Source organism: Pseudoalteromonas sp. NEC-BIFX-2020_015 (assembly GCF_012952265.1).
Taxonomy (GTDB): domain Bacteria; phylum Pseudomonadota; class Gammaproteobacteria; order Enterobacterales; family Alteromonadaceae; genus Pseudoalteromonas; species Pseudoalteromonas neustonica.
Genome location: NZ_JABCJL010000010.1, coordinates 115,343 through 173,013 on the forward strand (window position 1 = coordinate 115,343; position 57,671 = coordinate 173,013).

The window sequence follows — 57,671 nt, forward strand, 5'->3', positions numbered from 1 at the left end:
CCTCAATATGCAGAATTCAGCGTTTCACAGGGGTTTAATATCAAGGCGTTACTTTGCAACAATGGCTATCCCTTTTAAGAAGTAACAACGCTGAGAGTAAGTGCCTGTGAAACGCCCAAAGGGTTGGTTTAAATAAAAATTTAACAACGTTATAACCTTGATTTAATTAGTTAAATTATTCAAATATTTATGCAGATTGGTATTATCACTTCCTCTACATTGTGGAGCTAATTTGTCGTGATAAATATCGAACTGCAATAGGCTCGTGTTAAACCGCAAGTTCGGCTTCAACCCAAAAGCACGAGATTTGAAGTTGCAAATAGATTTATTTCATACACCTTTTTTCATAATAAATCACAGTAAATTAGCCACCAATTCGCAAGCTCTGCACCTACAACAAATAGCCCATATGACTTAGCTTTTGGATAAGATTTAGCTTAACTCTTGCTTAAAGTTGTTGGCACTCTGCAAGCTCGGTTATAATCCACCTATCTGGCTGCATTTTTAGCCTCTAATTGGATTAAAACGATGAAAAAACTTTCTGCAGTGCAAATAAAACAACAAGCAGTGGTAATAAAAACTGCTGATACACTTGAAGAACAAGCCCGTACTGAAATCCCTGGCATGTTACAATGCTGGTTTGATGTGCAATATCACTTATTTCCAAGTTCTTTGCTACTGTGCTTCCAGTTTGAAGATCAGCAATCGTTAGAAGCGGCAGAACCCGATCTATTAAAATGGCAAAAACGCTTAAGTGGCGCGATGTTAAAAAAAGGCGTTATTTTAAAAGACATGCGTAGGCATTTAGTTTTCACGTTAAAAGGACCTGATGAGTAAGCCAGGTTTAGCCATCAATCAAGACGATTTTAGCGGAATTATTTTTTATTTAGGTCAAAATTAATTCCGCCAAGCGATACCTCTATCTCACATAACTTTCAGGCTAAAGCCTGACCTACATTAAAAACCATTTACGTTACCATCTTAAGCTCCCTCAAGAGCGCATTGATTCACATGCTTAATCAACTCAGGGAAGAATGCTAAAAAAATAGCATCTAATTCAGTGTAATAACGGGTAATATCTTCAGCAGCGCCAGTAAAGGTGTTAGTAAAACGAATCCGTGCAGCAATATTATCAAGCGCCAGCCCCACCCCATCGACAGTTTCGTACTCTTTAAACCAATCGTTTTCTGTCATGCTGGTTACTACGCGCTGCATTCGCGCTGGCATAACGGGTATACGTTTACCCAAAAGCCCATAACTGGTTTGCTTAAAGTCATTTAGTGGTTGTTGATTAAAAGTATGCCAATGCTGAATAAGAAAATGATCAAACAACACATCAATCGCAACCCCTGCGAAGCGCCTACGCTTAGGAGAAAAATACTGCTTCGCTTCTTTTACAAAAGGGTGTGAATCTGTGAATTTATCGACTAAATAATGATTATCTAGTGCATTTTTAACCGTGGTGGGTATCTGTGTTAACTGCCGTTGGCCACCAAAATCTCCCAGTAAATTCCCAAAATGTGAGTCGGCAGTAGGTTTTGCTAAATAAAGGTGGGCTAAATAATTCAAGACAGTCCTACGATAGTTAATACAACCTAATGCATATACCCAAGCCACCTCAAGATGCCGTTTCAGTTGGAGTTAAAAGCAATTTAGGCAAGGCATTGATTGCAAATAATGGTTGTTCCCTTGTTAAAATCATTCCCTTATAAAAGTAACGCAGTATAAATTGCTTTTAAACCAACCCGTTGGGCGTTTCACAGGCGCTTACTCTCATCGTTGTTACTTCTTAAAAGGGACTGCCATTGTTGCAAAGTAACGCCTTGATATTAAACACCTGTGAAACGCTGAAGTCTGCATCTTGAGGTGGCTTGGGTATATTACTAAGAATCAATAAGTATCTACTCAACCAGCCCTGCAAAGATCGGACTTTGATAGTCACTATTTTGTTTTCGATATTCATTAGGAATACTCCCTACGATAGCTTTAAACACCCGGTTAAAGGTCGCCAGAGACGAAAAGCCGCTCTCAAGTGCAATACTCAAAATACTCCACTCTTTAGCTTGATCACTTGCTAATAACGCTTTCGCATAATTTACACGGTATTGGTTAATAAACAGGTTAAAATTAGCTACTTTATAGTGAAAGCGAATCGCCCGGCTAATTTTATATTCAGGCACCATCAGCGCTTGCGCAAAATCTGAAATTTTAAGATTCGTTTGTAAAAATAGCTTTTTTTTGTTTATGAGTTCAGAAATACCAGCTATCAACTCAGCCGATACTTGCTCTTGATGATGAGTGCTATTGCTAAGATGCTTTACTTCATCGCTATCAAAACCAACCTCACTCTCATAATTTTGAGGTGGTGTTTGCTTGTTAGAGATACTTGCTTGAAGTGCCATGACGGCTTGCATCGCTAATACAATTAACAGCGCAGATGAAGTAATAATTATGGGGTTATAAAGCTCAATTTCCGCTGGGCTAAATATAAATACAGGTAATATACTGGCATTAAAAACAGCTAAAAAGTACGCACTAGCAAAAATCACTGATTGCACTTTTTGAGCGTGTGTTTTGCTATTAAAGCCTCTCATCGACTCCCAAAAAGAAAGCACTAAAATGCACGATGAAAGTAAACCTGTTATTTCATTCATGCCTTGTTTTAACCGCCACATTACATGACTGCTAGAAAGTGCTTGCGGATCAAGGCTAACCAAATAGTGCCATGTTTGATTAAACATGATCAACAGCGCGATGGTGCTAGCCACTGCCACATGTCTGCGTGAAATAGGGTTATGCTCACGGAATAAAGCCCGTGATATTAACCATGATGCATTACATGTCGCACAAGTAAACAAGCCAATAAAATACTGATATTCCCCCAAGCTTGGTGCACTAATTTTTTGCGCCCCCACCATACAAAGGGAGCCACAAAATACCACAAATAAATAATGAACCAGCTGCTTATCTTTTTTCAACGCATTTAAAAACATTAACCCCATACAAACAAAAAGAAGAAGATAATAAGGGGAATAATTTTGCATAATAGCGTGCTCTTAAAATGACGTTTTAACAAACAACGTGGCCTGAATTACATAGTACAAATTAACATACATATTGGCAAAAAAACTTTGTTAGTGAATATGTCTATACCGCCCTCGCTAATTGCAAAAATTTATCAATATATCGTTGCTCAAATTCCGAATTTGATAAGAAACCGCCCTACAAGCCCTTTATATTGGTGTTATCTGTATCATTGATAAAAAGAAAACACCAATGCCTAAAATTAAAATAACACCAAATACACTGCTCAATAACAGTAAAAAAATATGGTTTACGTGCCTATTGATGGCACAAATCTGCTTTGTTACTTACCTCGCCTTAGGGTACGGGCTCACGGGGATCACTACGGGAATATCTGGCTGGAGTCGCCTAAATAGCACCGCCTATGTTGCCAGCGACCCCATCGGTAATTCAATGTATGCGGTACATGTATTACTCGCCATAGTGATGATAATTGGCGGTAGCTTACAGCTCATACCCGCAATAAGAGCAAAGTATACTAAGTTTCATCGCTATAATGGCCGCGTGTTCGTATTGTTTGCCTGTACCATCTCTGTAGCAGGTATGTACCTTATGATAGCCAGAGGAACCGTCGGCAACACCTTAATGCAAGGACTAACTATATTTGGTGGTTGCGTGGTTATTTTATCAAGCATATTAGCTGTTAGAGCCGCCAAGAAACGTAATATTAGCCTTCATAAAATATGGGCAATACGCTTATACCTCGCAGCTAATGGTGTACTGTTTTTTCGGTTGATGATTTTTGCTTGGTTCTTACTATTTGGTACTTTAGGAGTTGATACCACAACATTTACCGGTCCAACCGTGCTAGCTGTAAGTATTTGCTCTTATGTGATCCCTTTACTAATTGCTGAGCTGGTAAGGCATGCCGAAACTACAACTAATAAAATTATTACAATCGCCACAGCAAGCTTAATGGTGTTGATATCCATTATATTCTTGGTGGGTTTATTTGGGATCGGGCTAGCCGAATGGTATCCGGCGATAGTTGGTTAACATAATCAATAACCATTGAAGAAGAGAAGCCGAAGCAGATGGACAAATACAGTGTAAAAAACACTTAAAATAGTCATCAATTAAAAAGTGTATTTTCGTATTCTATTCATAGCGGTCTAGACATAGCAATTAACTAAATGAGCAACAAACTGTAAAAACAAGACGTTGATATGTAAAGTAAACATTTAATCCATTTGGTTATTTCCGCTTAGCAAGGTATGGACGATACATCAATAAAAATAAATTAAAAACGAGTTATTCTACGGCTCGTTAGGCACACACTTAAACTCGAGAATAAAAATGACTAAAAGCAATTCAAAAAAATTAAAATACTACGTGATTGCAGCTACCATACTTTTTGTAGCGGCACATCTATTATGGGAGCATTTAAATGGTGGAATATTGAGCCATCACTTGTTGCACCGTTCTGATTATCCTTCAATATCAAACTGGTGGGGATTATTAATCCTTCCATTCTTGGCTTGGCTTTCTACAGTAAGGATAGAGAAGCGTGTAACTCTTCAACCTGATGACGCGCTAGTAAGGGCAAAAATTTTACGAGTCTTACTCATCGGTTTTTTTTGCATGCTGGTCTTGAGCTTTGTACAGTCACTCAGTTTTAGTGCTGGCTACGAAAACGTTGCAATTTACTTGTCTTTAGGTTTGGTAGTAGTCGGTTTATTCCTACCTATATACAGAACTGAGTGTATTTTTGGTTATGTATTTGGCTCAATAGTTTCTACTGGAGCAATAATTCCGCTTATAGGTATATTGGTAATAGCGGGGATTTCATGGTTTTCTCACGTATATATAAAGCCATTAGTTTTTCGAGTTATCAGGGCGAAACCGCTGTAGTCTAGCCTAACAATCCACCTCATTCGGGGTCTGCGAGCTCACAAGTTCGCGCGCATGTGCGGGGCGTTAGACATAAATCTAAACTATATAGAAATATTTAAGGTGATTTGTAATGTTGAAACTATCAGAATACGAAGTAAATATAAAAATAAAACTTAGCGCAATATGGGCGTCCGCTATGTCTTTGTATATTTATTGTGACTACTTCGAACTATATACGCCCGAAAAATTAGAAAGCATGATAAATGGCACGACTCTTTTTGGCTCAGGTGACCAAGGTGTTTTACTGGGTTTATCATCAATAATGTTAGTAACCAGTTTAATGATCTGCTTATCCATACTATTACCAGCGACTATTAATAGAGTTTTAAACATTCTTGTCGGTTTAATAATGACACTAATGTTAGGTTATCTTACCTATGTAGCTGGGTGGTATTTTTATAAAATGTATGCAGCAGTTGAAGCTATTTTAACTTTGCTAATTGTTTGGTTCGCATGGACTTGGCCAAAAGAGTCAAATGCCTAATAAATAATGGAACGCCTTGATATTAAGCTCCAGTGAAATGCGGAATCCTGCACATTGAGGTGGCCTGAGTATATTATAGCGATATAAAAACAGCTCAATAACAAAGCAAAATCACTTATATAGTTATTCTATATAAGTGATTTTTAACGCAGTGAGTAAACCACCCATTTTAAAAATTAAAATCAAAATCAAAAGCTTATGCAAAAAAAATTATCCATGAATTTATTTTGCCAATTAACATTCATTATTTCGTATTCAGCTTAGCTAAAATCTAACCGCATAAGTGCACCGTTAAGCTCTGGGCAAATATCAATAATTAAGCGTCCTTGGTGTGCTCGGCAGATTTCATCAACGATAGCTAAACCTAAACCACTACCTTTATTGTCTGACTGGCCCTTCCGCCAAAATACTTGCGTTGCCATCTCTTTATCTACGTCATTAAAACCAGTGCCATTATCACTAACACTGATGCTATTATTGGCGACTACAGCAATTACTCTACCTTGTTTGGGGGAGTATTTAAGTGCATTTTCAAGTAAGTTTTTACAGGCTATGGTTAATGAAGCTTTATCACCTTCAACATAACAATCTTGATCTTTTACTATCAGTTCAAGATCTTTATTAAGACTTAAAACCATTGGTCCTAGCATTTGACATGCCTGCGACATTACCTCTGCTAAGTTGACTTGTTGCGTAGAATAACTGTGCTGACTTTGCGCCCGAGATAAATCCAACAGCTGTTCAACTAATCGACTCATATAGGTAATGTCAGTTAATAACGTCTGCCTGATAACCTCAGGAATATCATTAAGCTCTACTCGTCCCTGTAAAATAGTTAGCGGCGTACGTAATTCGTGGGCAGCATTGGCGACAAAGCGTTTTTGTTGATTAAAACCTAATTCAACTCTATCTAATGCTCTATTCATTGCTTCCGTAAGTGGTTGTATTTCATTTGGTACATGTTCAACTTGCAGTCGCTTTTCCATCTGATCTGGCTCAATTTGATTTGCTTGCATCGAAATACTACGAATTTTTTTAGTGATACTATTTATGGAGAAGAAGCAAACCGCAATAAATAGTGCCAAAGAGGTGCCTGCGGCTAAATACATACTATTAATAATGGCTGGTAAAACCGCTTCTTCGGCAAATTTCCCTAAACGATCACTACGCATTACATCAATATAAATCGGCAGGCCATTAATACTGTCTGCATGACGAAAACCAATAACCTCACCTAAATCAGACGCTAAGGTTACCCCTCCTTCGGGTATATTCAACGGTACATAATGTAGTAGCGTTTTATACTTTTCTTCTAGTGGTGCAGATTTTATTAGCTCCTTTAAAGAGGTTTGGCTTACGACCCTAAAGCCAATATTGCTGTATAAAGCATCATAAGACCATTGAGAAACTTCACTAAGGTTAACAGTCAAATCCCCCTGTTCATCCATGGTTAACGCATCATGAATATCAAACGCAAGCTCTTTTGAAGCTTCATTAGCCGCAATACTGGCAAAGGAACTGGTAGAGCAATATGCATAAACGGCTGCAACACTAAGAAACAATATCAAACCAGCCAAAACATAATGCTTTAACAGGGTATAAGTTAGTGAATGGCGGTAGTTTTTTAATCGCGTAATATTATTGTGAAAATATGACTTCATATTATGCTTCATGTTGTAAAACATAACCGATTCCACGTAGCGTTTTCACATTAAAAGAGGCTTTGTGTTGCAATAGCTTCTTCCTTAATCTATGCACAGCAACTTGCACGGCATTTTCACTGATATCATCATCGAAACCAAATAAACTGCTGATGATAGCGTCTTTTGACACCGTAAGGCCGGTATTGCGTAACAAGTAGCTGAGGATAGAAAACTCGGTTTTCCCCAACTCAACACGCGCACCTTCAACCGATAAATGTGACGTTCTCAGATCTAAAACCATATTGCCATGGCATAACTGATTACCAGTAAAATGGTCAGGGCGGCGTAATAAAGCGCGGAGTCTTGCCAATAACTCTTCTGTAGCAAATGGTTTTGCTAAATAGTCATCTGCACCACCATCCAAGCCTTCAATTTTGTCTTGCAAACTACCACGCGCTGTCAGGATTAACACTGGCGTGGTGCAACTAAGGTGACGCAATCTAGCTAATACCTGCATGCCGTCCATATCGGGTAAACCTAAGTCTAAAATAATAGCGTCAAAGCGTGTGGCTGCGCACATAGCCAAGGCTAGTTTGCCCGTTACTGCTATATCACTACGAGCATTTAGTTTAAAACAAGCCAACTTTAATAATTCTGCAACCTGAATATTATCTTCTACCACTAAAATTCGCATTAATACCTCTCTACAGCCAGAGTAACTTTATCACTCTGTGCAGCTTTAGTTTGCTTTTTAGACCAAACCAACTTGGTTGCACAAGGAACAACAATTAAGGTTAGAAGAGTCGAAAATATCATGCCGCTCATCATAGCCCATGCCAATGGTGGCCACAATGGGCTGCTAGAATACGCCAGAGGCAGTAAACCTAGGACTGTTGTTAACGTACTTAATAAGATGGGTCGAATGCGTAAAGTGACCGAATTAATAAGGGCAGCCTCTAATTTTTGGCCTTGATTAATTTCAGATAAAAATTTATCAATCAATACAATGCCATTATTTACCACCACGCCAACTAACCCTAATACACCCAGCAAGGCCATAAAACCAAATGCTTTACCTGATAACGCTAAGCCGGGATAAATACCTAAAACAGCCATAGGAATACTAAGCAAAATAATGAAGGTTAAACGAATAGAACCAAATTGCGCTAACAAACAAGTGACCAAGAGCAGTAAACCGACGGGCAAAGCTTTCATGATTGCACTGTTGGCATCACTTGATTCTTCGCCTTCACCACCAAAGCTAATTTCAACATTAAAGTCATCGGATATCGTCTTCAAGTTAATCGCCAGTGACTCTAATACACTGTCATCGTTTGCACCAACAAGTAAGTCGGCACGTACTGCCATGCTCGCTTGCATATTTCGACGAAATAACTGCGGCGATTCAGAACTAAAATAGGGTTGAGCAAACAAACTGATAGGCCATTGTCCGCGCTCATTAACTAAGGTAATACTCGTTAGGTCACTGCTGTGAGTTGTGTCTTTTTCGGAAGCTTTGATGTAAACGGGCACGGCATAACCATTGTCATTGATTACCGTCGCCAAGTACCCTTCACTTAACCATTGCAAATAACTACCAATATCTTGATTACTTATACCGGCCTTGTTCATTTCAATTCGGTCAAAGCGATATTTCATTGCAGTAACTCTTTCGTTATAAAGAATACGGCTATTTATTGTTTGATCATGCGCAATTAACAATTCGCGTATTTTCTCACTGGCCTGTGCTAACTGTTTACGATCATTACCATTAATAAATATTTCAATGGGGCTATCAATCGGCGGCCCCTGCCCCAACTCTTTCGCGCGGATATATGCATTACTTTGCCAACCATCAAGTGCTGTATTTAACGATCGAACTACATCTCGTGTATTAGCACCATGCTTGGTATGAAAAGCGATACGAGCCATATGTTTTTGTCTTGGCAAGGTATTAAGATTGTAATAAAAGCCCGGCCCTGAATAACCAATAAAGCTGGCAATGTCAGTGATGCTTTCATTACCTCTAAGTAATTTTTCCGTCATTTTTACCTGAGTAAGTGTGCTTTGGTAGCTACTGCCCGCGGGTAATTCAATGTCAATATAAGCAGTAGTACGTGATGTTGTAGGGAAAAACTCGTTACCCACCCAAGCTTGACTACCCGAGAGCCCAGCTAAAATGATAAAACAAAATAATAAACTGGTTTTGGGTGCGCTAATTATTTTTTCAATAAAGCGTATGCCCAATTCACTTCCTGTATGACTACTTTTGACCTTAAGTAAATGCCGACCTAAAGCGGGTACCAAAATCAGTGCAACAAACAAACTGCTGGCAATGCCGGTAATGACTACAACAGGAATGGTACGAACAAAATCGGCAACGTCACCTGTAGCCAATAACATAGGTAAAAAAGCCGCTATGGTGGTTAACGAGGCACATAATAATGGTTTGGTTAATTCACTGATGGTGCGCTTTGACGCTGCTAATGCAGACATGCCTTGTTGACGGTAGCGTTGCATTAATTCGGCGCTGACAATACTGTTATCAACCACTAAGCCTAAACTGATCACTAAACCAGCCATAGACATTTGCTCTAATACGCCATTAAATAAACCACCATAAATTAAGATAGTAGTTGCCGTAGATACAGGAATAGCCACCGACACCATTAACGCTAAGCGCCAATCCATTAATATAAATAACACTAACGCGAGCAGTACAAAACTAAACAGTAATGACCAAGACAACCCCGTTAGTCGTTCATTGGTCCAACGTGGCTGGAAAAACACTTTCTCAATTACTAACTCTGGATAAGCTTGGTTTATTTTTAGCAGAGCGTGCTCAAATCGGCTAATAAAGTCAGTCACCCGTAAACTATCTGGAGCCAAGGTAATAGCCAGGCCTATACTGCTTTTACCATTAAATCTAAAGCCAATGTCAGCAAATTCATCTGGCTGCTCTTGTACAGATAGCAGTTGCGCTAGAATAAAATTTTGTCCTTGCTTATTATTTATCGCCAAACTATTTATTTGGGCGCTATCAGTTAGTCCACCTGGAGATTGCACAGGATTTAAGTATTCGAGGCTACGTAAATTGTCTACTGGACGATACACGTTCTGTTCGCTAACTAATAATGCGATACCTAAAGGGGAAATACCTGACGATAACTGCTGTTGTGCGGTGTAAGTTAAATTGACTCGCCGACCCGGATCAGCAACTAATTCTACATTACGTATTCCACTAACTTGTAATAGCATTTCTTTAATAGAGAGTGCCGCAGCACGTTGTTCAAGCACCGAGTGACTTTCTTTTGCTTGAATGCTCAGTACAATGCCTTGCGTATCACCAATACGATCATTTAAAGTAAGTTGACTAACACCTGATGGTAACACATCAGTAAGTTTTGCAATTTCATTACGAATACGCTGCCAAGCAAGGTCCGTTTCATAAATATGCCCTGCCAGCTCAAGTGAGATAACTCCTTGACCAGGTAAACTACTGCTATCTATCTGGACTAAGTCTTCCAACCCACTTAACTGACGTTCGATCACTTTAATAGCATTATCTTCCACTTCTGCCGCAGTAGCCCCAGGGTAACTAAAGTTGATGTGAGCTGAGCGGTATGGAAACGTTGGGTCTTCTTGATTATAAATATTAAACCAACTCACGCTACCTAGAAGCACTAATAAGCATGCTGTTGACAGCACTAACCTGTCATTAAATAGCCAAGCAAACATTAGTGCAGCCCTCGACTTTTGTCGATATCATTCAGCACCCAAGCCGTCGTGCTTTCAGCCATAATGGTGTTTGCGCAACAACTCGCTAAATCTACCTGTGCTGATATAGCGCGCAATAGCAGATAATCACCTTTGATTGCTTCAACAATAACGCCGATTTTCGTTTGTTTTACATCGTCATAAACATAGCCTTCGCCAGCCAAATCATATTGAAGTGAAGACTGTTTTACACGGTATAAAACCTCCGCAGAATTAATCCTCAGCTGCGCTTGTAACCCTATGAATTTATGCTGCGCTTGACTTAAAGCGACCGTTACTTCAAACAATCGACTAGCGCCTTTTTTTGGTCGAGCCAACTCGGTAATAAGCACTTGTTGATGCAGCCCTAAAGCAGGGATAGTTAAGGTGACTTGTTGACCTAATGATAGGGAAATGGCAAAACGCTCAGGTAACTCGAATCGGGCCTTTTGGCGTTTAACTTCATCTAAAACAAGTACAGACTGACCCGTATTAAGGTAGTCACCTTGTCGAACATGAAGGTGACTAACTAATCCTGAAAAAGGAGCGCGAATTAAGCGCTCTTGATAGCGATTATTGCTGCTGTTTACCTGCGCTTGCGCAACAGCTAAACCCGCTTTTGTTGCCAAATAGCTTGCTTCTAAGTTATCAACATCAGTCTGCGCGAGTAAACCTTGTTGATGTAATGAGTTTGCTCTTTGCCACTCTTTTTGCGCATGAATGAGATTAGCTTTTTTTTCTCGGTAATTAGCTTGCGCTTGATGCCAGTTATCCGCCCACTCGGGCGAATAAATTTCGGCAATGATATCGCCTTTATTAACGGTACTGCCATTTAGCAAAGACAAAGAAATAACTCTCCCTGCCTGCATAGAGCGTAAACTTACCGACTGTTGACCTTCAATGATGCCAGTGAAAAATGTACTTATACGCTCTTGCCCAATATTAGCATCAGTAACACTTTTTGCTTGGCCAAGCGGTGATAACAAAAGACCTAAGCAAGCTAAAAATCCACAGAGCATGGGGCTAGCTTTAGAAAACATAAGCGTAACCCATAATAAACTCATAACTATTGCTACCATCAACAAGGGGGCTATCTTCTATACTGCTGCCTAATACTGAGTACTCTAATCTAAAAATCACCCTATGATGCGGGCCTGACCACCACATACCTCTTAAACCAGCAACCGCTTGGGTTGCTGCATCTGCCTGGTAAAAATCACGTGTGGTGGTTACTTCCTCTTGACGCACGCCATAGTAATAGTCGACTAATTCTTCACTTTGATATTCCAGCCCAATAAAAGGCGTTAACATGGTAGATTCAAATTTAAAATTATGACCAAAGGTAAGACCGGCTTGATAGCCCTCATGCTTGCCCAACACATCAGCTGCCATGCTAAAACCAACATCTACCGGCCCTAGTTCGTACTCCAAGGCAAAGCCCAAATCTATGGTTGAATCTCTATCTTTCATACCGGTAAAAAACTTGTCATCATCTGCTGAATAACCGTCAAGACGAATAGAGCCGGTAAGGTCAAATGTAAATTCATCACCCCGATGTAGATTATATTTAACTTCTGGGCCAAGCAGACTAAAATCACCATAATTAATAAGTAATGCTGGTACAACGTTACTTTCGGCGCCTATATCATAACCAGCATTTTGTGATATTACAGCTAGGCCAATACCAAGCTCATTTTGTTGAGCCTCTTGCGCGTTGGCACCAAAGCTTAAAAGTAAAAGTGAGTAACTTAAAGGAAGTAGTTTTTTATTCATTGGTATATCCAAATTGATTAAATCTGGCTATACCATAATAACTGTAACTTTCCTGAACATTACAGTTCAGGATTATTTTGCTCTAAGACAACAGAAATAAAAAATTAAAGAGCCCCACCAAAAGCCAATACATTCAAAATTTTAATTAAGTTAATCACCTCAAACAATTAAGCAGGCCTCATCTAAATAACATCTCACAAATAACCCTATGTCATAATTTCTGCCTTGATATTGCACTCTTTCACTCATTTTGGACAAGTACACAATCGCCACACGATAAATTATAGGAATATAAATTATTACCTTAAGGCAATGTTTAAATTGAGTATATTATCAAACAGGTTACTTCAGACATCTTACTGCGCACCTGCTAGCTGTTTTAAATGCTACTGAAGATACTGTAGGAGTAACGTGTGTCCAAGCTTATTTGATTGTTTTCTTGCAGTTGATACGCACACTTTGCTTTTTCACTAACCGGGGATTAGTAAAAACACACACTTTAAAGAGAAGGGTTATTTTAGAAGTAATATATATACAGTGCAGATATAAAGCCGCTGGGTAGATTAACAACCCTGACTTTATTTATATAAATGAAGTCAGGTGTAACCTTCGTAATTTTCACTCTCGCATTGAGCTAAATACTCACCTATTAGCTTAGCTGTTGTACTTTATTGAGTGAGCGCTTCACCAAAACGATTTGCCTTCAGCTTACCTTTCGCAAAACCTAAGTAAATAATACAACTAATCGAGCCAATAAAAGGAATTAAAAAGCATAACGTCATCCAGCCAGATATATTAAGGTCATGCCAACGCTTAATTGTCACCATAAGATTTATCCAAATCAAGCACCCTAATACTACAAACAAGGTTAAGTACATAAGCCCTGTAGATAACCACGTTTCTTCCATAGGGTAATCCCCCATATTAGATAGTCCATGAATAATTGATATAAACAAAACGGCATTAGACACAGCAACAAACCAATAAATACTTCGCGTTACTCGACCTCGCCATGATAAAAGAATGCTCGCAGCAGAAGTATTAAGCACTTTGCTACTCCATAAATTAAATAAAAATGCAGGCAGTAATATAAAAACACTAAAGTTGTATATTAAACGAGCGGTTAGTAGATATGCTTGATAATATTCAATGGAGAAAGGAAGAAAGCTCCCCGCAAGGGGATACATGTTATAAAAAGCTGATGAGACTAAACAGCAAACGAGAAAGCTCACCAACCAATAGCGCCCTGGTATATTTTTTAAAGACAGGCTAATAGCTAAAAAACAAATATAAAAAAGAGGCTCAGATAAATAATAAGCAATGTTGATTGAATCATGAAGACAATCGAGTTCGGTATTACAAAACATTACAGTCCTTGTAGTGTGCATATTAAAGTGAAATGTAGGCTACCCGACTCAAATTTTTTGTCAACAATATGAAACGGTACAAAGGCGCAGGCTGAACAGTTGTGCCTTCATTAAATTATTAAAAAACATATTATTAAACAAAGTGCCCGCCTAGTTTAGCTTTTTTGCCTAAAACCCCTTCCAAGCTGCACAATTCCAAGTCCTGTAATTAACAGTGTGCAAATAATAAGGATAAATTTACTGACAAAATATGTGCCAGCCCTTTTTTATGCTCACTCATAAAAGTGTGTGCGTTTGAGGTGAACAAAATGGCTATACACAAACTTATTTAAAACCAGCGAGTGTGATTTTAAAATTAAAGTCTCTTTTGCAAAAAAAGTTATTGCTCTTCACATCTATTTCACACCTGCGTTGTTACCGTTTAACCAATAAAACAAAAGAGGTTTACCTTATGCCATTCATTAAAAATAACATTCTTCGTTACACGCTTATTACTGCCATAATTATATTACTTGCAGGCGGGGGCTGGTTTTTTCATTTCTCGTTGACACCTTATCAAGTAAGCCCTGAGCAAGTACAAGCGCATTATGCTTACCAAGCAGGTAATGATTTACATTGGCAACAAACTAAAATTGAAGACAACTATTACGAATTTACTTACCAAAGCTTCGATGGTCAAATTGTAAATGGTCGAATCAAATACCCTGTAACGCATGCTAATTCAACGCAGCCCATGCCCGTTTTAATTGGTATACATGCACTGGGTCGGAGTCAAATACGGTGGTTTCAAGATAGCTTTAAAACCCGCCCAACAATTACATCTGTTGATAAAATCACGCAACAAGCACTCAAACAAGGCTACGCCGTCATAGCCATTGACGCTCGTAATCACGGCCTTCGTAAAGACCCTAACTACTCTATACGTGACGTGATGATGGATTTACATTACTTCGGTGACAAAGCCCCGTATGAAGCGCTGATCACCGATACAGTCAAAGATCACCGCGTGCTCCTTGATTGGATAGCGCAGCAGCCACAGTTTGACCCGTTGCGTATAAATGTTGCGGGCTACAGTATGGGTGGGCAAGCAAGCTTATTATTGGCGGGTATCGACCCACGTATCAATAATGTAGCAGCCATTGTTCCTCCCCACCTAGATGATAAAACAGCACTGGTTGCGCCTAAAAATGTATTAACAGGTCTGGCTAACAACAAAGTCTGGCTACTTACAGCCGACGATGACGAATACGCAAGCAAACAACAAAACAGCATGTTATTCAATCTGATACCGAGTGAAAATAAAAAGCACTTTCGCTTTGACAGTAGCCATATTCTGCCTTCAAACTATGTCGATGACTTAACTGACTGGCTGTGAGACATGCATAACAAAGAACTAAAAATATTAGTCATCGAAGACAACCCCGAAATAAGCCTCAATATTGCTGATTATTTTCAGCAATATGGCACGGTGATGGATTTTGCCGATAATGGTCAGCTCGGCTTAACGCTCGCCATTGAGCAGTATTATGACTGTATAATTCTTGATATTATGCTCCCTAAACTTGATGGTTTAGGGGTTTGTCAGCAACTACGCCAGCACGCAACACGCTATACCCCTATTATCATGATGACAGCACGCGATTCATTAGCAGATAAACGAGAAGGGTTTGAGCTCGGCGCAGATGACTACCTAACAAAGCCATTTGATTTAGAAGAACTCTGGCTACGCTGCAATGCGCTCGTCAAACGGCATATACAACCGATGCAATCGACCCTTATTGTAGGGCCACTCCAACTTGATAACCAAACAAAACAGGTTAGACGTGACGGGTTAGCTTTAAAGCTACAGCCTATCCCATGGCAAATAATACATAGTTTGATGCAAGCCCACCCCAGCGTCGTAAGCCGCACTGAACTATGCGACAAAATATGGGGGGATGAGCATACCGACTCAGATGCCCTTCGGTCACACCTTTATCAGTTACGTAAAGTAATTGATAAGCCTTTTACCTCTCCACTCATTAAAACAATGCATGGTATTGGTTTTTGCTTAGATATAAAAAATGAGTTAACCCCATGAGAAAACACCCGTTACGCACACGAATTATAGGGTTATTTATTGCCCTTACTGCGCTGATCAGCGTGCTATACAGCTTAATGAGCTTTGTATTTGCCTATCATGTTGAAGACCACTTTTTTAATACCTTTATCGATATTGAAAGCCACGCTATTAGCCAACAAATAGCAAAAGGGAGTGCAGTGGCACCTCGATTCGACTTTATTTCATTTTATGCACAGTACTCAGAGCTGCCTGCTGATATAAAGCAATTTTTAAATCAACACCCTCATCGAACCGAAATCTCCCTAGCTAACGGTGAGCATTTTCATTTAAAACAATTTGAACACGGCTACTTACTCGCGGATGTTAGTAATCAACTATTTGTTAGTAGCGTTAAAAACGAACTGCTTTCTTATTTATTTGTTATTTTTGCTTTTGTCTCTGTAATTGCTATTTTGATGGGAATTACAGCCTACCTCATTGCTAAGCGCTTATTTAAACCCCTTGATGAATTAATTACTATTATTGAACAAGCCCCTGTTGAACAACTGCCCAATGGATTTGCCGAGCGCTTCAAAAACAGTGAAATTGGAACCTTTGCCAATGCGCTTGAACAAGCACTTACACGTATACACGCATTTATTAAACGTGAACAATTATTCACCCGAGATATATCCCATGAACTACGAACCCCCGTCACGATAAGCCAAGGTGCAATTACACTGTTAAAACAATCCAAACTCACTGAAAAGCAAACAGATCTCATTGCCCGAGTTGAACATGCTCAAAAACAAATTGAACAAAGTTTAACAGCCTTACTCGCCTTAGCTCGAGAAGAAAACAGCCAACCAGCTCAAACGCGCATCCTCCCGCTGGTCGAACAAAGTATTTTACAGCAACACCATTACTTGGCCGGTAAAAGCATTGAACTAGCCGTTAACATTAAACCACAACAAATAGCCCCTATAGGCGAACCACCCCTGCTTATTTTATTAAACAACCTGATAGGCAATGCGTTTAAATATAGTCATTCAGGCATTATCGAAATCGAATATAAAGACAGCTCACTTTCAGTGCGTGACTGTGGCGGCGGGATTAGCCCGAATATAGAGCAACACATTTTTGACGCTGGTGTAAAAGGCAATGAAAGCCAAGGATTAGGCATGGGGCTTAATATTGTCAAACGCTTATGCGAGCACTTATCGATTGATTACGCCCTAAACTCCACAAAAGCGGGAAGTGAATTTATCATCACATTTAAGTAACCTGTCTACGTTTACCAGGACTCAATCCCAACAAATTACGTAAAATTTCTAATAAAGGGGCTGGTTGTTATTCTAATGGGTGACCCCTTTGTTGTCTTTTGTGCTTTTAATCTACAGCCCCCTAATTATACTCAATTGAATATTGAGTGTAATGATTTGTAATAGATATCCTAGATTATCCAACCTAACATTTTATTAACAACGAATTTTATGTTGTTTGACAATGAAATAGTTATTAATAATGGAGAAATAAATTATGAGTACCGATACTAATTTTAATATTGATGTTAATCAGCTAATTACTAGTGTTTTTGGTAGCAATAAAGATCGTAACGATTTGGCTGTTGGTGTAAGGAATGCTACAAAATCAACAATAAGTGTAGATTACTATATTGACCACGGTAGTTTACGAGATGTTGATGGTGGCAACAAAATTAGCCCGGGAGATCTTTGGGAAGCAGGTGTTCATGCTAAAGGTGCTGGTTCAAATATTACTATAAGCATTGAAATTTCAGATAATAAATCAGGTTGGGCAGTTATGTCCGCAACACCAGTAAATAAAGAGAATTACTTTAAAGTACAGCATAGTAGAACTCCTTATAGTAGCTCTAAAGATGCGTATAAAGCGGCTGATAACACAACAAAACACTACTCTGATGATGGTATTTACGATGAGAGCCATAACGGTTATACGGCGGTAATAAGTATGACAGGTGAAAGTCCTGCTGCCTGTACTATTGTTATCGAAGATAACTAATTTTAAATTTTTTTGAAACCTATCGAGCGGTAGGTTTTATTTATATTAAAGATTTAGAATGAACGAAATGACGAAGAGTCAAATCTTAACTTCAGATATCAAACCATCTCGAAGTTTTTCGTATTGTAATTTAACCTTTTTATCTTCAACCATTAATGTATTCAACCTACCGACAGCTTTCGATATCGCCGAATAAACCCAAGGAAACCCAAAGGGGTCAAAATGCAGAGAGTCAGGTCTTGTTTCTTGCCAAGACCAAACACCACTCACTCGTTTAACACCCTCACCTGTTATCAAGTCCTGAAAATAAACAATTGATGAGTAATTCACTTCATGGCAAGATTTTTGTTCCCGACAAATCCTAAGTACCTACAACCATGTAGGCAATGCGAGATAAGACGAAACTAGGCCATGGGTGAAAAGCGCAGCTTTGAACGAGAGGCCATGGATGGCCGAACTGGGGAGCGTACAGGGATGTGAAAGTTGGCCTATCTTCGCGTTTGCGTTAACTGCTTATAAACAGAAAGCCCCATAGCCTTAAAGAATTGTTAGTTTACATTACAAAAAAAAGTGAGAATATCGACCTTTAGCATAGGTCAAAAAAGGAACAAGGAAAGTTATGAGCTCATCAAAAGAAATGAGTGTTGTAAAAAAAGCAGGTATTGCCGGTAGAATCGCTTCAGTAGGCCATTTCGTATATCGCCAGTTCATCGGTAATCATAAAGATGCAAATGAAGCATACACTAGAGTTTACCCTACCATAAAACTTACGATTCAAACTTATGACCGCAACTCAAATGAATCTACCAATTTATTAAAAATACTAGCAAACCTTGCGCCAGCAGGTGCGATAAGAAGAAACTTTACCAAACGATACATTGATAACAGTGACGGTTGGTCAAGGCTACCAAAAAATCCGAACGATATACCTTATGGTCATTGGTATTGATACTATGAAAAGCAATATATTTTGGTACTTGTTTCTCCTGTTGCTTTTACTTACCACAGGCTATGACATATATAACTCCTTTTTCAATATAAGCTTGCACATAATTCAACCAGCATGGCTGAGTTATCTTACATTTACGTTTGATACTCTTACTATCGGCGCATGTTTAGGTATTATATATAAACGCTATATTTTACATCATATCATTTGGTTACTCATTATATACGCTCAAATAATGGCAGTTCTTTTGACGCTTTATTATGAGTTTACTGCTGGTGGTTATACTACAAATGAAATGTTGTTATTTTCTAACATCATTTTTTTCGTTGCTTTAATCTTCTTATATCCACTTATTAAATATTATCAATTAGTTAAAAAACACTCAAAACAATGCAATTCTGAATTAGTTGCATAAAGGTAGTGTGCTTTTCTATGACTGGAAACCGCGGTACTAGATCTTGTATATTGCCAAGACCAAACACCAATCTCACGTTTAACACCCTTCCCCGTCATTACGCCCTGAAAATAAGTAATTGATGAGTAATATCGCGCATGGATGCGCGATAAGGCGAAACTAGCCCATGGATGGCCTATCTTCGCCGCTTACGTTCACATCAATTGTGCATTGAAGGATTAAGCGTGATGCTCGGGGCGCCGTGGGGTTTCAAGGGGCGGTCGGCGGCAGCCGCCCCTTGGTTGCCGCCAGCAATCTGGCAAAAAACCTTGAATAAGGTTTTTTAATGTAGGTCGCGGATTTATCCCGACAAAAATTAACAAGTTAGCAGTAAGAACCATCAGCTAAGGTGAAACAACTTTTTGAGCTAAAGCCCAAGCTACAAACCCACGCGCTAACAAGCTCAGCGCCTACGGTGGTTAACTCTAACATTGGTGTAAACCATTCGTGGCTAAAGCCATCTCCTACAATAAATATAAGCCTCGGTGCAGCGAAGTACCTCTGTGATCTCTGTGGTGAATTCATTTTCTCGCTTTTTTCGCCCTAAAGAGCGACCTACAAACAATACATATTTACGTGCTTGGGAGATGGTAATGATATCGGAAAATCGTTGGGTTTCGTTGCACTCTACCCAACCTACAAATCACACGTGGCTGAAGCCGACTCCTACAACAATATTTAACCTCGGTGCAGCGAAGCGCCTCTGTGATCTCTGTGGTGAATTCATTTTCTCGTTTTTTTCGCCCTAAAGGGCGACCTACTAACAATCCATATTTATCTTTTGAGAGCAAACAATGATATTGGAGAATCGTTGGGTTTCGTTTCACTCAACCCAACCTACATAAGCATTTTAAATGGTTTTTCACCACGCACAAAAAAGCCGCTACATTGCTGCAACGGCTTTTAAAATTTTATCAATTCCCAATCTTTAATTGGGAATTTTTTAATGATCAGAGTTATTATAGTTTGGGAAAATGCAGTTTTTTAGACCGCATTTTTCGTTATAGAGTTTTTAATTATAGATTGGGAATTTTAGTAGGCGCTAATAGCCCCAATCTAAGCGTGATTATTATAGTTTGGGAATAAATAATTAAAGCTTAATATTTTCCATACCATTTATCATCACAGAGAAGGTTTCACCAAAAGTGAATACTCTTGTTATTAACTTTGCTACCAAAATTTTCTTTTACAAGCTTACTTCGCTCATTGAAGTACACAGCTGCAAAATGGTTATTTAATTGAAAACATAATTAACAACCTAAGTAAGTAGCAAAATCAGCATTCAATTACTGAGAAGAAACTCAAAAAAGACTTTAGCCACCTTAAAGCTTTACATAAAAAATTAAATTTAAATAAACGACATAAAATACTATTTCCGACTTATATAGCTCCCTCTACGCCTATGAGTTATGTCTGCATGTAATATTAGTAAATCACTTGTATTTAATTATCTAAAATATATCTGTAAATATCTCGCCTTCACATTGGTAAAAACTAATACTGGATGAAAAACCAAGTGTACAAAATGGGCAAACTACCCAGTCAACCTTATCAATAAATAAAGCGTTAGCTTCAAGTTGCTTTCGCTTATCATAGATGTATGAGTTCAAACCTTCCCATTCATAATATTGGTGGTCAGCGTTACTTTTAGCGCTTGCCTTCCGGAAACGATAAGCTTTAAAGCCATAGAAAAGGATATCGCGCTCAATTTTGCTAAGCTGATGTATCTTTTTTCTAAAATCAAATAACCCTTCTTTGGTAGCAAAGTGGCTAATTGTACGTTTGGGTAAACTATTCTCTAATGGAAAAGGAAGTGAACCTTTATCTAAAATACTTTTTGTTTCATCTATCCATTCTCCTAATGGATAGCTAAGAATTTTTCCATAACCATGACAATGTTGGCAGGAATTTCTATAAAGATTGAAAGCAAATTGATCAGGGAAAACTCGATCAACAACTTTTTCTTTCAAACTTAATAAACGAATGCTGTGATAACTTAGCTCATTGGATTGTTCACAAATTACAACAACGCCAGAACCTTTCAAATATGCAGACTCAAGACTTTCGCTAGAAGCTAAGCAGCGCCAATCATCATCTTCAAATAAGACTGCTTTAGTAGTTAAAGCTGATAGTATTTTTTTTCTTTCTGTCAATGGTACGGATGGATAACGCTCCAATTGCCGCATAAACGGATTGTAATAGTATTCTTTTGGCCTCAGTGCTATTACAGTGCTTTGTAGTGTTTCCCAATCGCTATAAAAAAAACAATTATCGTCTGGTACTATGATCTCAAAACAATTTCTAAACTTTTTTTCTCGTTCAAAGTTTTGCTGCTGGCGGTATATCTTAGGAATAAGTTGATAGCGTTGATTATTTCGCTCGGTACGGGGAGCTCTTACTACTTTAGTTATCGGCTTTATGCTTTCGAATGCTAAACTATTTTCAACATAATCAATCTGAAAAGTTTTTTCTAAAATTTTAGCCTTAGCCTGCTCCATGATTAGTTGATGATTTAGACTAGGAAATTTTAACAACCTCTCTTCAAAATCTAATTTTTGGATACTGTGAAGATCAGCCTGATATATGTTCGCATCTGTTTTCACCTCACCACTACGTCCAATATCTGTTATGTAGTCACATTGGTAAATAAAATAAGGGTTGTGCTCAATAACAATAACCGTAGCATGGGCTAGATGTTCGCGTAATATTGACATTAGACGAGCAACAGCTTGATTGTCTAGACCACGACAAGGTTCATCAAGAACCACAACTTGTTGTACATTATTGGGCTGCCTCTGTTTTTGGTTACGATTCAACCAATTAGCGAGTAAAAATTTAGCTAACTTCAATCGCTGGAGCTCACCACCACTAAGGGTTTGTGTTTCCCTGCCTAGATGTAAATGCCCTAATGAAAGTGCTTCTAGGGTTGTTATAGTAGTGTGTAATTTAGAAAGATCTTTTTGTGCTGCTATCCAATGAAAGTTAGAACTCAATACTTGAGGAAGGGAGACAGGTTTTTGATCAATTTCGGCACAGAATAATGCAACTTCAGCACGAAACCTTGAACCAAAGCATACAGGGCAAGTCTGTTTTATTTTATCTTTATTAGCTCCGCGGCCGTCACCTACTTCTACAAACCCTTTACCGGAGCAGTGTTCGCAAGCACCACCTGCATTGAAACTAAAATCATTAGGTGAGTATTTTCCCGAGCTTTGAACAGAAAAGAACTCTCGCAATGTATCAAGAATACCAAGGTAACTGGCTACGATTGAGCTGGATGCACCAGTAAATGGACGACTATCTAATAATTCTACAGAAAAGTTTTCCTGAATAAGCGCAGGATAAAGCATCTCTCGGCAAAGGGTAGACTTCCCAGAACCACTAGCTCCTATAATTGTATTAATTGTATTTTTAGGTATGCTGAATCGATTTAGCTGCATATGCCTAGTAGGTTGTAGCGTTAAGGTTAGCTGCTCTTTTTCTACTAGCGGCGCAATATTATTAGAAATAGAAAGCCCTTGAAGCTGTTGGTCAACCGTAAGTGCTGGGCAATAGCTCCCCCCCTCTATCCCTGCTTTAGGACCTATACACAACACTCGGTCCGCATAGGCTTGGTATAGAGGGTTATGCTCTACCAGTAATATGCGATTACCTTTCATTTTGATAGCTTTTAATAGCTCGATGATCGCAAGATTGTCTTTAAATTGTAAATTCGAAGATGGCTCATCTAGGATATACAAACGCTCGGAAACATCATCTAATAGTGCAGGGAGTAACTTCAACCGTTGTAGTTCGCCTGAACTTAATGTGGTTAGAGGGCGCTCAAAATCGATATGATCAATAGCTAGTGCATGCAAATATTTCAATAAATTCTTTAGCTGGCTTAGAATCGGGTGAGTGACTTTTATATCGTCAATGGAATGCTGAAGTTGTTTACCATTCATTGCTAAATAGTCAGGCAAAGAACGTCCATTGACTTTAGCTTCTCTAGCTTGCCAACCAAAACCATTACCGTGACAAGCTAAGCAAGGTCCTTTTTTTAAAAATGTTTGTGCAAATTTATCTTTGCTATTAGATGCCAATTTATCACGTAACGTTTGCAACACAAGATCTCGTTGCTCTTTGGATAATGCGTGAAAGCTTAATTTTACATCTACTCCTGCTTTTCTTAACACAGCCGTTAACCCTGAAGGCAAAAACTTAAATCCTTGATAACGTCCTGTTTTGGTTTTCTCTACATCAAGAAACTCTTTAGTTAGAGGCACATCGGGAATAATCACACTGTCCAAATTGTAACTAATTCGCTCCCCTGAACCATTACACTTTCGACAATATCCAGCAGTAGAGGACTGAGTCGAGCGAGAAAATAATTTTTGGCTAGGTAATCTAAAAATTCGACAGTATTCGGGGTTGAACCCATGTTGATCAAATTCGATTTCATCATGATCATATTCATCAATTGAAGTCTCTTCTACGCACCGTGAGTCCAACATAAGTACAGGCACTGAATTAAGCTTCTTTAGCTTTTCTGCTTCTTCCGTACGCTCTATCGCAATAAACCCCTCGTACTTTTCAATTTGTTTTGGGAGCTTACTTAGAGGTACCGACTTTAATGTCAACTTTCCTTCAGCACGCAATAACAATGAGCTGACTTGGCTTTGAAGTAGTTGTTGTCTCAGGTTTGTGCTTAAAGATTCAAAATTTAATACACGTAAAAATAAACATGAGTTGCTATAAAACCGTTGCTGGTGAACAAATATTTCCGGAAGAGTTGGTTTTACTATTAGGTGCTGATTATGAATAACCTGCCCAGCTTCTACAAAGTACTTCACTAAAAGATCGTTAATCCGTGAACGGGTACCAAAACGTATGTTTTCAGCAACATGAGCACTACGCTGGCTAATAATTATTGGTTCGGGTAGTGAAGAGCAACTTCTAAACTTAGGCCGTACTGCATAGTGTAAAATTTTATCGCTCTTATTGCGCATTTTTTGCTGCCTTAACGCTTCAGCTGCAATTACTTGATGCACTAAGGTTGACTTACCAGAACCACTAACGCCACAAATGACAACTATCTCATTAGGCACCATATTAAAATCTAAATGCTTTAAATTGTTTTGGGTAATATCAGTAAAGGATAAGGCTTCATCCATGTTGATTACCATCCTCTCTATCATAAATATCAAAAACTTGAGAAATTACTTTTTTATAAACGTGACACATTGGGCTCTTACCGTTCACTCGGTAAAGCGGACACCCTCCTGCGCACACAAAACGATACTTACAGGATTGGCAATCATCACTTAGACCGAAGTGTTTATGCTTGCCTGTACGGATTATACTTAATAGATTTTGCTCGCCACTAAGGTGCCCTAATGGCTGACCTTTCTCAAATTCGGTATGGCAAAAATATACTGAGCCATCAATATAAATAGCAGCTGCATGGCTCCCCATTGAACAAGGTGTGCTTGCTGCTTCATGAGTACGTAAATCAGAAAATATGACACGACGACTTACTGGATAGCCATCTTCTATCGATTTATCCAGTAAAGTATTCACTAAATCCATCGTCTGCTCAAACTGCTCTGCGGTCAGGTAATCACCTTTAGCATCAGATATACGAAAAGTCATATCTTTTTCTATAAGATACTCAACTAAAGCAGGTACTCCGAGATAGTTATCCCCAGCAACAGTAATCATGACACTAGGGAAAACTCCTCGCTCACGCAAGCGGTTGATATTAGTCATCACTGTTTTAAAAGAGCCAGCCCCATTTTTATGTTTTCGATGTTGATCGTGAGTTTCACCCAAGCCATCTACGGACACAGAAATGATTACATTATGCTTTTTAAAAAAAGCGACCATTTCATTTGTTAATCTCGTAAGGTTTGTAATAATACGCAAATCTAAATTTATCCCAATGCTTTTAAGCTGCGTTCTTAGCCATTGAACTCCCTCTTTCCATGCAGAAAAAACCATTAGGGGCTCCCCTCCAGCAAGTTTCAAGTGCACTGTCTCTAAACCCTTAATTTCTTTGAAATGCTGAAATAACAAAGAAAATATGTCGCTGCGTAAAGTTTTATCGCTGTATAAAGATGGGATATAACAATAATCACAAGCTAAGTTGCAGCTATCAGTAACCTGTAGCCAAAGGTTAATACTTCTAGCAACTGGTTCAGTCTTTCTTATCCTTGGAGCTTCTAAAGGCACCAAAATATTTTCTGAAACTAATCGAGCTATGCGCTTAAAGTTCTGAGCCTCTTCTTCTGCACTAAGTTGCTTGTTATTACTTATTTTTTCTAAAATTTTTGCTGAGGGCGCATCTATTATAATGACATCATCACGATGTGTTGTTTTTTGAATAAAGTAAATATCACCAAAATGATCATGCTGTTTGGATTCAAGCCGACACAGAGCGTTCAATACATATTTCATAAGTTAAACCGTATACTCGCCATCTTCCTAGATCTCCAAGTTTTATTATCAGCATTAAAACTGACACTGCACTCACCTCGCCGATGCAGCGCATGATGATTTGAAAGCACCAATAGATCTCCCGCATCCAAACAAATATCCTCAGCTACATCTATCATCGCAGCATGAAGCTGTGTCATATAAGTTTCTATTTCTTTTTCTTTGAACTTATCGCCGTACATACCATCAGTTACTAAATGTTGGTGGAACTTGAATTGTAGCTGTCCATTACACCTATGAAGCAAAGGCACTGAAAAATGTTGTCCATTTGCGAAGTGGTAGGGCAAATTGCGCTGCAAAATATCCTCAACGGATAAACCAAATCCAGAGCTTAATCGCTCTAACAAAACTGACATTGATACGATTTGGTTTCGTCCATAAATGGGGTGCTTGGGATCCGTTTCTAAACACAATAATCCAATATATTCAGGAGGCTTATCTTGAAACATAAAATCTGTATGAAAACCTCCTGTACGCATTTGCTGCGAAAAGTTATCACTATTGACTTCGACGGAGTATTGATGACAAATGCCGCCTACACGTGGCGAGCAATATAACTGCTCATTGGAGATACGATTAAATACTTGTTCAAATTCAATAACATCAACCCCAAAACCTCGGATAACTTGATACCCTTTATCTTGTATGGATTGAACATCTATTTTAGTAATCGAATGTGGCCTAAAGAAGGTTTTTGAAGACGATGGTAGGCGCGCAATATTATCACGCCTACTAGAACCTTTTTCACGCATCATTACTAAGCGCTTTTTAAAAGCGCTGAGGTAGATCCTCCAATACTAAGCTGGTCAACATGACAAGGGCAGACCTGAGGGCATTTTTGTGCAACACTATCTTTACTATATAAAGGCTCATTAAATAAATTATGCCAAAGCTCTTCTGATTGTGTCTGAACATCTACCCATTGCTGTTGGTTCTCTTCGCTTAACATACCGAAGTATGGATAATGATGGAGGTACTCACCGAATAAAGCGTTACAATCTTGCATATATGCACGAGTGTCTAAAATATGCATATGCCAGATTTCATCAATATCCGCATTTGGAACAAGCTGTATACCTCCAAGCGCTTTAGTGACTGCCATGTAGCGCTGATAGTCAAGAATAGCCTTCTCCGCACGTTCTAAATTCCATTGTTCGGGGTTCGAATCTATTAATTTCTGTATTGCTAATTCAAAGTCCCATTTTTTAGTTTTAGCTAAAGCTTCAGTAAAAGTATGCCCATTAAATGACTGCATCATAATTATTTTTCCCTTATGTATAATTTGAATTAAAACCCTTTATAACAATATCAGGTAATTATAAAAATGCTAGCGTGTTATTGGTATTTAAACTTGAGTTCGGTACTTAAAGAATTCGTACAAAAAATTTACTATCGAGTTGACTTTAACACTTGACAGAATTAATCAAGAAAAATTGAATGGCCCATCAACAAACTCTCTAACTTGCTTCAATTGCTCTATATCTCCACCAAGCATAAACTCCAAAGCAGACTGATCATTGAACTCTTTGTTTGGTTTATTTACCCATTCATCAGCCATGCTTCTATCGTTGAAAATTAAGCCTAATCCTTTGTATATTCCTATAATATATGAGATACGTATAATTACATCGCGGTTCATGCTTTCAACATTACCTTGTTGCCATTGCTCAAATTCATTTCTATCAGGGCTACTTAAAAACACTTGACGCTGTTCTAAATTAACACCCCATGCATCCATAATATTTAAAAATACCTTTAGCGCGATCCGAGCCGCTTTTCTCGGATCTTGTTGCAGTATATTATTTGTATGCTTATCCATATTCTCTCTCTTACTTGTTGTTGAAGTATGTTTTTTTTAAATCGTTTAACCACTCCCTATCGTGCTTATAAAGCCACATATACTCTTTATCTATTACTTTTCTAACTCTAGAAATAGATGGCCTAACAAGCGTGTATAGCGCTGAGATAATAGCCTGCCGTGCGGTTTTTCTGCGGGTATAAAACCTGATGCGTTGACGCAGCATTTTTATCGCCGTTTGGCCAACTAGCACTTGCTCAATATCACCTACTGATAAATTAAAATCACGCGCTATTACTTCTGTCGGCTTTCCTACGACTAACTGTATCAAGATAGACCTGTGCATTATGCTGCTAACTTTTCGGATATGTTCTTTTAGTGCTATACCATGCACTCTAGCAAGATTACGAACTGTTGCAGCACTGACATTCGCTTTACAAATAATATCCCTTAAGGGCATACCTGATTTCAATAATGTTAATGTTTCCTTATGGCGCTCTTCGTCAATATTCACTTGTGGTTTGGGTTGTTTAACTGCACGTACCTTAATGCTTTCTCCTTTTCCGTAAGCCACAATAAAATCGCCGAAGTGCTCGAACAAAAAACTAATAATTAATACGTGCTTGATAGGATGATGACTAGAATCATCGTTATAGAAAATATTTGCAGGAAAGCCCTGCTCAACCGAGGAATTTAATAACTTTCTTACTCGCTCATCATGCATAAGTGGAGCAAAGTACGCTTTCATTTCATTACGCCATTGTATATGTCGAACAGATTTCGTTGTTGCCAAGCCTTTATTAATAAGCCTCACCGCATATGTTTGCCCAAGCTTAGCTCGATCAAATGAATAGTCATTAAGGACAAAGTGATTTATTTCCGCAATCTTAAGTAGTAGAGGGCTTGTACAGTCAGTGACTGAACTGCCAATCTCAGGGAATACAAGCTGCTTACGCGCTTTAGGTTTTGAAACAAGCATGCATTCATGCTTTAAACAAACCATAGAAAGTGGCAATTGATGCTCTAGCAACCAGTACGCCTCACCAAACGCTAACTCTTGCTCTGAAGCGCATACAGGGCAAAATTTATGAGTACCTTCATTCATAATCCGGTTGGATAATAATCCAAGCACTTTGAACGCAGCACCACTGTCGCCAACTATTAAAAAATCACGTGCTTGCTTTTTAACTCTATCAGGTGAAAAAGAAGAGTAATATTGAAAAAGAGAGTGGTTATCTATAAAACAATCAATCTCGCACGATGTTAATGATGATAGCTGACGTAAATACGAGGGGAAAATAGAGTTCAGCTGAATATCCTTATTACCGAACTTATTTATCATCGATTGCGAAAAAGACGTGGATACATCATTTAGCACTATACGTGCTGCTATGCTGTATATTGTTTCCCCTTTATAAATTCGAGGGACTATTTGTAACATTCGCATAACTTATCCTTGCCTGACTATTTAGCTACGCCGCACTAGCTTTTACTAATTCACGAATGTCTAATGGCAATACAACAGGAGGGATCTCACGCCTTATATTTGAAGTGTTTAATAGGAATTCTAAAGACAAATTGAACTCGTCCCTCGTTAGAAACAAATCAATGAGCATTAAATAGAACATGGGATGAAAGTGTTTCTCTGGTTCTAAAAAGTGCATTAAACCACCTGATGAGTTCAACGGGTAATGTCCCGATGTCAACTTACCCCAATCAAAATAACGCTTATAAACAGAGCTATTAAAACGCTTTGCTAGTATGTTTTGCATATACTGAACTCGCTGCACCTGATATGGATTTTTTCTATCATAAGAATAAACACACGCCTTTTGACGCAGCAAATTCAGTACCCGGAGTTTACGCTCTTCTGGAGGAGTATCTGTTAACTCAGAGACCCACCCCAATAACGCAACATCTTTTTCAATATCACTTTGCGAAGCAAGTATCGATAAATTATTGCTAGGCGGTAAAGAAACGTGACAAGAGGCAAGCTCTTCAAGCAATACACTATGCTTATTGCACACACGTTTATATAAACATTGATGTGCTACATGAAGGTAAGTTGTGCCATATTTTTGCTCATCTTCATTTGCACACTCAGGGCAATAGCGCCAATATTTATCTTGTAGAACATTTAATGCATTACTAAATTTGAACGTAGATAACTTTTTCAAAATGGTTTCAATACTTAAACCTTGAAACGCGGATTCATCTAAAAACAAACTATAATCATGTATATTGGTAAACTTACTAATAAAGTCCGCTAATGAGTATTTTGATAATAGTGCATGAGCAAGTTCAGAATATAGTGGGCACCACAACCGTCGGGGTGAGTTCAATTTTGAACTGCACCCATTTACTTGAATAAATGATTCAAGAGTCTCAAAGCGAGTCATTTGAAACCAACGATAAATGATACTTACTGCATGCTCATCAGGTAGTGGAGTTGGTACTTGATGCATAAAACTCTCACTCGTTCTCATAACTTGCAACAATTGAATCAGCATCTATCATTTCATCCCCCTCATTAATTCGCTCAACACTTTGGGCTGGTTTTAAATGGTGCTCACTAGTGCGCTTACGTGCAGGTTTCGGAGTGAATGCCTCGGCTTCACTGTAAAGCTGTGCAACATTCATATTTGAATCAGTGGAACGATTAGCTTTCTTTTTAGGGCTCAATACGTTGTAGTCTTTTCGAAGCTTAGAAAGAGGGGCATGCCAAATTTCCATACGTGTTTGGTAAACTTGTTTAAGTAGCTTTAAACAGTCTAGCTTCTTTCCTTTCTCTGAAAGCGAATGATAGTTACGTATAAATGCGATTGAAAGCACTGATATTGCATCAGTCACTCCAGCACATAATACAAGTAATTGCAGCTTGAATTCATTACTATTTACTTCACTATTTTCAAATATCGAGGGTTGGAAATACGCAGAAAAAAACTCATCAAACTTAGACGTATCGGCATGCCATTGCTTAATTTTAATATGTGCGACAGAGTTTAACCGACGCACAGTTTGCAACTTAGTCGCCTTTGTTAATGCTTCATTTTCAGTACTCTTAAACGTAGCTAAAGCATCATCTGTTGTAGAAATGATGACGGGTACGCCAATTTTATTAAAGAGGGTTTCAATTTCCGGTAGTGTGGGAGCATCTTTGAAGTTTGATGAAGGGTTTAATACAAACTGTGCTTCATCTATGTGTATCAATCCGATGTTATATACAACAGCTGCTGTTTGCATTGCATGAAAAAGTTGATCGATAGAATCTCGTGACTTTACAAAATCACCTTTAATTTCACACCCTACCACACGTTCTAATTCATTAAAAAAGTTATGGGCAAGCGCTTTACGACTACGAGATGCTTGCATATCAAATGACATCCACACCACTTGCTGTGTTTCGAATACCTGACCACGATACTCAGTGTGTTTTATGACTTGTGGAAATGTACTTAAAATACGACGAATTAACACTGTTTTGCCAATCCCTGCCTTCCCACTTACCAAGATGCTTGGTGCAGTTGCCACATGTTCGCACGGTTGTTCTACATCAAATTTACAATTAGCCTTTAAGCGAGTACTAATAGAATTCGCTAACCGGCGGGCATCAGCATCTAAAGGGTTTCGCTTCACATAACACTTGCGCATTTGTGCATATACATTTTCATAGAGTTGGTATGCCTCCCTCGTAGGAATGTGAACTAATTTCAAGTCATCGAGACAATCATTCACATCAATCCTTGATAATGCATTAAAGCAGTCAGGAAAATGCTTAAACACATACATTAGTTCAGTAAACTCACTTTCAGTGAGTGATGATGGGAGCGCTTCAACAAGCGGATTCCCTTGATATTTACTAAGCGCTTGCGCTTTATAATTTGCTTTAGTTCTAGTTACTTTCATCAATATATATCCTCATAGTCTTCATCATCATTAAGTTGCTCGCTACTCACTTTAAATTCGGAGTTGGCTTGCATTGTTTTAAATAATTGCTCTGCTTTAATTCGCTGCTCATCTTCAATCATGATTGCTTTACGTTCTGCAATACCACTTTGAATAGTTTTTTGTGTATTGGGTGGAGCATCTTTAAAATCATTGTTCAAACGATGCTCTACAGCTTGTTCAACTTCATGTTCAAAATTGACCAGTGCATTTTCTTTTTTATGCTCTAATTCTTTGCGATTTTCTTTTATTAAATTAAGTTGATATTTTGCTTGCAGCTCAGTCATACCTTCATACCGCTGATACTCTTTTTTGAGTGAGAGAGGCTGAAGTTCGCCTGCTTCATCTTTGAAGTAAATAGTGTCTACAGTGCCGCCGAGGCTGATCACATCAATTTTAAAACGAGCGCCTGTTGCTTTTGCAAACCATCCTTTTTTCTCAGCCCAATCGCTGAAGTACCCTAAACCTTTGAGACTAATTTCGTTTCGATGAACTGTGGCCTTAAGTTTAGGCATTAGGAGATAGACAAGCTCAGGGAGCCGCTTTTGCGACATCCTGGGACGCCCTAAAAGCTCATCATTGATTAAGTGGGACCACATGGCTGACGGCGTTTGTATGACGTCGCTCATCGCCATTTCAGTTGTCAATAAGCGCTCACGAGAGTTCATCGTGTTATGGATACAAATAGCTCTTATGATGAGCCTATGAACATCTTCAATTAAGAGAACAGCTCGTTGAGACGCATGCTGAATACCGGCGTCACGCTTTTTCTCTACTGACCCAGTAATGTTGGAAAGAAAGCCTTGAATAATATGCAGTATATGTTCGACAGTGCCTTTCCCGGCTCCATTTGCTGGAGGACAATAATCTACAATAGAAAGACCTAAATCTTCTTCCAATACTGTACTAAACTGCTTGGGAGTATTTTCACCACCATTATCAAGGCGAATTGACAAGGGGAGATGTTGACATGACCAATCATCATCATCGATATGAACATTGTATTGCTTTGCATACTCTTTCTTATTTTGGACACAGTTGACTAATGCCTCTGCAACACTTATCCATTTTGGTGAACTAAAACCAAGAGAGTAACCCATCACCTTCTGAGTTTTTACACACACTACAATACACAAAGTCGGCTTGCCCGCAGCTTCTATTTTGTTTTTATTCAATGGGTAAGCAACATACAGAGGCAACTCAGTTGAGTCTGACTCACAAAGCTGGCCTGCACGAGTAGCGCCTTCAAAAGCGCAGCCTGTCATATCTTTACGATTATTTTCATAAGCAGACTTACCAATTTTTAAAACTTGCTGCTGTTGCGGATCAAACGCTTTATTAAATAAACGTTTAAATTGCTGATAATTAATTTTTTTGATTCATCAACAGCAAGTTCAAAGTGTGTTTCTCCTGCTATTTCAACGACTATTTCATCGGAGCAATACTCTTTCAAAAACAAAATATGTAAGCGTTTTAAACAAAACTTCCCATCTTTTTTATCCACACAGTTTCGAAGTGCAAGTCGTTGAACTTTAACAATGTCGCTTGGTTCAATCATTCTAGTCCTCAAAGTAGGAAGAAGACTGCCCTTTGGTCCGGGTTTTGTTTTATAAACTCGCTTACTGTTACCCACATTCGCGTACGCAATTGGTAAAAGCGCATTCTTACGACACCCATTTGAAATATATCGATTCAAGGCTCTTCGAATAGCTTTTTCATTAACGTTTAAATCAGCTGCATGCTGTGTGATTTGGCGCGCAAGCATGCCTTGCAAGTATTTTAAGATTTGCTCATCTGATTGAAATTGCTCTATCACAGACCAACTCGCTTCGCGCTTTTTTATCCAGTTAGGGCTCTCTACCTCTAACTGTTCATCACTTACACGTGAGCGCTCATCATGCAAGTAGAATAAGCCACACCCATCATCGTCAAGCAATTGTTTAAAGAGCGTGTGCGCATGATTGGTCGATAGTGCAAGCGGTTTTTGCGGCTCAACTTTGCTTTTCATCTGCGTTAAATTTGTTATCACAAAGTATTGAGCGTACTCCGTACTCTCATTAATCACTTTTGAGACAAAAAACTCATCACCTGCACCAAATTGTGCTTTAAACTTTTCAACTCCCATGGGCGTCAGTTGTAGTATGTCATTTACAGCAAACATAAATATCTAGCCCCACTTACTTATCAAAGCGAGCTTAATCGGCTTATGCAATTTAATTTCTTGCATCAAATCGATTGGCAAAGCATTTTTAAATATTGCGTTCGCAAAAAGTGTCATACTATAAGATGGCTCTATATGCAGTGATGCAGACGTTGCACTCAATGACTCTCGCAGGGTGTGGCTCGGATGTTTAATAACATCATCTAGAAGAGTGGTTACAAACTCGTTTATTTCATTTATACATATGTTCTTATCATATTTATCTATGTAATTTATTAAGTTATGCGCTTTATCCTTTGACACATCATCTCGTAAGATTTGCTCACTACGCACACCAAATCGTTTCCAATACGTTTCTGCAATCTCTAGTTTTTGGTTCGTGCGTGTTTGATTTCGACCACCAATACTATATTTAAATGCATAAGCAACACGATACTCCGAGCCATTTTCATCACGGTATGTAATTAGTAAGTCGGTAGTAACAACCGTCAATTCGCCAGTTAAGTATTTGCGGGGGTGGATGACGCCGAGCGTGTCAGCAATCTCTTGCGTAAGCACATAGTCAAGCGGATATTGCTCTTTAATTTCAACAACATTCGAATCAAATAACTTTGAAATGTAAAGGTGCTTTTCACCTTGCCCCATGAAAGTAATCACTCGTTTTTGAACTGGACAAAAGAATATTGAGCGTGTACCAGCCGACATAAAAGTGCTTTTCACATATGGAATATGGATACCGCGCTTTTTAGCTTCGTTAAACTCTCTAACTTTTCTATTTGTCGCTTCAGAAACGTATAATTTTTTCACTTGAGTAACTCTTCTTTAATCTTGTCTATTTTTAGTAATAGAACAGAATTGAAAGTTAGACAAGTTGAAAAATTAATTGAAAAAATGTAAATCCATGTTTTTAAATATCTTTTTTTGCATTTAATTGTAAAGTAGGAGTTAGGATAGCAAATGTAAATTTAAACACTAAAAAGATAAGATATAAAAAATAAACAATTAAAAACAAGGTGTTAAAAAACATAAAAACTGTTTTTTTATTAAACTAGCAATAAATTATGTAAAAAAATACACATCAAAAAGACTACTCACAATTAGAAAAAGCACTGTGTATCTATACAATAAACTGGGTTTAATCTAGGCTTAAAAAACAGAGAAGCAAGCTTATTTTTTGCGTCCACGAAGACTTATAAACCGATTTTGAGGGTTTAATTATGGCTAAAGGCAGTAGTATTAATGGAAATGGCGGTGGTAAAAATGGTGGTAATAATAGCTACACAGTTACTGGCAGAGGCGAAGTATCACGAGCCAAACTCGTAAAAGAGGTAAAGCAAGGTCAGCATCCCGATACCCACATTTATAAACGTGACGGCGTAGAGTATGTGCGTAATAATCCTAATCATGATAAGCCCGATAATATAAATGATTAAGAAAGTTGTAGCTGAAAAGGGATTCAGCACTAGCTTACGTATTTGTTTCCGGTAATTATTCAATTAGCGAAAGCCGAATAGCTTTAACTAAGAGCATAAATAGATATTTTACTTACACCTACTAATAGTTTTTATATCAAGAAATTGATAGATCACAATTGAAAAGTGCTATTGGAGGGAAATATAAGCCTTTTGTTGTCATCAACATTATCTGATACATCAAAAGGAATTATCCATAGTTTTAATTCATTACTGTATTCAAATGGCATTTCAATAGGTTCAATAAAGTCATCGTGACTTGGATAGATCAAGAACAGTTCTCCATAACCAAATAAGTATTTGTGCCCGTAGGCAAACATTTGATACAAATCGCTCTGTGACAACCCAAATTTATCAGTGCCATTGTCTTTTTTACTGTCGATTAATTTCCATTTTGTATCTAATACAACAATTCTCTTGCTACTTTCTGTGATGAGGAGATCTGGTTGTAAACGAAAAAATTTTCGTTTATTGAATGACACTAGCGACTCAGATTTTGCTTGAGTCTCAAGAGTCATGTTTTGAGGTAACTGCGTTGCTAAAATTGAAGCTACATAGCTTTCAAAAACAGTTTCTAGTGGAAATAATAATGATGATGCATAGCTGCTGCCCGTCATCGTCAAGGGAGAAAATCCTTCGAGAATTAACTTAGCCCAGTCAAAGGGTTCTTTATAATAATTCATCCCCCGATCTAACTTAACGGCAGACAAATCATTTTTAACATTTGTGCTTAAAGGGATACCTGTAAAAGCAAATAAAAGTTCTTTAGCTAATTTTTGATTTGAAGCACTAGAAGAAAAAGTGAAGACTTTAGCTAATGCTAAGTGAATTAACCTATTAATAGGTCTATCAAGTACAAACTCATCATACGCAACATAAAATTTATGTTTATTAATTGAGTTCTTTTTTAACTGCTTACTAACTAACAATTTTCCCTTCAAAAAATAGAGGTTGTTTTCACGTCCAATATAATCACTTCGTAGCCCTTTTTTAATCAGTACGTTCACTGAATCAAGAAATTGACTAATAAACACTTCAAGTAGTGGCATTCTAGACTTAGACAAATTGGCGCTCTTAGTGCGAATGTGGCGGAAAGAGCCAAGTGTTGCCAACATACTGAGCAATGAATTGCGCGCTCTAGCTTGACCGTCTTCGCCATCTAGCTTTCTACCGATCTTAGGCAAGACTTCAATTTGAGTGCCATCTGGTGTAAACAGCACCCCAGCATAGTTCTGGAGTTGGAGTACCTCGGTATTATCTATACTCTTTAAATTCAGAAATCGGCTTTCAGATTCGTCACATAGGCAAAGTTGCTTCAAGTAAGCGAATGATGATTGACTGATTCTACTTATGCGTTTCGAATGCACTGCCTTTTCGCCAACACCTAAATAGCCAAATTCAAATACTGTTATTGCAGCTTGAATCCTTTTCACTACTTAATCTTCTTTTTTTGCTTTATAAATGCGTATGTATGCTTCCGGCTTGTTCCACACATCATTATCAAAAGGCAAAAGCGTATAGCTTTTTTCTTCTTGTTGATAATTATTCAAACCGTGGTTATTGCCAAACAAGCTATCAAACGATTGTTTTTCTTCTCTTACAAATTGCAGCTCTTCGACTTTTTGGTTATCACCAAGTACTAATCGTATTTTATTCCAGTCCTCAAAAAAGTACTCTTCTAGCAATGGAATTATTTTGTTTTTAAATACTGACTTTAGTGTTCCAAATGCTAGGTCCTGTTTGCCTACTAAATCTTTAATAGGGATGAAAAAAGCGTGACCAAGTGTATGCTCTCTGTCGTATAGTACTTCAATGCGCTGATTCATCTTGCTAAGTAGTGCTTCCAAATCTATACCGTTAATTGACACCTCATGAAACAACTCAGGTCTAGGCATCATTTCGACAAAATCAAATCGACGACGAAGAGCTGTGTCCATCATTGCTAATGAGCGATCTGCCGTATTCATAGTTCCAATTAGATACAGGTTTTCTGGAACACTAAATGGTTCACCTGAATTTGGCAAAACAACTTCTAATGCTTCGTTTTGCTCCTCTCCAGACCTTTTCGATTCTTCGATTAGGGTAATCAATTCACCAAATATTTTTGAAATGTTACCCCTATTTATTTCATCAATCACAAGTACAAAGTTTTTAGCTTCACCTTGTTTCGGCGATTCAAAATCATTTACCTTGTATGTTTTTTTAATATGGTTAAGAATCGATTTAACATACGATGAATTATAAATTTTCTTAACGCTTAACCCGCGATATAACTTTCGTATGTTATCAATTGAAACAGGATATCCTTTTCCTAAATCGTCGTGTGAAGTTGCTTCAGGGAACACTCTAAACGTTGTGTTACCGTGATATTGCACATCAAAGTCATTGCCACGAAGTGTCTTTAGCGTAATGGTAGAGGTTTCTTCTAATTCGGCTTTAAAAAGCTCTATTGCTTGCTCTAGGGGATCATTATCTGGCTCAACCCCTTGACGAGCATCTTCACAAATTTGCTTAAATATACCGGCTTCAACATCATAAGAAATTTCCCCGTTATTTGAATTTGCTTTCAAGCCCTCAACAAATTCTTCGTAACCATAACTTTGATGAAACGTAACAAATCTAACTCGTTTTTCTTCTACCAATGAGTCATACTTTGCCTTCAGCTCTTTTCTTGAACTTGCTTGGAAACTAGGCTCCGCAGCTTTAACAGCAGCCTCAACAGTGTGGTATGTTTTTCCCGTACCCGGTGGGCCATATAATATGGTGTTAAGGGAAGTCGGGGCATCATCCATTGAATACTCTGCCTTAGGCTCTTTTACCTGTTTTGACTGTTCAAGCATTTGCGCCACCTCATCATAGCCCAATGAAAACTTATGTATTTCAGCTTCACTCCAATCCACTAATTCAGATATCGAGCTAAATTTTTGTAAACCTTCGCTTGAAGGCAGAATACTCACGATCCCAGAACCGGCGTAGTCTTCTCCACGAATAGCTAGATATTTTTCTCTAAGACCTTTTTTAGCGTTAACCGTATCAATTTTGACAGTAAAACAATCCGTATCTATGCCTACCGTATATGCCAAATATTCTGGGGAGTCTTTAAATGGATATATTTTGGCCCAGTTGTAAGAGAAAAAGTTACCACCTTGATTAATCGGGCTTTTTCTAATTTTTACCGTTCCAGATGGAAACATTTTTTTCTGTAATGCTCTAGCCCACCGCTCGGTTATCGCGTATGCATCTTTTAATTGCGGGTAATCTTGTTTTTGTTCTATTTTTTTAGGGTTACTTTTTTTACCTTGCCACTTATTAAGCAAATCAAAATGTTCTTTAATGAAAAAATCCATGTATTAAATCCATATTTTAAAATTTTAGTGTCACTGACTCTTTAATATCAAAAGCCTCAAGTTCACAGTATTGCTTAGAGCGTTTACTAAATATTTCTTCGTTAAGCATAACAACATCATCATTCACTTCAGAATGACGTTCGTCTAATCCAATACCCCAGAAAAGAGCACCAAGCTCACTAATGATGTACCTGTTGTGCAAAGCTTCACCGTTATCTTTCTCTATCAATGAATTTACCGTTAAAGAAGCAATGCCCGTTGAATTAAAGTCGTTATGTGTAGTTATTGCATTCATCAAGAACTGAATCAAAGGTGCGCCAACGCGGTCTTTTAGCAATATAGTAATTTCTGTACTTTCAACGGGTGAGTTAGCACCGCAAAGCTCTATAAATTTAACCATCGGGTTTAACATAGCTGGGCGATGGCTAAAATATGGATCTACAAACGTAATTCGAGAGGATAGCCTTAGAAAATCAGTAGTTGCTTGTACCATTTCAGCCAAGCTTTTTTGTACTAATTTTTGATTGGGAAGGGATCGAATCCCATCGTTCAAATCAGCAGAATAAATAAAATCGATTCCCTGAATAGCTTGTTCTGCACGTGCATTCAAACAAAATACATGACTGGGAAATTGTTGATGTGCTTGGACACAATTTTCGAAGAAGCTAATACCCCCATCGATACCCGAATTTCTGTCAACTAAACAAGTTTCTTCTATAAAGTTAAGTAGTTCAATCAACATACCTTGTTGATCTTCATTTGCTTCTTCACCTTGGGCGAGAAGCGTTTTTTTTCTGAACTTATTAAACTTTTGTAACTTGCCAACAACCCTAGGAGATTGACGAGAGAATTCTCGCAAAAAATCTTCATAATTTCGTTTAGAAGAAACGACCTCAGTCAAAAACTCCGGCTCAACTAAGTGTTCCACCAACATTACAAGTACTCCTCTCTGCGTTCAGAGAAGAAGCCTTGAGGCCATTTAGATGTAAATTCACCGTCCTCATCTAGTTTGATTCGTCGGGCGATAACACCTTCGTCAGATGGTTCGAAGTACACAATGGAGATATCATCTTTATCAACTGGCTTAAGTCCTTCAGGTAACTCTTCATCAGTTGTTTGCCTTACACGTTTTCTTAAACGAAGAATTAGATGCTCGCTATGTGTTTCAATCAAAAAATTAGTCGCTCGCCCGGTTTGCGTTATTAAGTCGCCAATCGCGACTTGTATTCTAGGGTGAACATGCAGTTCAGGTTGTTCGCAAGCTATAAACCCTTTATTTCTGCTAAGAGCAGCTACAACCAAAGGCATTAACTGTGATATGCCAACACCTATATCACTGGGCGTAACTGGCATGTGATTATTCATATCGTACAATGTATACGTAAACTTGGTCTCAGCTTTGTCAGGTTTAACAGTTTTAGAGTTTCCTTTAATATGCTCAACAATTACATGTTCTAATTGTCGCTCGGCCTCATTTAACGCTCCCAGCATTTTTATTCGTTTAATTTCCGCATAGTTCTTTTCTACGCGGTGTGCTAAACCGTATCCCAAAGCCAATTTATCTTCACCAGATATCCATTCATCAACCGCTGTAATTAGTTCACTGTTTGCATTTGCTAACACATCCCACGCTGCCAATCCGTTATGCCAGTCCTTCTGCTCAACATATGGATTGGGTTGATGTAGGGAATCTGGTATTCCTCGCAAAGGACCAATGCATATGCTGTCATTTAACAATTTTTTAAGGTTATCTAATGGCGCAACAAGAATATCGCTTAACAACTCAACAAACACTTCGCTTTGCTTTTCGTTATCTAAGCTTAGCGATGACTTAAGTTTTTGACCTAATGGTGGTAATGCGCCCGATAGCCCTTCAATACCAATAGGTACATGCAATATAGTTTCGCCTTCAACTACTATTAAATTATCAGCGGTTTCAAATGTATTACTAACGACTCGCTCATCATTTAAAGCTTCATGAAAAGTTGAAACAAAGCAATCATCTGTGAATACTTTTGGTTCTTCATCATTATCAAAAGGAGGTTCAGCCCCATCAGCTATTTCACTATGGCTGGGGTTATATATCCCTTTTAACTCCAAAACCTTGTCAAAAAGAGCATTGCTTATTGGAACATCATTATCAAAGCAATCAATTAACCAATCATCATGATCGTCTGGTAATAGCAGAGGATGCAAATAGTTTAAGCTGGTTAACTGTGGTTGCTTCAATCCTGAATCAGATGAAACTTCCGCAATCTCAATACCATCAAACCATACTTTATAGTTCGCAACATAAGCCGTTTGATGTTGTTCTGCCCATGAGATAACAAATTCTAAAGTTACTTTTTCAACATCAATCACTGGGCTACTGATACGAACATCAAGATCATCTTCTTCAAGTAGATCTGCTAAGAAATCATAGCTACTGCCGACTCGATTTGCTTTGTCGTATTCAATTTTTAGGGTGATAGATTGATTTAAGTTCCTACGGTGGACAAGATTTTTAAAACCACCTACCAACTTACCACCAAATGGTTCTATACGTTGCGGATCACATTGGCCTTTATCCAATATTTGTTGAAGATAAAATAGCGCCATCAACACCGAGCTTTTGCCAACACTATTTGGACCAAACAATAAGGTTACGGGAGCAAACTCTATGGTTTGCTCCTGCTTAAATGATTTAAAGTTGGTTAATGATAATTTTGTTATTCTCATATTATTATTCTTATTGAGCCACCAGCTCACATCCTTGTTGATAGATTACAATTTACCAGAAAAAGTTTTTTGACTTAGTGAGTTGAAGTTATCAGCCATTCTATTTAGAGACTTTGCCACTGAATTATTCAATAAATCAACTTTCCAAAATAAATCTTTAAACTTATTTTGCATTTCAATAGGGGGGATAATTCCTAAAGAGTTTTCAAATTTTGCTTTAGATATATTAAGCATTGAACCACTGGTTCCTGTAGCTTGCGATGTCAGAATATCTTTAAATTTAGGATGTTGTATCAAGTAATGTAAGAATTCTGGTAATAATAATTTCGTATCCGTTTTAATTTTCCATAGTTTATCTGGAAGAAACACATCATTCCTTGACTCAGTAACGATACAAGTAGCAGCAACTAACTCTCTGGTATTTGCTCGACTGAAAAGCAAGTCTCCCTTACTCGGAAAAACGAGTTTCTTTCCTTCTGTTAATTCACTTTTTACAAACTTGTTCTCCAATGGTTTAAACACACCTGAGGTAACAGCACTAATTTTTAAAACTCCTAACTCATCCTCTTTACAAGGGTAGCTTTCAGCCTTTGCACTCCAGCCAGATTTAATTTCTTTAAGTCCACTCTGAATAGGCTTGACATCCCACCCCTTCGGGTTTGTAACAGGATCACCGAACATATCGAGGAAGACGCTGCGCAGGAAGTCGTCGGCGAGGTCGATGGCTTGTTGGCGTTTGCGGCGCACACTATCGGCTTTATCTAAAATCGCAGCGATTCGTTTTTGCTCATCAAGTGGTGGAAGTGGAACTTGTAAATCCTTTAAAAAGTCTAAAGTAATCCCTTTAACCGTTGCTCCCTTCCCTTCTCCTTCAATATATCTAGCCTTGGAAGACAAAAATCTAATTAAATAGTTTCGCTCAACAACAGACGGGGCGTTAATAAACAGAGCCTTTAAGTCTTGATTGATTGCCATATCCACAGCGTTGATCGCAAATTTTCCTAAGGCCATTCGAGTAGCTGTAAGAATGGTTCCTGCTGAAATTAAGTTTGTAGCTGAGTTTTTAACACCAGCTTCAGTAATGAAATCAGCAGTGCTACTAATCTCATTACTTTTAAGATCTTTCACTGAAGCCCAAGGAATATCACCATTCCAATATTCATCAACCTTCTTACTAGGTGTTCCACCACCTTTGATAGTAACTAAATCACCAAGTTTAACTAGTGGCCAACTCACAGCATATTCTCCAGATCTTTTAGGTCAGCTAATATTTCATTTTCTAAGCTAACTAAATTTGCCAGAATATCTTTTGGATCGTCATGCTCTTCCTCTTGGTAAACAACCTCTTTATAACGATTAATTGACAAGTCATATTTATTGGAAACTATCTCGTCTTTACTCACCCAAAATGCTTTTTGCGTTTTATCGTTTGCATCAGTGCCTGCAATAGCTTTATCACGGGCTTTAAATTGCAAGACTAAATCAGGCAGGTCGTTATTTTTAATCGGTGTACGCTTATCGTCTAAAGAAAATCCATCTGCTTGCAGGTCGTAAAACCAAACATGATCGGTTTGTGAGCCTTTGGTAATAAAAAGAACAGCCGTAGATACCCCGGCGTATGGTTTAAATACGCCTGATGGTAATGAAACAACACCTTGAAGTTCATTATTTTCAACTATGTGTTTACGTAACTGTTGGTGTGCATTTGATGAACCAAATAGTACGCCATCGGGCACGATTATCGCCGCTTTACCATCGTTTTTAAGCAAACGAAGAATTTGCGCGACAAACAGTAGCTCTGTCTTCTTGGTTTTCACCATACGCAATATTGCCGGGTCGACGTCTTCTTCATCTAATGACCCTTTGAACGGCGGGTTGGCTGCACAAATAGTATAAGAGTCTTTACTTTGCGTTGGGAAACGCTCTGTAAAGCTGCCACTTAATGTGTCTTGGTAATGAATATCAGGCTCAGTCACGCCATGCATTACTAGGTTCATCGCGGCGATACGTAACATGGTGGTATCAAAATCGAAGCCATGAAACATATCGGTATTAACATGATCACGATGTTCAACCAGTAAATCACCACTAAAGATTTTTACCTTTTGCTCTTCACCTTTTTCATTCACTACTGTTTCAGTATGGATACCTTCAGAAGACGTGTATTTCTCCATTAAATACTCATAGGCCACCGTTAAGAATCCGGCAGTGCCACAGCTAGGATCGATAATGCGATCTTCATGAGTTGGATCTAGCATTTCGATCATGGCACGAATGATATGGCGTGGTGTTCTAAACTGACCATTAATACCTGCTGTTGTTAGCTTACTTAGAAGGTATTCGTATAAATCACCTTTGGTATCGCTGTCTTCCAATGGCAATTTGTTGATCATCTCAACTGCGGATTCCATTAGCGTAGGCTTTTGGATCATGCATTGTGCGTCTTTCATAAACTCAGCAAACAATGAACCTTCACCCGAAGTGCTTTTGAAATGAGGAAATACCTCATCACGGACCACTTTTAACATGCTGTCTTTATCTTGATGAATGAAGCGGTGCCAACGAATATGTTGTTGGTCTTCATTAAAACGGCGCTTGAACTCTCCGCCTCTTAGCTTTTGGCGTTTTTCATCGCGCTGCTCGTGTAAGTCGAGTAATCGGGCATACATTAAAAAAGTGATTTGTTCGATTACGGTCAGTGGATTAGCGATCCCACCCGTCCAGAACTCTTCCCATAACTTATCAATATCGCTTTTTAATTTACCAGTGATCATAGTGTTCTCTTTTCAATTCTAAATTAGTCTTTAAAAGACGTATCTAATTTGTTTAACGGTGTTGGTAGCTCTAATGACTTTAACAAGGAAAAAACGTCCTCTTCACCGCTACCAAGCACACCTTCATATATTCTGTTGTAAGGCGCTTTGTCTAAGTCCGCCATTTTAATGCCACCACTTCTGGCAATGTGCCCGATTAGCATATCGATAATACGCAAAGCTTGTGGTGGCATGCGATGGTTTTGCAGTAAATTTGTGAAGCTCTGTTCAATATATTTAGTATCCATGCCAACAATACTGCGAAGCAACTTGTCTAGTGGCTCAGTAGTGTCTGGATAAAACGTTTTAAGCGTTTCAATATCCAAGTCAGCGTATTTGGCATGGATAACACCATTGAGTTGCACAATTTCGTCTTCAGTAACGGGTTGCCCATTTCTGATTTTTTGAATAACTGGATCACTTTCAAAAATAGGTTCTAACGCTTCCTGCACTTTTTGTTGATAGATTTTGTAATCAACCGTATGAATATTCGTTGCTCTCGCTTTGTATTCTGTTTCAGCGTCATCCTCGATTACATCCGTATACTTAGGTCCGGGATTCGGCGGCAGGATTTCACCTTCAAGCAAGTACATTATTTCTCTTAACGCAATACGATGCAGCTCTAGCTCATCAAATGTGATGCAGTGCCAATTATTGTCATCCATCAAAAACTTGATTTCAGAGGCTTTAGCTTGCACTTGAGCTGTATTTTTAGGTAAGCGTTCTAACACATCTTTGATTTCAAATTTAAGCTCACCAATTGCTTGAGGATTTAATAATAATTCTGTTTGTGTTTTGGCGATTAAACAATCCCAACGTAGCGCTTTGCTTTGCCCACGAATATCAAGCCAGTTCATCAATGGCGCGATTTCGCTTTCAAGTAAGGCGACTGTAGGCTTAGCAAATTGTTTTAACAGCTTAGCGTCTGACATTTGTTCGACGATTTGCCAATTGTCACGTACATTAATGTTCTTGGTATCTAAGGCTACAATGTCTTGTTGAATTAACTTGATTACCGTTTCAAACGCTGGGATTTCTAGTTTATTTAGCACAGTCGATGCTAGTAACATTCTTAACTCGAAACGCCTTTGCGCGAGTGACTTGCTATTAGTTGGCTCGGCTTCTTCGTATTCAAATTCGAAGTAATCAAAATTGTTCCAGTGATCAAAAATTAGGAAGCGTGTTTTATGTTTTCCTTTACCAAATAAGTTTTCGCATAAGCGTGTGCCACGGCCTATCATTTGCCAGAACTTAACCTTCGATTTTACCGGTTTAGCAAAGACAAGGTTTACCACACTTGGTACATCAATCCCGGTATCTAACATATCTACTGATATTGCCAGTGTTATTGGGTCTGGTAACGATGGATCTTTAGCCTTTTCTTCCTCAGTCACTTTAAACTGTTCGATCAATGCTTCTGCTCGCGGTTCATCTGAGTGAATAACTTCACAAAAGCCATTACTTAGTTCTGGATACATTTCATCGAACAGTTCTTTAAGCAAACGAGCGTGATCGATACGTCTCGCAAAGATAATAGACTTACCAATTAATTGATTGTCTTTGTCTTTGATACCATTTTCCATTAAGTTTCGGAGTACTTTACGGTTGGTATCTTTGTTTAAAATAGCCTTATCAATGTCTTTTGAGTCAAACTCAAATTCGTTAGGGTCTTCGCCTTGATCTTCTAGCTCTGCTACTTGTAAATCAGTTAACGATTTCTGATTAATACCATCTCGCATGAACTTAGTGGTCATAGTGACAATTTCATAAGGCACAAGATGCTCTTGCTCAATTGCTTTTTCTAACGGGTAGTTAGCAGTTGGGTCTTTATAGCCACAATCAAACAATTGACATGTTGACCGCGAAACCATTTCTACTGGCGTAGCGGTTAGACCAACTTGTAAACAATCAAAGTATTTAAAGATATTGCCAAATACGTTATAGATAGAACGGTGTGATTCATCGGCAACAATTAAATCAAAATAGCCAACATCAAACTTTTCATAAATGCCCATCATCCCCGGATAAGTAGCAATGAATATACGAGCCGTGTTTTCGTATTTTTTAGCACTTTTACCTACAACGTATGGCTTAACACCCAAGAATTCTACAAAAGCTTGGTCAGCCTGTTTACGCAATTCTTTCCTATCGCATAAGAACAGAATACGCTTTGCCCATTTTGCATCTTGTAGAGATTTAGTTAGTGCAATTGAGACACGAGTTTTACCTGTACCCGTTGCTTGTACTATTAATGATTTTCTGCGTTTTTTCTCAAACGTGTCGTGTACGCGAGAAATGGTTTCTAACTGATAGCGACGACCTGCAATGCCTGCATCAATAGTGACATCTGATAGCTTTTTCTTTTCTACTCGCTGGAATTTAACTAAATGTTGCAATGAACTTTTTGAGTAGTATCCATAGATCTTTCTTGGCGGATAACCTTGAACGTCATCCCATATATAAATGTCATGTCCATTGGTATAGAAAATAACTGGTCGCTGTCCATGTTCCTTTTCTAAACCATCGGCATAATCTTTCGCTTGCTTCTTGCCTATACGTGCATCTTTTGACGTTTTCTTGGCTTCAACAACAGCCAAAGGTAGTCCATCGTCATCCCACAGAACATAATCTACAGAACCATTGCCTGTTTCTGTGGGTTGATACTTAACTGGTACTTCTTGTCCAACTTCGTCAGTTGATACTTCATTTTCTGCAACATCCCAGCCTACTTCACGCAATTCCATATCAATAAGGTATTTGCGCGTTTCCGCCTCACTGAAGTCGAGCGTTTTAGAGATAGACTGGCTGTTTGTTGTAAAGGCTTCGAAAACAGGTTCATCACGTGTAGCCGTTGCTTGTTTCGATTCAGCTAATATTCTTTCGTTTACTAGGCGCTGTTCTTCTAACTCAGCCATTGCTTGCTGATAAAGTGCGTCACTTTTTTCTAATTTTTTCTTTAATTTGCTCGCCGCAGAAATATTGGTATTAAACTCAATAAATTCAGGAACAGTATCAGCTTTGACATTGTGGTAACTACAATAAAACCATGCGCCTAATTGGTATGACTGCTTAACTGCGAATACAGCATCTTTATCTGTACCTTTGTTCTCGTGAGCAGCCTTATTACCCAATGTTTTAATGGCGTGAAATTTATCTAAAACAGGTGCAGAAGCTAACTGAATAAAGTCTTCACCAATTAATTTTTCGTGGAATGAAGCTTTTGGCAAACATGGTAAGTTCAATTTTCGGTAAATAAAGTTCACCATAAATTCGCTGAATGAACGTAGCTTAATTAACGCACTTTGAGAGTCGCTAAAAGCGTATTCTTCAGCGTAAGCACCGAAGTCGGCTAATTCAGGCCAGTCTTTTCTTAAGAACTCAAAATTCATTGATTGCTTCATTCCTAGCTATTCCTTATTTCCTATGCGGCAGCACCATGCCAAGTACAAAACTATTGTGCTTTTTAATTTTAAATTCTTGAGCGCTTCATCCAGTTTGTCAGCGTTAGTGAAGCTTTTAATACTAGTACTTGTGTCGTCTGCATATTAACTTTACCGCTTACTTTCAATTCAAGCTATACATGATTATGATATTAATCAGCCAATTGAGCTATAACAGTTTTATCGAATGGTTTTCAGATTTTGTCGCTGGTGAAGCAATGGCAAAGCTTAGGTTTTGTTTCATGTTTTAAATATCTAGATTGTCAATGCCACGCAAGAATTCTTTGCACTATTCAATTTCTAATTATTATTCATTTATAATTCATCTTACATGAAATAATAATTTTTCCCCATAAAAAAGCGAACCATTTCTGATTCGCTTTTTTTAATGCATTCGCATTATTAACCTTTTCAAGAGTTATAGTTTGGGAAAAGAATTCCCAATCTTTAATAACTTTCCCAATCTATAATTATCATTCCCAAACTATAACAACTTTGATCATTTAAAATTTAGTCTCTGTATGTCTCTACCGCTGGGCATGAACACACTAGGTTACGGTCGCCGTATACGTCATCGATACGCGTTACTGTAGGCCAGAATTTGTTTTTAGCCACTGCAGGTACTGGGAATGCAGCGTAGAAACGGTCATATGCTCTGTCCCACTCGTTACCAAGTACGTCGCCTTGTGTGTGCGGTGCAAACACAAGCGGGTTGTTTTCGATAGACCATTCGCCAGAGATTACTTTATCGATTTCGCCTTTGATTGACACCATCGCTTCGATGAAACGGTCGATCTCAACTTTAGACTCAGACTCAGTTGGCTCAATCATCAATGTGCCCGCTACTGGGAACGACATAGTTGGTGAATGGAAGCCGTAATCTTGTAAGCGCTTAGCTACGTCCATTTCAGTGATACCTGAAAGCTCTTTAAGTGGGCGTAAGTCAACAATACATTCGTGAGCAACACGGTTGTTGCGACCACGATATAAAATTGGGAAGTGCGCGCTTAGCTCGTGCGTTAAGTAGTTAGCACTTACAATCGCCATTTCAGTCGCTTGTTTAAGGCCTTCGCTACCCATCATGGTGATATAAGCCCATGAGATAGGTAAGATTGCCGCTGAGCCGTATGGCGCTGCCGATACTGCACCGTTACCAATTTTAGTACCTGGTACGTTAATTACGCTATGATTAGGCATAAATTCAGCTAGGTGTGATTTAACACCGATTGGGCCAACACCTGGACCGCCGCCGCCGTGCGGGATACAGAATGTTTTATGTAGGTTTAAGTGCGATACGTCAGAGCCGATAAAGCCAGGGCTTGTAACACCTACTTGGGCGTTCATGTTTGCGCCATCCATGTAAACTTGGCCGCCGTGCTCGTGCACGATGTCGCAAATTTCACGGATTGTTTCTTCGTATACACCGTGCGTAGACGGGTATGTGATCATGATGCACGATAGGTTTTCTGATACTTCTTCGGCTTTCGCTTTAAGATCAGCCATATCAACGTTACCGTTTTTATCACAATCAACAACCACAATTTTCATGCTCGCCATTTGTGCAGATGCCGGGTTTGTACCGTGCGCTGAACTTGGGATCAAACAAATATTACGGTGCGCGTCGCCACGAGACTCGTGGTATTTACGAATCGCGATTAAACCTGCGTATTCACCTTGTGCGCCAGAGTTTGGCTGCAGTGATACCGCATCGTAACCTGTAATGTTAACCAACCAATCATGTAATTCGTTGATCATGATTTGGTAACCTGCTGCTTGGTCTAACGGGCAGAATGGGTGAAGGTTAGCAAACTCAGGCCATGTAACTGGGATCATCTCAGCAGTCGCGTTTAGTTTCATGGTGCATGAACCTAACGAGATCATTGAATGGTTTAATGATAAATCTTTGCTTTCAAGACGCTTAATATAACGCATCATTTCAGTTTCGCTGTGGTACGAATTGAAGTTAGGGTGCGTTAAAATTTCGTCATCGCGTACTAAGCTTGCAGGGATTGACTCGCTGCCATTCGCTTCGATGTCGGCTGCAATTGCGTCAACACTTAAACCATGGCCTTCGCCTAGGATGATGTCGAAAAGCTCAGCAACATCTGCACGGGTTGTGGTTTCTGATACTGCAATTGAGTACTCGCCAGCGTGGTTAGTTGCAAAGTTAACGCCGTTTGCTATAGCGCGCGCTGTTACGTCGTCTTTGTTATCACTAACAACCGTTAGGGTATCAAACCATGTGCTGTGCTTAAGTGCTACGCCTTTAGCTTGTAGGCCTGCAGCTAAAATATCGGCAAAGCGATGAATACGCTGTGCGATAGTTTTTAAGCCTTGTGGGCCGTGGTACACCGCATAAAACGCTGCCATATTGGCAAGTAATACTTGCGCTGTACAAATGTTTGAGTTGGCTTTGTCGCGGCGAATGTGTTGCTCGCGCGTTTGCATTGCCATACGTAGCGCATCGTTACCTAAACGGTCTTTTGATACACCAATAATACGACCTGGTAATGAACGTTTGTACGCGTCACGCGTTGCAAAAAATGCAGCGTGAGGACCGCCGTAGCCCATTGGTACACCAAAGCGCTGCGCTGAACCAAGTACGACGTCTGCGCCCAGTTTACCCGGTGCTTTTAGTAGTAATAAGCTCATTATGTCGGCTGCAACACAGGCAATCGCTTTTTTGCTTTGTACGCCAGCGATTAAATCTGTGATATCAACAATTTCACCTGACGTTGACGGATACTGGAATAACGCGCCAAAAATCTCGTGGTTCACAGCGTCGGCAGCTTTACCTACGATGATCTCAAAACCAAACTGCTCTGCACGTGTAGTAACAACGTCGATTGTTTGTGTGTGTACGTCATCTGCGATGAAAAATGCGTTTGCTTTTTTAGCTTTAGAAACACGCTTTGCAAGGCCCATGGCCTCTGCGGCTGCCGTTGATTCATCAAGCAACGATGCACTTGCTAAATCAAGACCCGTTAGGTCTAGGGTCATAGTTTGGAAGTTTAATAATGACTCTAAACGCCCTTGAGCAATCTCTGGTTGATATGGAGTGTACGCTGTGTACCAACCTGGGTTCTCAAGTACGTTACGTAAAATTACGTGTGGTACATGAGTTGGGTGGTAACCTTGACCAATGTAAGATTTGAACACTTTATTTTTGCTTGCTACAGACTTTAAGTAGCTTAGTGTTTCAACTTCAGTGCGGCTTTCGCCCACTGTAAGGCCCTGCTCTAAACGAATACTTGCAGGTACAGTTTGATCGATCAGCTCTTCAACACTCGATACTCCAAGAGCACTTAGCATATCGCTTACTTGTGCTGGGCTTGGCCCAATATGACGGCGAATAAAATCTTGCGTTTGCTCTAATTGTTCAAGAGATGTGGCGTTTGACATTTGTCCAGATTCCTATGATCCAAAAAATAAATGGTTACTACTAATGGGTGACCAGTAATAACTTAAAAGCTTTTGATTTAATAACTTACAATGTATGGAAGGTAAGCAGTAAAATCATAAAAGCCCCGCTAGCATTTGGTATAACGGGGCTTTTAATATCGAATAAAACTAATTATTAGTCTTCGTCGATCGAGTGTGCGTAGCCTTCTGCGTCAAGCAGGTTTTCTAGCTCAGACTCGTCAGATGCTTTAATGCGGAATAACCAACCGTCGCCGTAAGCATCACTGTTTACAGTTTCAGGTGCATCTTCTAGGTCTTCGTTGATTGCAACGATTTCGCCACTGATTGGTGCATAGATGTCTGAAGCTGCTTTTACTGATTCTGCTACTGCACAATCTTCGCCAGCGTCTACTTCGTCACCAACTTCTGGTAATTCAACAAATACCATGTCGCCAAGTAATTCTTGTGCGTGCTCAGAAATACCTACAGTGAAAGTACCGTCACCTTCGTTGCGAACCCACTCGTGTGAAGAGGCATACTTTAACTCGCTAGGGATATTGCTCATTTTATTCATCCTTTGGTTTTGATACCAATCAACTTAAATATTTAACCATTCTAGCTGTCTAAATAAAGCGCTAACTGCGTTATTAATTTATCAGGTAGAACAACTACATATCAAAATTAATGCCTTGTTATCACTCTATTTATCTGTCGCTATAAGTGGTTAATAACTCAACATGATTGGTATTATTGGGTGATAACACCAAATTTTAATTTATACTTAAAGTACTGACTTACCGTTACGTACAAAGCTTGGTTTAACTACTTTTACGTTAACTAATTTTTTGCGCATTTCTACTTGGGCTGTCTCGCCTGTTGAACGTGGTACACGTGCAAGGGCAACACTAAAGCCAAGTGTTGGTGAGAAAGTACCTGAGGTAATAACCCCTTCGCCACCATCAACAATTACTTTAGAACCGCTACGCAATACGCCTTTTTCTTCAAGCACTAGGCCAACTAGTTTGTCAGTGCTTTTTTCTGCGCGTTGCTGAACGAGTACATCACGACCGATAAAATCACGATCTTCAGGTTCCCACGCAATAGTCCACGCCATGTTAGCTGCAAGTGGTGAAACGCTTTCGTCCATATCTAGGCCGTAAAGGTTCATACCGGCTTCTAAACGTAGTGTGTCACGTGCACCAAGGCCTGCTGGCTTAACACCTGCATCTAGCAGTTGTTGCCATAGTTCAGCGGCTTGCTCGTTCGGTACTACAATTTCGTAACCGTCTTCGCCAGTATAGCCTGTTGTTGCAATAAATAAATCACCTACTTGCACACCAAAAAATGGCTTCATACCTTCAACGGCAGCTTGTTGCTCCGTGGTTAAAAGTGTGGCTGTTTTTGCTTTAGCATTTGGGCCTTGTACTGCAATCATTGCGAATTCTGGACGCTCTGTCACTTCAACGGCAAAATCTGCTGAAACTTTAGCCATGTGCGCTAAATCTTTTTCGCGAGTCGCTGAGTTAACAACTAGGCGGTAATCAGTGTCTGAGAAGAAATAAATGATTAGATCGTCAATTACGCCACCTTGCTCGTTAAGCATACCGGTGTAAAGTGCTTTACCAGGGACTGTTAACTTAGCCACGTCGTTGGCAACTAGTTTACGTAAAAATGCTTGTGCTTGTTCGCCTTTGACATCAACAATCGTCATGTGTGAAACGTCAAACATGCCTGCATCGGTACGCACTGCGTTGTGCTCTTCGATTTGTGAACCATAGTTGATAGGCATTTCCCAGCCGTGAAAATCAACCATTTTTGCGTTTGATTCAAGGTGCTTTGCATGTAAAACAGTTTTAGAAGTCATAATATTCCTTCACTTTATAATAAACCCAATTTTGGGCGTGGCCTCAATTTAATGAGGGGGAATAACATGGGCGGCGATTATACATAAGTTGTACTGCACTGACACCCAAATTGCGATTTGTTCTTTCAAATAAACTACAAAAAACTGGCAAGTAAATAATACGCAAGCCAGTTTATTAATTAATGTTTAGGCAACTTCAGGGAGTGACATATCAAACCCGCGCTGCTGTAAATGCGCTTGCCATTTAGCAAGCTCTGGCGCTTTTGCCACCAGCTGAAAATACTGCTGTGATTGCTTTTCAATGGCGGTAATAAATACATCGCCACTTTGCGCACCATAGCAGCTATTAATATCTGATAAACGTAAGCCTGGTGTAAGCTTGAACGCCTCGATTAAGGCATCAAAAGCATGTTCGCCGCATAATAATAAAGTAGCTAATTCTTTGCGTATTACAAATTCAATATCGTAGCGAAGCTGCTGCTCGCTGATCAACGCTTGTAATTGTGTTGCGCCGTCGCTATGCAACACAAATCTAAAGGCGGTTTCACTAAAATAATATAAAGCAAAGCTATACGTGCTATTTAAGTCACCGTCTAACGTACCTTTAATACCTAACCCACTGGCGGTTAGCTTGTTAATATCTAACCCTAATATAGTGGTTAAAAATGGGATTGCTTCAGTGCCGCTAAAATCTATCACCATGTTGTTGGTATTAGCCTCAAGCAGGTTGCTATCTGGCACGTCAACTTGGCTATGGCGAGCAAACATTATTGGAGTAAAAGTCATTATCGACACCTATCAATCATTAGTCTCAAAAGTATATTGCGGGTGGCTGGCAACAACAAATTGTAATTATTTATCAATTGATAAATAATGCTTATGTATTTAACCCTATAAATTGAATTTTTTTATATGAAGAATATTTCAACAGACAGCCTACGTACCTTAGTAACCGTAATTGAAGTGGGCGGCTTTGCCAAAGCGGGAGAATTACTGGGTTTATCGCAACCTGCGGTAAGCTTGCAAATTAAACGCTTGGAAGATGTGCTTGGTCGTAAATTGTTCAAAAAACAAGGTCAGCGCCAAGTACTTAATCAGTACGGTGAGCTTCTACTGCCACTTGCCAAGCAGATGTTACAGCAAAATGATGCGATTCTTCAGCTGTTCACTAACGAAAATGTGACAGGAAAAATACGTTTGGGTATTCCCAGTGAATTTGCAGCCCGCATACTGCCTGCCATTATTGGCGATTTTGTGGCGCTCTACCCTGATGTATCGTTAGAGGTTAAATCACGTTTAAGTAAACATTTACTCTCCGTTGCGCGCCAAGATCAGTTTGATTTGGTGCTTGCGCTTAATGAAGATTTAAACTCTGAAAAATTCCCTGTATTTATGCAAGACCAGCTAGTGTGGGTTGGCGATTTAACGCTTGCACAAAATGAGGTCGTCACGCTAGTAACTGCGCCGGAGGGTTGTATATATCGCCGTCGCGCTATTGAAGCCTTACAATTAGCGGGGATTAAATACCGTATTATTTACAGCAACGCTGATTTAACCGGCTTAACCGCCGCATTAAAAGAAGGTTTGGGGATCACTGTACTGGCAAAAAGTACCGTGCCGAATGAGCTAAGTTATCAGTTACAAACCAAGCAACTGCCAGAACTTGGCCAAATAGGTATTAGCTTAATAAAACGTGCCGATGAGCCTGAACACGCCGTAGACAAACTCGCTGAGTTTATAACATTACGCTTAAGCTAAACTCCAGATTAAACAACAAAAATAATAAGACACTGTTTAAATGATAAATATAAACGCTAAGCAGTTCATCATGATAACCTAGCACACCTTTAATGTCTGATTGTGCAAACAACTCAAAATTTACAATCTGTAAATCTGCAAATAAGTGATCTACCGCATTGTTAAACCCTAATACTGCGGTGCTTAAATAATTTTTTTGACTAAGATCTTCAAATACACTGTGATTACTTGCACTACTGACATATTTTTGCAAAGCAGTAAAATAAAGGCGATTGCCTGCAAAATTACCCAATGACAAATACAACGCCCTATTCGCCAAATTTTGCTTTAAGGATTGATTAATTTTGTCGTGCCACACTGTATCAGCAAGCTCAAGTGCGGGGCTTATGATTATCGCCCCTTGATAATGCTGCGGGTAATTAGCAAATAATGCTAATGCCTTATTTGCAGCCGTAGAAAACCCTTCTATTAATGTGAAAAATGCAACATTAAAGTTTGCGCGTATATAAGGGTAAACTTCGGTGTGCAAAATTGTCGCTAGTAGCTCATCATCGCTGTAATTCGCTTTATCTGAGCGTTCAATATTAGGAATACGCACCATCACTACCTTGGGCATAGGCCCAAAATCAACATGGCTCAACCAATCAATTTGGCTTTGTAACATAGCGATACGGCTATCACCAGCGCTAGTTGCTAGTAATGGATAAGGCGTCACTCTCTTTTCATCGTAACCATTGGGGATATAAATCTCAACTTCGATTGGCTTAGATAAATGAGCTGATTTGATACTCAGTACTTTTAAACCCGACTGGATGGTACTTGCATATGTAATGTTACATAACAGGCATAAAAAAATAGCTAAAATAATTTTCATATAAACTCCTTTGAATAGAGTTTTCATCTTACCTATTAGCAGGTTATTTGATTGATAAAGACGTGATATAAAACTGATGCTTTACTGTTTTACTTAAGTAAGCTTACTTAAACAAAACCACTTAATCGTTAAACATGTAGTTTGAACAAAGAAAAATCACGAGTAGCACTTTAGTATTGATTTTGAAGTATTGATTGACCTCATATATTAATACTAAACACCTATATTCGAAAAAATGACATAATATAATATGCAATGACATTGATTCGTATTTGTTACCGTGTTTAAATTAGTAAATTATTTTTGTTTCCATTAAACATACAGGATATTCAATGAAATCTCAGTTTATTGTTTCTACTCTTGCTGCAGCAATTACCTTATCACTAAGTGCAGGTGCTATTGCTAAAGATGTAACTGAAAAAGAGCAAGCATTTGAACAAATCACCGTGATTGGCTCACAAGCAGCTATTAACGACATTCCAGGTTCAGCTACTTTTATCAGTGATGAAGAGCTACAAAAATTTGAGTACACTGATATCTCACGCGTATTGAGCTCAGTACCTGGTGTATATGTTCAAGAAGAAGACGGCTACGGTCTGCGCCCTAACATTGGTATGCGTGGTACAGGTACTGGCCGTAACGATAAAATTTCTGTAATGGAAGATGGCGTACTAGCCGCTCCAGCTCCTTATTCTGCTCCATCAGCTTACTATTTCCCTACTATGGGTCGCATGCAATCAGTTGAAGTATTAAAAGGCGCAGCATCTGTTAAATATGGCCCACGTACTACGGGCGGTGTTTTAAACTTAGTATCACGTAGCTTACCAACAGAAGGTTCTACTGGTTTAGTTAATGCAGAACTTGGTACTGATGGTTTTTATAAAGGCCATGCGTACTTCGGTAAAGAAAAAAATAATGCAGCTGCCCTAATTGAAGTTTTCAGCTATGGCGCTGATGGCTTTAAAGAATTACCAGTAGGTAGCGACAACACTGGTTTTGAAAAGAACGACGTATTACTTAAATTTGGTTACAAATTTGGCGAAAACGACGCACATAACCTAGAAATGAAAATTAAGTACTCTGATGAGCAATCTGACGAAACTTACATGGGTTTAACTGAGGCTGATTATCAAGCGTCGCCAAATCGTCGTTATGCTGCGTCGCAAAAAGACCAAATGAACACGCAACATAATGCATACCAATTAAACTATGCATACCGTTTTGGTGCTGGCTATGAATTTTTAGCAACAGCTTATTTAAATGATTTTCATCGTAACTGGTATAAAGCAAGCAAAGTAAGCGAAAGCTACTTAGCACAGTACAGTGAATTTGAAGCTGCACCAACAGCTGAAGGCATTGAAGGTATTGGCGTTAAAGCGAATAACCGTGACTACCAAGCAAAAGGTATTCAAACTGAACTACACATTCCAGCAGGCGATCACTACATCACTGTAGGATTACGTCATCATCAAGATGAAATGGACCGTTTCCAGTGGGAAGACAAATACACGCTTAACCAAGACCTTTCAATGACACTAACAAGTGCTGGTGCGCCTGGTTCAAACAGCAACCGCTTTGATAGCGCTGAAGCAACGACATTATTCATTCAAGATGAATGGACAATCGATGCGTTAGTTATTAATGCTGGCCTTCGTTATGAAGACATCACTATTACTCGTGAAGAGTGGTCTAAATCTGACCCTAAACGTGAAAATGGTTTAACTAAAAATATCTCTAACGATACACAGATCTTAGTACCTTCACTTGGTGCAACTTATACTGTGAGCGATAGCCTAACGTTACTTGCTGGTATTCAGCAAGGTTATGCACCAGCTTCACCTGGTAATGCTGATCAAGAAGAAGAAGAAAGCTTAAACATCGAGTTTGGTGGCCGTTATAACGTAGCTGGTTTTGATGGTGAAATCATTGCGTTCTTCTCTGATTACAGCAATATGCACGGTAACTGTACTGCATCTATCGGTTGTAGTGATGAGAACATTGGTGACCAATATAACTACGGTGAAGTTGAAGTATCTGGTTTTGAGTTCTCTGCAGGTCGTATTTTCGAAACTGACAGCGCAACATTCCCAGTACGTTTAACTTACACTTACACTGACTCAC

Annotated in this window: 43 protein-coding genes (1 of these 43 cut by a window edge); 12 read left to right on the forward strand and 31 right to left on the reverse strand. The window is 38.9% G+C overall.

Annotated elements, in window-relative coordinates:
- Positions 1 to 528 precede the first annotated feature (528 nt).
- The gene (locus HH219_RS09745) at positions 529 to 837 is read left to right on the forward strand and encodes a hypothetical protein (RefSeq protein WP_054203467.1); all 309 of its coding nucleotides are present in this window, start codon (positions 529 to 531) and stop codon (positions 835 to 837) included.
- 144 nt (positions 838 to 981) lie between these two features.
- Here the strand turns inward: HH219_RS09745 and HH219_RS09750 are convergent, their stop codons facing one another.
- Positions 982 to 1,569, reverse strand: a complete 588-nt coding sequence (locus tag HH219_RS09750; protein WP_064435294.1) for an ACP phosphodiesterase — start codon at positions 1,567 to 1,569, stop codon at positions 982 to 984.
- Positions 1,570 to 1,901: 332 nt separating this feature from the next.
- Positions 1,902 to 3,044: an AraC family transcriptional regulator gene (locus HH219_RS09755; RefSeq protein WP_249118488.1), complete on the reverse strand. Its 1,143-nt coding sequence runs from the start codon at positions 3,042 to 3,044 to the stop codon at positions 1,902 to 1,904.
- 232 nt (positions 3,045 to 3,276) lie between these two features.
- On the opposite strand from HH219_RS09755, the gene HH219_RS09760 reads away from it, so the two are divergent.
- From HH219_RS09760 to HH219_RS09770, 3 genes are all read left to right on the forward strand, one after another.
- Entirely contained in the window at positions 3,277 to 4,080 is an 804-nt protein-coding gene (locus HH219_RS09760) for a DUF2306 domain-containing protein (protein ID WP_169327320.1), read from the forward strand.
- A 300-nt stretch (positions 4,081 to 4,380) separates the two neighbouring features.
- The gene (locus HH219_RS09765; RefSeq protein ID WP_064435292.1) at positions 4,381 to 4,935 is read left to right on the forward strand and encodes a hypothetical protein; all 555 of its coding nucleotides are present in this window, start codon (positions 4,381 to 4,383) and stop codon (positions 4,933 to 4,935) included.
- Between the two features lie 112 nt (positions 4,936 to 5,047).
- A complete protein-coding gene (locus HH219_RS09770; RefSeq protein ID WP_064435291.1) occupies positions 5,048 to 5,461 on the forward strand; it encodes a DUF6326 family protein in 414 nt (137 codons plus the stop codon).
- Positions 5,462 to 5,721: 260 nt separating this feature from the next.
- Here the strand turns inward: HH219_RS09770 and HH219_RS09775 are convergent, their stop codons facing one another.
- The 6 genes from HH219_RS09775 to HH219_RS09800 form a co-directional block, all read right to left on the reverse strand.
- The gene (locus tag HH219_RS09775) at positions 5,722 to 7,122 is read right to left on the reverse strand and encodes a HAMP domain-containing sensor histidine kinase (protein WP_169327321.1); all 1,401 of its coding nucleotides are present in this window, start codon (positions 7,120 to 7,122) and stop codon (positions 5,722 to 5,724) included.
- A gap of 1 nt (position 7,123) precedes the next feature.
- A complete protein-coding gene (locus HH219_RS09780) occupies positions 7,124 to 7,798 on the reverse strand; it encodes a response regulator transcription factor (protein WP_064435290.1) in 675 nt (224 codons plus the stop codon).
- Entirely contained in the window at positions 7,798 to 10,842 is a 3,045-nt protein-coding gene (locus HH219_RS09785; protein WP_169327322.1) for an efflux RND transporter permease subunit, read from the reverse strand. The genes HH219_RS09780 and HH219_RS09785 overlap by 1 nt, the downstream gene beginning before the upstream one ends.
- Positions 10,842 to 11,900: an efflux RND transporter periplasmic adaptor subunit gene (locus HH219_RS09790; RefSeq protein WP_169327323.1), complete on the reverse strand. Its 1,059-nt coding sequence runs from the start codon at positions 11,898 to 11,900 to the stop codon at positions 10,842 to 10,844. The genes HH219_RS09785 and HH219_RS09790 overlap by 1 nt, the downstream gene beginning before the upstream one ends.
- Complete coding sequence (locus HH219_RS09795; protein WP_064435287.1) at positions 11,890 to 12,633, reverse strand: MipA/OmpV family protein; 744 nt, start codon at positions 12,631 to 12,633, stop codon at positions 11,890 to 11,892. Before HH219_RS09795 ends, HH219_RS09790 begins: the two co-directional genes overlap by 11 nt.
- A 668-nt stretch (positions 12,634 to 13,301) precedes the next feature.
- Positions 13,302 to 14,000 (reverse strand): DUF805 domain-containing protein, encoded by a 699-nt coding sequence (locus HH219_RS09800; protein ID WP_169327324.1) that lies wholly within the window; start codon positions 13,998 to 14,000, stop codon positions 13,302 to 13,304.
- Positions 14,001 to 14,451: 451 nt separating this feature from the next.
- Here HH219_RS09800 and HH219_RS09805 point away from each other — a divergent pair, with 451 nt between their 5' ends.
- The 5 genes from HH219_RS09805 to HH219_RS09825 all read left to right on the forward strand — a co-directional run bounded on the left by HH219_RS09805 (position 14,452) and on the right by HH219_RS09825 (position 19,030).
- On the forward strand, positions 14,452 to 15,375 hold the full coding sequence (locus HH219_RS09805) for an alpha/beta fold hydrolase (protein WP_169327325.1): 924 nt from the start codon (positions 14,452 to 14,454) through the stop codon (positions 15,373 to 15,375).
- Between the two features lie 3 nt (positions 15,376 to 15,378).
- The gene (locus tag HH219_RS09810; protein WP_169327326.1) at positions 15,379 to 16,080 is read left to right on the forward strand and encodes a response regulator transcription factor; all 702 of its coding nucleotides are present in this window, start codon (positions 15,379 to 15,381) and stop codon (positions 16,078 to 16,080) included.
- Positions 16,077 to 17,324: a HAMP domain-containing sensor histidine kinase gene (locus HH219_RS09815; RefSeq protein ID WP_169327327.1), complete on the forward strand. Its 1,248-nt coding sequence runs from the start codon at positions 16,077 to 16,079 to the stop codon at positions 17,322 to 17,324. The genes HH219_RS09810 and HH219_RS09815 overlap by 4 nt, the downstream gene beginning before the upstream one ends.
- Positions 17,325 to 17,580: 256 nt before the next feature.
- Positions 17,581 to 18,081: a hypothetical protein gene (locus tag HH219_RS09820; RefSeq protein ID WP_054205608.1), complete on the forward strand. Its 501-nt coding sequence runs from the start codon at positions 17,581 to 17,583 to the stop codon at positions 18,079 to 18,081.
- Between the two features lie 619 nt (positions 18,082 to 18,700).
- A complete protein-coding gene (locus tag HH219_RS09825) occupies positions 18,701 to 19,030 on the forward strand; it encodes a hypothetical protein (protein WP_169327328.1) in 330 nt (109 codons plus the stop codon).
- A gap of 1,905 nt (positions 19,031 to 20,935) precedes the next feature.
- On the opposite strand, the gene HH219_RS09830 is transcribed toward HH219_RS09825, so the two are convergent.
- The 11 genes from HH219_RS09830 to HH219_RS09880 form a co-directional block, all read right to left on the reverse strand.
- Positions 20,936 to 24,637 (reverse strand): ATP-binding cassette domain-containing protein, encoded by a 3,702-nt coding sequence (locus HH219_RS09830; protein WP_249118489.1) that lies wholly within the window; start codon positions 24,635 to 24,637, stop codon positions 20,936 to 20,938.
- Positions 24,630 to 25,919 carry a radical SAM protein gene (locus HH219_RS09835; protein ID WP_169327330.1) on the reverse strand — a complete coding sequence of 430 codons (1,290 nt, stop codon included), beginning with the start codon at positions 25,917 to 25,919 and terminating at the stop codon, positions 24,630 to 24,632. The genes HH219_RS09830 and HH219_RS09835 overlap by 8 nt, the downstream gene beginning before the upstream one ends.
- A complete protein-coding gene (locus HH219_RS09840; RefSeq protein ID WP_169327331.1) occupies positions 25,916 to 26,713 on the reverse strand; it encodes a TauD/TfdA family dioxygenase in 798 nt (265 codons plus the stop codon). Before HH219_RS09840 ends, HH219_RS09835 begins: the two co-directional genes overlap by 4 nt.
- A gap of 2 nt (positions 26,714 to 26,715) precedes the next feature.
- Complete coding sequence (locus HH219_RS09845) at positions 26,716 to 27,216, reverse strand: hypothetical protein (protein ID WP_169327332.1); 501 nt, start codon at positions 27,214 to 27,216, stop codon at positions 26,716 to 26,718.
- Positions 27,217 to 27,381: 165 nt separating this feature from the next.
- Entirely contained in the window at positions 27,382 to 27,777 is a 396-nt protein-coding gene (locus HH219_RS09850) for an antitoxin Xre/MbcA/ParS toxin-binding domain-containing protein (protein WP_169327333.1), read from the reverse strand.
- Positions 27,778 to 27,787: 10 nt separating this feature from the next.
- A complete protein-coding gene (locus tag HH219_RS09855) occupies positions 27,788 to 29,203 on the reverse strand; it encodes a TnsD family Tn7-like transposition protein (protein WP_169327334.1) in 1,416 nt (471 codons plus the stop codon).
- A 25-nt stretch (positions 29,204 to 29,228) separates the two neighbouring features.
- Positions 29,229 to 30,221, reverse strand: coding sequence for a TniQ family protein (locus tag HH219_RS09860; RefSeq protein WP_169327335.1), 993 nt, complete (start codon positions 30,219 to 30,221; stop codon positions 29,229 to 29,231).
- A gap of 7 nt (positions 30,222 to 30,228) precedes the next feature.
- A complete protein-coding gene (locus tag HH219_RS09865; RefSeq protein ID WP_169327336.1) occupies positions 30,229 to 31,662 on the reverse strand; it encodes an ATP-binding protein in 1,434 nt (477 codons plus the stop codon).
- Positions 31,662 to 32,966 (reverse strand): hypothetical protein, encoded by a 1,305-nt coding sequence (locus tag HH219_RS09870; RefSeq protein WP_169327337.1) that lies wholly within the window; start codon positions 32,964 to 32,966, stop codon positions 31,662 to 31,664. Before HH219_RS09870 ends, HH219_RS09865 begins: the two co-directional genes overlap by 1 nt.
- Before the next feature lie 38 nt (positions 32,967 to 33,004).
- A complete protein-coding gene (locus HH219_RS09875; RefSeq protein WP_169327338.1) occupies positions 33,005 to 33,862 on the reverse strand; it encodes a hypothetical protein in 858 nt (285 codons plus the stop codon).
- Between the two features lie 6 nt (positions 33,863 to 33,868).
- A complete protein-coding gene (locus tag HH219_RS09880; RefSeq protein WP_169327339.1) occupies positions 33,869 to 34,669 on the reverse strand; it encodes a TnsA endonuclease N-terminal domain-containing protein in 801 nt (266 codons plus the stop codon).
- 410 nt (positions 34,670 to 35,079) lie between these two features.
- Here HH219_RS09880 and HH219_RS09885 point away from each other — a divergent pair, with 410 nt between their 5' ends.
- Complete coding sequence (locus tag HH219_RS09885) at positions 35,080 to 35,295, forward strand: DUF3892 domain-containing protein (RefSeq protein ID WP_169327340.1); 216 nt, start codon at positions 35,080 to 35,082, stop codon at positions 35,293 to 35,295.
- A 152-nt stretch (positions 35,296 to 35,447) separates the two neighbouring features.
- On the opposite strand, the gene HH219_RS09890 is transcribed toward HH219_RS09885, so the two are convergent.
- From HH219_RS09890 to HH219_RS09940, 11 genes are all read right to left on the reverse strand, one after another.
- Positions 35,448 to 36,767, reverse strand: coding sequence for an McrC family protein (locus tag HH219_RS09890; RefSeq protein ID WP_169327341.1), 1,320 nt, complete (start codon positions 36,765 to 36,767; stop codon positions 35,448 to 35,450).
- Positions 36,768 to 36,770: 3 nt separating this feature from the next.
- Positions 36,771 to 38,681 carry an AAA family ATPase gene (locus tag HH219_RS21980; RefSeq protein ID WP_169327342.1) on the reverse strand — a complete coding sequence of 637 codons (1,911 nt, stop codon included), beginning with the start codon at positions 38,679 to 38,681 and terminating at the stop codon, positions 36,771 to 36,773.
- Between the two features lie 16 nt (positions 38,682 to 38,697).
- Entirely contained in the window at positions 38,698 to 39,615 is a 918-nt protein-coding gene (locus HH219_RS09900; RefSeq protein WP_169327343.1) for a hypothetical protein, read from the reverse strand.
- Positions 39,615 to 41,399, reverse strand: coding sequence for a DUF3696 domain-containing protein (locus HH219_RS09905; protein ID WP_169327344.1), 1,785 nt, complete (start codon positions 41,397 to 41,399; stop codon positions 39,615 to 39,617). Before HH219_RS09905 ends, HH219_RS09900 begins: the two co-directional genes overlap by 1 nt.
- Before the next feature lie 45 nt (positions 41,400 to 41,444).
- On the reverse strand, positions 41,445 to 42,635 hold the full coding sequence (locus HH219_RS09910) for a restriction endonuclease subunit S (protein WP_169327345.1): 1,191 nt from the start codon (positions 42,633 to 42,635) through the stop codon (positions 41,445 to 41,447).
- A complete protein-coding gene (locus HH219_RS09915; protein WP_169327346.1) occupies positions 42,632 to 44,173 on the reverse strand; it encodes a class I SAM-dependent DNA methyltransferase in 1,542 nt (513 codons plus the stop codon). Before HH219_RS09915 ends, HH219_RS09910 begins: the two co-directional genes overlap by 4 nt.
- Before the next feature lie 23 nt (positions 44,174 to 44,196).
- Positions 44,197 to 47,613: a DEAD/DEAH box helicase family protein gene (locus HH219_RS09920; protein ID WP_169327347.1), complete on the reverse strand. Its 3,417-nt coding sequence runs from the start codon at positions 47,611 to 47,613 to the stop codon at positions 44,197 to 44,199.
- Between the two features lie 549 nt (positions 47,614 to 48,162).
- On the reverse strand, positions 48,163 to 51,054 hold the full coding sequence (gcvP, locus tag HH219_RS09925; protein ID WP_169327348.1) for an aminomethyl-transferring glycine dehydrogenase: 2,892 nt from the start codon (positions 51,052 to 51,054) through the stop codon (positions 48,163 to 48,165).
- 175 nt (positions 51,055 to 51,229) lie between these two features.
- Positions 51,230 to 51,619 (reverse strand): glycine cleavage system protein GcvH, encoded by a 390-nt coding sequence (gene gcvH / locus HH219_RS09930; protein ID WP_169327349.1) that lies wholly within the window; start codon positions 51,617 to 51,619, stop codon positions 51,230 to 51,232.
- Between the two features lie 216 nt (positions 51,620 to 51,835).
- Entirely contained in the window at positions 51,836 to 52,918 is a 1,083-nt protein-coding gene (gene gcvT / locus HH219_RS09935) for a glycine cleavage system aminomethyltransferase GcvT (protein WP_169327350.1), read from the reverse strand.
- A 186-nt stretch (positions 52,919 to 53,104) separates the two neighbouring features.
- Positions 53,105 to 53,704, reverse strand: a complete 600-nt coding sequence (locus tag HH219_RS09940; RefSeq protein WP_054205599.1) for a hypothetical protein — start codon at positions 53,702 to 53,704, stop codon at positions 53,105 to 53,107.
- A 126-nt stretch (positions 53,705 to 53,830) separates the two neighbouring features.
- On the opposite strand from HH219_RS09940, the gene HH219_RS09945 reads away from it, so the two are divergent.
- Positions 53,831 to 54,676: a LysR family transcriptional regulator gene (locus tag HH219_RS09945; RefSeq protein ID WP_054205598.1), complete on the forward strand. Its 846-nt coding sequence runs from the start codon at positions 53,831 to 53,833 to the stop codon at positions 54,674 to 54,676.
- Here the strand turns inward: HH219_RS09945 and HH219_RS09950 are convergent.
- Positions 54,654 to 55,550, reverse strand: a complete 897-nt coding sequence (locus HH219_RS09950; RefSeq protein ID WP_169327351.1) for an alpha/beta hydrolase-fold protein — start codon at positions 55,548 to 55,550, stop codon at positions 54,654 to 54,656. The genes HH219_RS09945 and HH219_RS09950 overlap by 23 nt on opposite strands.
- A gap of 332 nt (positions 55,551 to 55,882) precedes the next feature.
- Here HH219_RS09950 and HH219_RS09955 point away from each other — a divergent pair, with 332 nt between their 5' ends.
- On the forward strand, positions 55,883 to 57,671 hold the 5' portion of the coding sequence (locus HH219_RS09955) for a TonB-dependent receptor (protein ID WP_169327352.1). The gene runs 362 nt beyond the window's last position; only the first 1,789 of its 2,151 coding nucleotides appear in the window; the start codon lies at positions 55,883 to 55,885; its stop codon lies beyond the right edge, outside the window.

Coding starts and splice junctions, on each gene's coding strand:
- HH219_RS09745 (WP_054203467.1), top strand. CDS start 529: ATGAAAAAACTTTCTGCAGTGCAAATAAAACAACAAGCAGTGGTAATA.
- HH219_RS09790 (WP_169327323.1), bottom strand. CDS start 11,900: ATGTTTTCTAAAGCTAGCCCCATGCTCTGTGGATTTTTAGCTTGCTTA.
- HH219_RS09820 (WP_054205608.1), top strand. CDS start 17,581: ATGAGTACCGATACTAATTTTAATATTGATGTTAATCAGCTAATTACT.
- HH219_RS09810 (WP_169327326.1), top strand. CDS start 15,379: ATGCATAACAAAGAACTAAAAATATTAGTCATCGAAGACAACCCCGAA.
- HH219_RS21980 (WP_169327342.1), bottom strand. CDS start 38,681: ATGGATTTTTTCATTAAAGAACATTTTGATTTGCTTAATAAGTGGCAA.
- HH219_RS09755 (WP_249118488.1), bottom strand. CDS start 3,044: ATGCAAAATTATTCCCCTTATTATCTTCTTCTTTTTGTTTGTATGGGG.
- HH219_RS09830 (WP_249118489.1), bottom strand. CDS start 24,637: ATGGATGAAGCCTTATCCTTTACTGATATTACCCAAAACAATTTAAAG.
- HH219_RS09845 (WP_169327332.1), bottom strand. CDS start 27,216: ATGATGCAGTCATTTAATGGGCATACTTTTACTGAAGCTTTAGCTAAA.
- HH219_RS09805 (WP_169327325.1), top strand. CDS start 14,452: ATGCCATTCATTAAAAATAACATTCTTCGTTACACGCTTATTACTGCC.
- HH219_RS09780 (WP_064435290.1), bottom strand. CDS start 7,798: ATGCGAATTTTAGTGGTAGAAGATAATATTCAGGTTGCAGAATTATTA.
- HH219_RS09760 (WP_169327320.1), top strand. CDS start 3,277: ATGCCTAAAATTAAAATAACACCAAATACACTGCTCAATAACAGTAAA.
- HH219_RS09795 (WP_064435287.1), bottom strand. CDS start 12,633: ATGAATAAAAAACTACTTCCTTTAAGTTACTCACTTTTACTTTTAAGC.
- HH219_RS09945 (WP_054205598.1), top strand. CDS start 53,831: ATGAAGAATATTTCAACAGACAGCCTACGTACCTTAGTAACCGTAATT.
- HH219_RS09800 (WP_169327324.1), bottom strand. CDS start 14,000: ATGTTTTGTAATACCGAACTCGATTGTCTTCATGATTCAATCAACATT.
- HH219_RS09875 (WP_169327338.1), bottom strand. CDS start 33,862: ATGTTTGCTGTAAATGACATACTACAACTGACGCCCATGGGAGTTGAA.
- HH219_RS09850 (WP_169327333.1), bottom strand. CDS start 27,777: ATGGATAAGCATACAAATAATATACTGCAACAAGATCCGAGAAAAGCG.
- HH219_RS09915 (WP_169327346.1), bottom strand. CDS start 44,173: ATGATCACTGGTAAATTAAAAAGCGATATTGATAAGTTATGGGAAGAG.
- HH219_RS09765 (WP_064435292.1), top strand. CDS start 4,381: ATGACTAAAAGCAATTCAAAAAAATTAAAATACTACGTGATTGCAGCT.
- HH219_RS09950 (WP_169327351.1), bottom strand. CDS start 55,550: ATGAAAATTATTTTAGCTATTTTTTTATGCCTGTTATGTAACATTACA.
- HH219_RS09940 (WP_054205599.1), bottom strand. CDS start 53,704: ATGACTTTTACTCCAATAATGTTTGCTCGCCATAGCCAAGTTGACGTG.
- HH219_RS09825 (WP_169327328.1), top strand. CDS start 18,701: ATGAGCTCATCAAAAGAAATGAGTGTTGTAAAAAAAGCAGGTATTGCC.
- HH219_RS09835 (WP_169327330.1), bottom strand. CDS start 25,919: ATGAAATATGTATTGAACGCTCTGTGTCGGCTTGAATCCAAACAGCAT.
- HH219_RS09860 (WP_169327335.1), bottom strand. CDS start 30,221: ATGCATCAAGTACCAACTCCACTACCTGATGAGCATGCAGTAAGTATC.
- HH219_RS09770 (WP_064435291.1), top strand. CDS start 5,048: ATGTTGAAACTATCAGAATACGAAGTAAATATAAAAATAAAACTTAGC.
- HH219_RS09905 (WP_169327344.1), bottom strand. CDS start 41,399: ATGAGAATAACAAAATTATCATTAACCAACTTTAAATCATTTAAGCAG.
- gcvP (WP_169327348.1), bottom strand. CDS start 51,054: ATGTCAAACGCCACATCTCTTGAACAATTAGAGCAAACGCAAGATTTT.
- HH219_RS09920 (WP_169327347.1), bottom strand. CDS start 47,613: ATGAAGCAATCAATGAATTTTGAGTTCTTAAGAAAAGACTGGCCTGAA.
- gcvT (WP_169327350.1), bottom strand. CDS start 52,918: ATGACTTCTAAAACTGTTTTACATGCAAAGCACCTTGAATCAAACGCA.
- HH219_RS09855 (WP_169327334.1), bottom strand. CDS start 29,203: ATGCGAATGTTACAAATAGTCCCTCGAATTTATAAAGGGGAAACAATA.
- HH219_RS09870 (WP_169327337.1), bottom strand. CDS start 32,966: ATGACAGGCTGCGCTTTTGAAGGCGCTACTCGTGCAGGCCAGCTTTGT.
- HH219_RS09775 (WP_169327321.1), bottom strand. CDS start 7,122: ATGAAGTCATATTTTCACAATAATATTACGCGATTAAAAAACTACCGC.
- HH219_RS09865 (WP_169327336.1), bottom strand. CDS start 31,662: ATGAAAGTAACTAGAACTAAAGCAAATTATAAAGCGCAAGCGCTTAGT.
- HH219_RS09900 (WP_169327343.1), bottom strand. CDS start 39,615: ATGTTGGTGGAACACTTAGTTGAGCCGGAGTTTTTGACTGAGGTCGTT.
- HH219_RS09885 (WP_169327340.1), top strand. CDS start 35,080: ATGGCTAAAGGCAGTAGTATTAATGGAAATGGCGGTGGTAAAAATGGT.
- HH219_RS09840 (WP_169327331.1), bottom strand. CDS start 26,713: ATGATGCGTGAAAAAGGTTCTAGTAGGCGTGATAATATTGCGCGCCTA.
- HH219_RS09815 (WP_169327327.1), top strand. CDS start 16,077: ATGAGAAAACACCCGTTACGCACACGAATTATAGGGTTATTTATTGCC.
- gcvH (WP_169327349.1), bottom strand. CDS start 51,619: ATGAGCAATATCCCTAGCGAGTTAAAGTATGCCTCTTCACACGAGTGG.
- HH219_RS09785 (WP_169327322.1), bottom strand. CDS start 10,842: ATGTTTGCTTGGCTATTTAATGACAGGTTAGTGCTGTCAACAGCATGC.